At 67.0% G+C, this 57,260-nt stretch carries 52 protein-coding genes; 14 read left to right on the forward strand and 38 right to left on the reverse strand.

Annotated features, from left to right (window positions below; genetic code table 11):
• Nucleotides 1-1,717 (forward strand): Pls/PosA family non-ribosomal peptide synthetase (locus AC1DR1_RS14110; RefSeq protein WP_476992768.1); only part of this gene is annotated, 1,717 nt, incomplete at its 5' end.
• Nucleotides 1,718-1,765: 48 nt separating this feature from the next.
• Nucleotides 1,766-3,190 (forward strand): M1 family metallopeptidase, encoded by a 1,425-nt coding sequence (locus AC1DR1_RS14115; protein WP_414645533.1) that lies wholly within the window; start codon nt 1,766-1,768, stop codon nt 3,188-3,190.
• Nucleotides 3,191-3,198: 8 nt separating this feature from the next.
• On the opposite strand, the gene AC1DR1_RS14120 is transcribed toward AC1DR1_RS14115, so the two are convergent.
• The 12 genes from AC1DR1_RS14120 to AC1DR1_RS14175 form a co-directional block, all read right to left on the reverse strand.
• The gene (locus AC1DR1_RS14120) at nt 3,199-3,924 is read right to left on the reverse strand and encodes a 4'-phosphopantetheinyl transferase family protein (protein WP_229993935.1); all 726 of its coding nucleotides are present in this window, start codon (nt 3,922-3,924) and stop codon (nt 3,199-3,201) included.
• A 44-nt stretch (nt 3,925-3,968) separates the two neighbouring features.
• Nucleotides 3,969-6,512: a phenylalanine--tRNA ligase subunit beta gene (pheT, locus tag AC1DR1_RS14125; RefSeq protein ID WP_364747486.1), complete on the reverse strand. Its 2,544-nt coding sequence runs from the start codon at nt 6,510-6,512 to the stop codon at nt 3,969-3,971.
• 3 nt (nt 6,513-6,515) lie between these two features.
• Nucleotides 6,516-7,577 (reverse strand): phenylalanine--tRNA ligase subunit alpha, encoded by a 1,062-nt coding sequence (gene pheS / locus AC1DR1_RS14130; protein ID WP_476992769.1) that lies wholly within the window; start codon nt 7,575-7,577, stop codon nt 6,516-6,518.
• Between the two features lie 183 nt (nt 7,578-7,760).
• Nucleotides 7,761-9,236, reverse strand: coding sequence for a gamma-aminobutyraldehyde dehydrogenase (locus AC1DR1_RS14135; protein WP_364747484.1), 1,476 nt, complete (start codon nt 9,234-9,236; stop codon nt 7,761-7,763).
• 113 nt (nt 9,237-9,349) lie between these two features.
• Complete coding sequence (locus AC1DR1_RS14140; protein ID WP_476966446.1) at nt 9,350-10,741, reverse strand: aspartate aminotransferase family protein; 1,392 nt, start codon at nt 10,739-10,741, stop codon at nt 9,350-9,352.
• A 48-nt stretch (nt 10,742-10,789) separates the two neighbouring features.
• Entirely contained in the window at nt 10,790-11,149 is a 360-nt protein-coding gene (locus tag AC1DR1_RS14145) for a cupin domain-containing protein (RefSeq protein ID WP_229993939.1), read from the reverse strand.
• Entirely contained in the window at nt 11,149-12,570 is a 1,422-nt protein-coding gene (locus tag AC1DR1_RS14150; protein ID WP_364747480.1) for an NAD(P)/FAD-dependent oxidoreductase, read from the reverse strand. Before AC1DR1_RS14150 ends, AC1DR1_RS14145 begins: the two co-directional genes overlap by 1 nt.
• A 92-nt stretch (nt 12,571-12,662) precedes the next feature.
• A complete protein-coding gene (locus AC1DR1_RS14155) occupies nt 12,663-14,318 on the reverse strand; it encodes an ABC transporter ATP-binding protein (RefSeq protein ID WP_364747478.1) in 1,656 nt (551 codons plus the stop codon).
• The gene (locus AC1DR1_RS14160) at nt 14,315-15,175 is read right to left on the reverse strand and encodes an ABC transporter permease (RefSeq protein WP_476992770.1); all 861 of its coding nucleotides are present in this window, start codon (nt 15,173-15,175) and stop codon (nt 14,315-14,317) included. The genes AC1DR1_RS14155 and AC1DR1_RS14160 overlap by 4 nt, the downstream gene beginning before the upstream one ends.
• On the reverse strand, nt 15,172-16,125 hold the full coding sequence (locus tag AC1DR1_RS14165) for an ABC transporter permease (RefSeq protein WP_476966447.1): 954 nt from the start codon (nt 16,123-16,125) through the stop codon (nt 15,172-15,174). The genes AC1DR1_RS14160 and AC1DR1_RS14165 overlap by 4 nt, the downstream gene beginning before the upstream one ends.
• Complete coding sequence (locus AC1DR1_RS14170; RefSeq protein WP_476992771.1) at nt 16,122-17,807, reverse strand: ABC transporter substrate-binding protein; 1,686 nt, start codon at nt 17,805-17,807, stop codon at nt 16,122-16,124. Before AC1DR1_RS14170 ends, AC1DR1_RS14165 begins: the two co-directional genes overlap by 4 nt.
• A gap of 14 nt (nt 17,808-17,821) precedes the next feature.
• Complete coding sequence (locus AC1DR1_RS14175) at nt 17,822-19,495, reverse strand: amidohydrolase (RefSeq protein ID WP_364747472.1); 1,674 nt, start codon at nt 19,493-19,495, stop codon at nt 17,822-17,824.
• A gap of 232 nt (nt 19,496-19,727) precedes the next feature.
• Between AC1DR1_RS14175 and AC1DR1_RS14180 the strand changes: the two genes are divergently transcribed.
• The gene (locus tag AC1DR1_RS14180; protein WP_229993946.1) at nt 19,728-20,423 is read left to right on the forward strand and encodes a TetR/AcrR family transcriptional regulator; all 696 of its coding nucleotides are present in this window, start codon (nt 19,728-19,730) and stop codon (nt 20,421-20,423) included.
• A gap of 101 nt (nt 20,424-20,524) precedes the next feature.
• Here AC1DR1_RS14180 and AC1DR1_RS14185 read toward each other — a convergent pair whose 3' ends face one another.
• On the reverse strand, nt 20,525-21,166 hold the full coding sequence (locus AC1DR1_RS14185) for a TetR/AcrR family transcriptional regulator (RefSeq protein WP_364747469.1): 642 nt from the start codon (nt 21,164-21,166) through the stop codon (nt 20,525-20,527).
• Nucleotides 21,167-21,276: 110 nt separating this feature from the next.
• Between AC1DR1_RS14185 and AC1DR1_RS14190 the strand changes: the two genes are divergently transcribed.
• The 5 genes from AC1DR1_RS14190 to AC1DR1_RS14210 all read left to right on the forward strand — a co-directional run bounded on the left by AC1DR1_RS14190 (nt 21,277) and on the right by AC1DR1_RS14210 (nt 26,778).
• Nucleotides 21,277-22,827 (forward strand): APC family permease, encoded by a 1,551-nt coding sequence (locus AC1DR1_RS14190; protein ID WP_476992772.1) that lies wholly within the window; start codon nt 21,277-21,279, stop codon nt 22,825-22,827.
• Nucleotides 22,828-23,739: a carbon-nitrogen hydrolase family protein gene (locus tag AC1DR1_RS14195; protein ID WP_229996143.1), complete on the forward strand. Its 912-nt coding sequence runs from the start codon at nt 22,828-22,830 to the stop codon at nt 23,737-23,739.
• Between the two features lie 128 nt (nt 23,740-23,867).
• On the forward strand, nt 23,868-25,505 hold the full coding sequence (locus AC1DR1_RS14200) for an amidohydrolase (RefSeq protein ID WP_476992773.1): 1,638 nt from the start codon (nt 23,868-23,870) through the stop codon (nt 25,503-25,505).
• Between the two features lie 153 nt (nt 25,506-25,658).
• A complete protein-coding gene (locus tag AC1DR1_RS14205) occupies nt 25,659-26,138 on the forward strand; it encodes an eCIS core domain-containing protein (RefSeq protein ID WP_476966449.1) in 480 nt (159 codons plus the stop codon).
• A gap of 1 nt (nt 26,139) precedes the next feature.
• Nucleotides 26,140-26,778 carry an SIMPL domain-containing protein gene (locus AC1DR1_RS14210; protein WP_229992941.1) on the forward strand — a complete coding sequence of 213 codons (639 nt, stop codon included), beginning with the start codon at nt 26,140-26,142 and terminating at the stop codon, nt 26,776-26,778.
• Between the two features lie 68 nt (nt 26,779-26,846).
• Here the strand turns inward: AC1DR1_RS14210 and pcp are convergent, their stop codons facing one another.
• A complete protein-coding gene (gene pcp / locus AC1DR1_RS14215) occupies nt 26,847-27,488 on the reverse strand; it encodes a pyroglutamyl-peptidase I (RefSeq protein ID WP_476966450.1) in 642 nt (213 codons plus the stop codon).
• Between the two features lie 89 nt (nt 27,489-27,577).
• Between pcp and AC1DR1_RS14220 the strand changes: the two genes are divergently transcribed.
• Nucleotides 27,578-28,723, forward strand: coding sequence for an Rv2578c family radical SAM protein (locus AC1DR1_RS14220; RefSeq protein WP_229992942.1), 1,146 nt, complete (start codon nt 27,578-27,580; stop codon nt 28,721-28,723).
• Nucleotides 28,724-28,813: 90 nt separating this feature from the next.
• On the opposite strand, the gene AC1DR1_RS14225 is transcribed toward AC1DR1_RS14220, so the two are convergent.
• The 4 genes from AC1DR1_RS14225 to AC1DR1_RS14240 form a co-directional block, all read right to left on the reverse strand.
• Nucleotides 28,814-30,187: an NAD(P)(+) transhydrogenase (Re/Si-specific) subunit beta gene (locus tag AC1DR1_RS14225; RefSeq protein WP_476966451.1), complete on the reverse strand. Its 1,374-nt coding sequence runs from the start codon at nt 30,185-30,187 to the stop codon at nt 28,814-28,816.
• Nucleotides 30,184-30,570: an NAD(P) transhydrogenase subunit alpha part 2 gene (locus tag AC1DR1_RS14230; RefSeq protein WP_364747532.1), complete on the reverse strand. Its 387-nt coding sequence runs from the start codon at nt 30,568-30,570 to the stop codon at nt 30,184-30,186. The genes AC1DR1_RS14225 and AC1DR1_RS14230 overlap by 4 nt, the downstream gene beginning before the upstream one ends.
• Nucleotides 30,570-31,712, reverse strand: a complete 1,143-nt coding sequence (locus tag AC1DR1_RS14235; protein ID WP_364747461.1) for a Re/Si-specific NAD(P)(+) transhydrogenase subunit alpha — start codon at nt 31,710-31,712, stop codon at nt 30,570-30,572. Before AC1DR1_RS14235 ends, AC1DR1_RS14230 begins: the two co-directional genes overlap by 1 nt.
• 88 nt (nt 31,713-31,800) lie before the next feature.
• Nucleotides 31,801-32,265 (reverse strand): (deoxy)nucleoside triphosphate pyrophosphohydrolase, encoded by a 465-nt coding sequence (locus tag AC1DR1_RS14240; protein ID WP_364747459.1) that lies wholly within the window; start codon nt 32,263-32,265, stop codon nt 31,801-31,803.
• Nucleotides 32,266-32,493: 228 nt separating this feature from the next.
• On the opposite strand from AC1DR1_RS14240, the gene AC1DR1_RS14245 reads away from it, so the two are divergent.
• Nucleotides 32,494-33,702 (forward strand): MFS transporter, encoded by a 1,209-nt coding sequence (locus tag AC1DR1_RS14245; RefSeq protein ID WP_364747457.1) that lies wholly within the window; start codon nt 32,494-32,496, stop codon nt 33,700-33,702.
• Nucleotides 33,703-33,868: 166 nt separating this feature from the next.
• Here AC1DR1_RS14245 and AC1DR1_RS14250 read toward each other — a convergent pair whose 3' ends face one another.
• Complete coding sequence (locus AC1DR1_RS14250; RefSeq protein WP_476966452.1) at nt 33,869-34,789, reverse strand: cation diffusion facilitator family transporter; 921 nt, start codon at nt 34,787-34,789, stop codon at nt 33,869-33,871.
• Between the two features lie 230 nt (nt 34,790-35,019).
• Between AC1DR1_RS14250 and AC1DR1_RS14255 the strand changes: the two genes are divergently transcribed.
• On the forward strand, nt 35,020-35,289 hold the full coding sequence (locus AC1DR1_RS14255) for a GlsB/YeaQ/YmgE family stress response membrane protein (RefSeq protein ID WP_229992949.1): 270 nt from the start codon (nt 35,020-35,022) through the stop codon (nt 35,287-35,289).
• A 187-nt stretch (nt 35,290-35,476) separates the two neighbouring features.
• Here the strand turns inward: AC1DR1_RS14255 and AC1DR1_RS14260 are convergent, their stop codons facing one another.
• The 4 genes from AC1DR1_RS14260 to infC all read right to left on the reverse strand — a co-directional run bounded on the left by AC1DR1_RS14260 (nt 35,477) and on the right by infC (nt 38,434).
• Complete coding sequence (locus AC1DR1_RS14260; RefSeq protein ID WP_476966453.1) at nt 35,477-36,373, reverse strand: TrmH family RNA methyltransferase; 897 nt, start codon at nt 36,371-36,373, stop codon at nt 35,477-35,479.
• Nucleotides 36,374-36,437: 64 nt separating this feature from the next.
• Nucleotides 36,438-36,908: a 50S ribosomal protein L20 gene (gene rplT, locus AC1DR1_RS14265; RefSeq protein ID WP_018774438.1), complete on the reverse strand. Its 471-nt coding sequence runs from the start codon at nt 36,906-36,908 to the stop codon at nt 36,438-36,440.
• Nucleotides 36,909-37,029: 121 nt separating this feature from the next.
• Nucleotides 37,030-37,224 carry a 50S ribosomal protein L35 gene (rpmI, locus tag AC1DR1_RS14270; RefSeq protein WP_009358635.1) on the reverse strand — a complete coding sequence of 65 codons (195 nt, stop codon included), beginning with the start codon at nt 37,222-37,224 and terminating at the stop codon, nt 37,030-37,032.
• 115 nt (nt 37,225-37,339) lie between these two features.
• A complete protein-coding gene (gene infC, locus AC1DR1_RS14275; RefSeq protein ID WP_476992774.1) occupies nt 37,340-38,434 on the reverse strand; it encodes a translation initiation factor IF-3 in 1,095 nt (364 codons plus the stop codon).
• A gap of 430 nt (nt 38,435-38,864) precedes the next feature.
• Between infC and AC1DR1_RS14280 the strand changes: the two genes are divergently transcribed.
• Nucleotides 38,865-39,251 carry a DUF1844 domain-containing protein gene (locus AC1DR1_RS14280; protein WP_229992952.1) on the forward strand — a complete coding sequence of 129 codons (387 nt, stop codon included), beginning with the start codon at nt 38,865-38,867 and terminating at the stop codon, nt 39,249-39,251.
• A 111-nt stretch (nt 39,252-39,362) separates the two neighbouring features.
• Here AC1DR1_RS14280 and AC1DR1_RS14285 read toward each other — a convergent pair whose 3' ends face one another.
• The 8 genes from AC1DR1_RS14285 to AC1DR1_RS14320 form a co-directional block, all read right to left on the reverse strand.
• Complete coding sequence (locus tag AC1DR1_RS14285) at nt 39,363-40,676, reverse strand: MFS transporter (RefSeq protein WP_476966455.1); 1,314 nt, start codon at nt 40,674-40,676, stop codon at nt 39,363-39,365.
• 61 nt (nt 40,677-40,737) lie between these two features.
• Nucleotides 40,738-41,670 (reverse strand): SseB family protein, encoded by a 933-nt coding sequence (locus AC1DR1_RS14290; protein WP_476992775.1) that lies wholly within the window; start codon nt 41,668-41,670, stop codon nt 40,738-40,740.
• A gap of 13 nt (nt 41,671-41,683) precedes the next feature.
• On the reverse strand, nt 41,684-42,430 hold the full coding sequence (gene priA, locus AC1DR1_RS14295; RefSeq protein WP_229992955.1) for a bifunctional 1-(5-phosphoribosyl)-5-((5-phosphoribosylamino)methylideneamino)imidazole-4-carboxamide isomerase/phosphoribosylanthranilate isomerase PriA: 747 nt from the start codon (nt 42,428-42,430) through the stop codon (nt 41,684-41,686).
• 43 nt (nt 42,431-42,473) lie between these two features.
• Nucleotides 42,474-42,632, reverse strand: a complete 159-nt coding sequence (locus AC1DR1_RS14300) for a hypothetical protein (RefSeq protein ID WP_197026145.1) — start codon at nt 42,630-42,632, stop codon at nt 42,474-42,476.
• Complete coding sequence (gene hisH / locus AC1DR1_RS14305; protein ID WP_229992956.1) at nt 42,633-43,382, reverse strand: imidazole glycerol phosphate synthase subunit HisH; 750 nt, start codon at nt 43,380-43,382, stop codon at nt 42,633-42,635.
• Entirely contained in the window at nt 43,379-44,005 is a 627-nt protein-coding gene (gene hisB, locus AC1DR1_RS14310; RefSeq protein ID WP_091557762.1) for an imidazoleglycerol-phosphate dehydratase HisB, read from the reverse strand. Before hisB ends, hisH begins: the two co-directional genes overlap by 4 nt.
• A 70-nt stretch (nt 44,006-44,075) precedes the next feature.
• Complete coding sequence (locus AC1DR1_RS14315) at nt 44,076-45,194, reverse strand: histidinol-phosphate transaminase (RefSeq protein WP_476992776.1); 1,119 nt, start codon at nt 45,192-45,194, stop codon at nt 44,076-44,078.
• 87 nt (nt 45,195-45,281) lie between these two features.
• Nucleotides 45,282-45,710 (reverse strand): LysM peptidoglycan-binding domain-containing protein, encoded by a 429-nt coding sequence (locus AC1DR1_RS14320; protein WP_476992777.1) that lies wholly within the window; start codon nt 45,708-45,710, stop codon nt 45,282-45,284.
• A 363-nt stretch (nt 45,711-46,073) separates the two neighbouring features.
• On the opposite strand from AC1DR1_RS14320, the gene lexA reads away from it, so the two are divergent.
• The gene (gene lexA / locus AC1DR1_RS14325) at nt 46,074-46,823 is read left to right on the forward strand and encodes a transcriptional repressor LexA (protein ID WP_229992959.1); all 750 of its coding nucleotides are present in this window, start codon (nt 46,074-46,076) and stop codon (nt 46,821-46,823) included.
• A gap of 58 nt (nt 46,824-46,881) precedes the next feature.
• Here the strand turns inward: lexA and AC1DR1_RS14330 are convergent, their stop codons facing one another.
• On the reverse strand, nt 46,882-49,035 hold the full coding sequence (locus AC1DR1_RS14330; RefSeq protein WP_476966458.1) for an ATP-dependent DNA helicase: 2,154 nt from the start codon (nt 49,033-49,035) through the stop codon (nt 46,882-46,884).
• Nucleotides 49,028-50,635 (reverse strand): GTPase HflX, encoded by a 1,608-nt coding sequence (gene hflX / locus AC1DR1_RS14335; RefSeq protein WP_476966459.1) that lies wholly within the window; start codon nt 50,633-50,635, stop codon nt 49,028-49,030. The genes AC1DR1_RS14330 and hflX overlap by 8 nt, the downstream gene beginning before the upstream one ends.
• Before the next feature lie 540 nt (nt 50,636-51,175).
• Here hflX and AC1DR1_RS14340 point away from each other — a divergent pair.
• Nucleotides 51,176-51,790, forward strand: coding sequence for a class I SAM-dependent methyltransferase (locus AC1DR1_RS14340; RefSeq protein ID WP_229992961.1), 615 nt, complete (start codon nt 51,176-51,178; stop codon nt 51,788-51,790).
• Here the strand turns inward: AC1DR1_RS14340 and dapF are convergent.
• The 5 genes from dapF to recA form a co-directional block, all read right to left on the reverse strand.
• A complete protein-coding gene (gene dapF / locus AC1DR1_RS14345; RefSeq protein WP_476992778.1) occupies nt 51,771-52,724 on the reverse strand; it encodes a diaminopimelate epimerase in 954 nt (317 codons plus the stop codon). The two genes, AC1DR1_RS14340 and dapF, sit on opposite strands and share 20 nt — an antisense overlap.
• A 51-nt stretch (nt 52,725-52,775) precedes the next feature.
• Nucleotides 52,776-53,717, reverse strand: coding sequence for a tRNA (adenosine(37)-N6)-dimethylallyltransferase MiaA (gene miaA, locus AC1DR1_RS14350; protein ID WP_476966557.1), 942 nt, complete (start codon nt 53,715-53,717; stop codon nt 52,776-52,778).
• A 61-nt stretch (nt 53,718-53,778) separates the two neighbouring features.
• Nucleotides 53,779-55,389, reverse strand: a complete 1,611-nt coding sequence (gene miaB, locus AC1DR1_RS14355) for a tRNA (N6-isopentenyl adenosine(37)-C2)-methylthiotransferase MiaB (RefSeq protein ID WP_476992779.1) — start codon at nt 55,387-55,389, stop codon at nt 53,779-53,781.
• A gap of 61 nt (nt 55,390-55,450) precedes the next feature.
• The gene (locus tag AC1DR1_RS14360; RefSeq protein WP_229993023.1) at nt 55,451-55,963 is read right to left on the reverse strand and encodes a regulatory protein RecX; all 513 of its coding nucleotides are present in this window, start codon (nt 55,961-55,963) and stop codon (nt 55,451-55,453) included.
• Nucleotides 55,964-56,096: 133 nt separating this feature from the next.
• Complete coding sequence (recA, locus tag AC1DR1_RS14365; protein WP_018774457.1) at nt 56,097-57,149, reverse strand: recombinase RecA; 1,053 nt, start codon at nt 57,147-57,149, stop codon at nt 56,097-56,099.
• Between the last annotated feature and the right edge of the window lie 111 nt (nt 57,150-57,260).

Raw genomic sequence — 57,260 nt, forward strand, 5'->3', positions numbered from 1 at the left:
CGTCACGGGTCTGCTGTCCCTCGGCGCCGGATCCAACATCGAGCCTGAAGTCGATCTGTCCGGCTGGTGGATCGACGGCGACCGTGTCCACATCGGCGCGATCCGGATCGGCCCCGGCGCAAGCGTCGGCGCCCGCAGCACGCTCATGCCGGGCGCCACCGTGGGTGCCGGCGCGCAGGTGGAGCCGGGCTCCGCGGTGATCGGGAAGGTCAAGGCAGGGCAGCTGGTAGCCGGGTCACCGGCCGAGCGCCGCGGCAAGGCGCGGCACTCGTGGCCGGACTCCGCGCCCGAGCACCGGCTGATGGGCCGGCTGTGGTTTGCCGGCTTCGCCGCGGCATCCGCCATGCTGGCGCTCATCCCCTATGTCTCCGCCGCCGTCGCGGCCTTCGTGATCTTCGCCTTCATCCAGGGCAGCTCCTCCCTGCCCGCAGCCCTCCCCGGCATTGTGCTCTCGATCCCCCTGGCAGCGCTGGCATGGTTCCTGACCAACCTGCTGCTGATCCTGGCCACGACCAGGCTCCTCAGCGTCGGCCTCGCAGAAGGCTACTACCGGGTCAGGAGCCGGATCGGATGGCAGGTCTGGGCGACCGAGAGGGTTCTGGACCTGGCCCGGGATCTGCTGTTCCCGGTCTACGCCAGCCTCTTTACGCCGGTCTGGCTGCGGCTCCTCGGCGCGAAGGTCGGCCGCAACGTGGAAGCCTCGACAGTGCTGCTGATCCCGAGCATGACCACCGTGGGCGAAGGCGCGTTCCTGGCCGACGACACCATGGTGGCGTCCTACGAACTCGACGGCGGATGGATGCGGATTGCCCCGGCCAAGATCGGCAAACGGTCCTTCCTGGGCAACTCGGGCATGACGGCGGCCGGGCGCAACGTGCCCAAGAACTCGCTCGTGGCGGTCCTCTCCGCGACGCCGGCCAAGGCGAAGGCCGGCACATCGTGGCTCGGCAGCCCGCCCGTGCGGTTGCGGCGCACCGCCATCGCCTCCGACGACACCCGGACCTACCAGCCGCCCCGGAGGCTGAAGGTCGCGCGCGCCCTGTGGGAGCTGTGCCGGTTCGTCCCGGTCATGCTGACAGTCGCGATCGCCGTCGGCGTGATGCTCGCGTTCGACGCGATGGCGACAGTCTTCAATTATGGAATCGCCGCCGTCCTGAGCGGGGTGGTGGTCCTGCTTGCCGGGGCCACAGCCGCGGGCAGTGCCGTAGCGGCCAAGTGGCTGCTGGTGGGCCGCATCCGCCCCGGCGAGCACCCGCTGTGGAGCTCCTTCATTTGGCGGAACGAGGTGGTGGACACCTTCATTGAGATGGTCAGCGCCCCGTGGTTCGCGCGGGCGGCCACCGGGACTCCGGCGCTCGTGTGGTGGCTGCGGGCACTCGGCGCGAAAATCGGTGCGGGGACCTGGTGCGAAAGCTACTGGCTGCCCGAGGCGGACCTGGTCACCCTTGGCAGGAACTCAACCGTCAACCGCGGGTGCGTCGTCCAGACCCATCTGTTCCATGACCGTGTCATGAGCATCGACACTGTTACGCTCGATGACGGAGCCACCATGGGGCCGCACGGCGTCATCCTGCCGCAGGCCAGGATCGGCAGCGGCGGCACGGTGGGTCCCGCGTCCCTCGTCATGCGGGGCGAAACCGTCCCCGCCGGGACGTACTGGATGGGCAATCCGGTCAGCCCGTGGGACGGGCCCGCGCCGCCCGCCGGGCCCCGGTAGGCCCGGCCTGCGCACGTCCACCCGCACCACAACCCGAAGGTCCGTCCATTGAGCACCAGCGCACCAAGCAGCGGCGCCGCCGCCACAGGCGGGGAAATCAGCCGGGAAATCAGCCGCGAGATCAGCCGGGCAACCGGCCCGGCAGCCGGCGCACCGGACCCCTATATGCCGGGCCACGGGACCAACGCCTACCGCGTCACCCGTTATGAACTCGATCTGGACTACCGGGTCAGCAGCAACCGTCTTGCCGGGCGCGCCGTCCTGCACGCCGTCACCCAGCTCCCGACGTCGGCGATCGTCCTGGACTTGGCCGGACTGCGGGCCACGAAGATCCAGCTCGACGGACGCAGGGTGCGCAGGTTCACCCAGCGGGCCGAGCAGCTCGTCATCTACCCCGACGGTCCGCTGCTCGCCAACGAGGCCTTCACCCTGGACATCCGCTACGAGGGCTACCCTGCGCCGCGCCGCGGCCTGTGGGGCGAAGTCGGCTGGGAAGAGCTCTCCGATGGTGTGCTGGTCGCCGGCCAGCCCAACGGCGCCGCCTCCTGGTTCCCCTGCAATGACCACCCGCGGGACAAGGCGAGCTACCTCATCACGGTGACCACCGACGCGAACTACCGGGCCGTGTGCAACGGCGTGCTGCTCTCCCGCACCAGCCGGGCCAGCCGCGAGAGCTGGGTGTACGAGCAGGCCGAACCCATGGCCACGTACCTCGCAACGGTGCAGATCGGTCGCTACGAACTCCTGACGCTCAACGCCGAGCGGCCGTCGGGGCATGTGCCGCAGTACGTGGCCGTTCCGGCGGCGCTGGCGGCGGGCGCCCGGGCCGCCTTGGCCCGCCAGCCTGACATGATGCGGACCTTCACCAACTGCTTTGGCCCGTATCCGTTCCCGGAGTACACCGTGGTGGTCACTTCAGACGTGCTGGAGATCCCGCTGGAAGCGCAGACACTGTCCATCCTGGGCCCAAATCATTTGCGGCAGGACTGGGATTCGCAGCGGATGGTCGCCCACGAACTTGCCCACCAGTGGTTCGGGAATTCGCTCACCACTGCGACGTGGAAAGACATCTGGCTGCACGAGGGCTTTGCCTGCTACGCGGAATGGCTCTGGTCTGAAGAGGCCGGCATCATGTCGGTGGCGGCCCGCGCCCGCGCCGCCTGGCGCAAGCTCGCCGCTGCCCCGCAGGACCTGATGGTGGGCGATCCCGGCCCGGAGCTGATGTTTGACGACCGGGTCTACAAACGCGGAGCCCTGGCCCTGCACGCACTGCGGGTTCGCTGCGGCGACCTCGCATTCTTCGCCCTGCTGCACGACTGGACGGACCGCTTCCGCCACGGCACCGTGACCACTGCCGACTTCATCGTCGCGGCCGCCCACACGACAGGCCTCGACGCAGAGGCCCTGCTGCACCCGTGGCTGTTTGACCACACCCTCCCGCCGCTCCCGCAGGCAGCACCGCCCAGGCTCTGAGGGAAGGACTAGGGAAGGACCGCGGCGGCGACGGCGGCCACGAGGTCCGCGGGCAGTCCTGTCTCGGCCGGCGGCAGGTCCCGGAGCCCGGCACGGCCGTCCACGGTCGGGGCGAGCACGTCGAGGGTGTCCGGCGCCGTCTGCAGCCCCGTGCCCAGCATCTTGAGCCACGCCTCCTTGCGCGCCCAGAGCCGTGCCCGGCCGCGCAGCAGAGCGATGCCGTCCAGGCCGGCGAGGTGCAGTTGTTCGGCCGGGGTCAACACGACATCGTCGAACCCATCGAAGTCCGCCCGGGCCGGATCCTCGACGTCGATGCCCAGGCGCTGGCCCGGATCCGGGTCCACGAGCCCGGCCAGAAGCGTCCAGCCGGCCGCGCGGGACAGGCTCAGCAGCAGCGGCACGGCCTCGCCGCGGAGCTGGTAGCCGGGCTTGCCGTGTGAGATGTTCGAGCCCGTGCCGCAGCGTGGACAGCTGTACCAGGCTGTGAGGTCCGACGCCGGGACGCCGAGCAGGCCGGCGGCGAACCGCCGCTGCGCGAGCCGGCCGGCGAGGAAGTCCTGCCGGGTCCGCGGGGTCATGGCCCGGGCCCGCTCGAGCTCGGCCCCGTCCAGCAGGGAACGCGAGTCGCGTTCCAGCTCCGACGCAGCCGGGGATTCCGCAGGAGGCCGCGGCACACCGCGGTCTCCTGGAACGCCAAAGGGCGGGCAGGCACGCACAACAAGGTGTGGTGCCATGACCCGCCCCTTTCAGAAAGCCAGCGCTGTCACCAGCGCAGTCCTCAGCGCTGCACCGCTCCGAAGCGTTCGTGGGCAGCGGCAACGGCACCTTCACGCGCCGCCGAGGCCTCGTCGGCCGTCAGGGTGCGGTCGTTGGCGCGGAAGCGCAGGCTGAAGGCCAGCGACTTCTTGCCCTCCTCGATGCCCTTGCCCGCGTAGACGTCGAACAGTGCAACGTCTTCGAGCAGCTCGCCGGCGCCTTCACGCAGGGCCGCCAGCACCTCTTCCGCCGGGACGTCCTGCGGCACCACGAGGGCCACGTCCTGGGTGGCCACGGGGTACGTCGAGATGTGCCGGGCCACGATCACGTCGGCAGCCGCCTCGAAGAGGGCGTCGGCGTTCAGTTCCAGCGCCACGGAACGGGCCGGCATGTCATGTGCCGCCAGCAGCTTCGGGTGCAGCTCGCCGGCGTAGCCCACGACTTCGCCGGTGCGCAGTTCAAGCTGCGCTGCCCGGCCCGGGTGGAAGGCCTGGTGCCGGCCCTGCGTGACCAGGAGTTCGACGCCGAGCACGTCCCCGGCGATCCGGGCGATGTCCACCGCGTCCGCCCAGTCCCACGCCCGCGGGCTGTGGGCCGGGGCGGCAGGAGAGTCGTGCCCCGTGAGCACAGCGGCGAGGTGCAGCGGCTGGTCCGGGACGCCGTCGTACAGGCCGTCCAGTACCTCGTCGCTGGGCTTGACGCCGAGCGGCGGAATCGCGGCGGTGCCAAGCTGGTCCCCGGGCAGGAACACGAGACCGGCCTCGAAGAGGGCGAGATCGCGGAAACCGCGGGAGTGGTTGCGCTTGGCAACCTCGATCAGGCCCGGCAGGACGGAGGTCCGCAGGAAGCCGTGCTCCTCGCTGATCGGGTTGGCCAGCTTGAGAGCCTTGCGCTCCGCGCCCTCGACGGGGACGCCAAAGGTGTCATTGGCGGCCTTGGAGACGAACGGGTAGGCCAGCACCTCGGTGAGTCCGGCGTCGGCGAGGGCCTGGATCAGGCGGCGGCGCTGCTGCTGGACGCGGGTCAGGCCACGGCCCGGGGGCGCCACCGGCAGGGTGGCCGGGATCTTGTCGTAGCCGACCAGCCGGGCGATTTCCTCGGTGAGGTCGTCCTTCGTCTCGAGGTCGTGGCGCCAGCTCGGGGCCGTCACCGTGTAGCCGTTGCCGGTCTTGGCAACCACGGCGCCGAGGTCTTCGAGCGAGGTCAGGATCTGTTCCTCGGTGAAGTCGATCCCGATCCGGGCTGCCGCGTACTCTGCCGACAGTTCGATGGTGACGGCGTCCGGCGCGGTCCCGACGTCGGTCCCGGCCTCGTCGGCCGTTCCGCCGGCGAGGTCGACCAGCAGGTCCACCACACGCTGGGCGGCGACATCGGCCACCTGCCAGTCCACGCCGCGTTCGAAGCGCTTTGACGCCTCGGATGGCAGCTTGTGGCGGCGGCGGGCGCGGGCGATCGAGACTTCGTCGAAGTGCGCGGCCTCAACCAGGACGTTCGTGGTGGCATCGGACACCTCGGTGTGGGCACCGCCCATGACGCCGGCGATTCCGATCGGCCCGGATTCGTCCGTGATCAGCAGATCCTCGACGTCGAGCGTGCGCTCCTTCTCGTCCAGGGTGGTGATCTTCTCCCCTGCCGTGGCGCGCCGGACGACGATGTCGCCGGCCAGCTTGTCCAGGTCATAGCAGTGGTTCGGCTGCCCGAGCTCGAGCATGACGTAGTTGGAGATATCCACCGGCAAGGAGATGGACCGGATGCCGGCGAGCCGGAGACGGGAGGTCATCCACGGCGGGGTGGGCCGGGTGGCATCGACACCGCGCACGGTGCGGGCCACAAAACGGTCGCAGCCGGGCTTGCCGTAGATGGGGGCGTCGTCGTTGAGCTTGACGCCGTAGCCGCCGGACAGCGCCTCCGGGACCCGGACCTTGGAGACCGGGTCCGTGAATGCGGTGCCGGTGGCGTGCGCGTATTCACGGGCCGCACCGCGGATGGAGAAGCAGTAGCTGCGGTCCGGGGTGACGTTGATTTCCGCGGCCTGGTCGTAAAGGCCCAGCAGTTCCATGGCGTCGGTGCCGATTTCGGGATCCAGCCCGATCCTCGACAGCACCAGGATGCCGTCGTGGTCCTCGCCGATGCCGAGCTCACGCACGGAGGCGATCATGCCGGCGGAGAGGTGTCCGTAGGTCTTGCGCGCGGAAATGTGGAAGTCGCCCGGCAGCACCGCGCCCGGGAGGGTGACCACCACCTTGTCGCCTTCGACGAAGTTGTGGGCGCCGCAGATGATGCCCTGCACGCCGGAGGGGTCGATGCCGTCGCCGGTCAGGGTCTGCTGCTGGCCCTCGGGGACAACCCGGACCTGGCACCAGTTGATGGTCTTGCCGTTGGTCTGGGGTTCCTTGACGATGCTCAGCACCTGGCCCACCACGATCGGACCCTGGAGGGTGTCCGTGGGGCGGTGGACTGCTTCTTCTTCGAGTCCGACCTTGACGAGCTCGGCCATGACGTCTTCGGCCGTTGCTTCGGCCGGTACCTGCGCGAATTCGCGCAGCCAGGAAAGTGGGATACGCACTGTTTAGATCTCCATCCCGAAGTGCTCGCTGAAACGTACGTCGCCTTCAATCATGTCGCGCATGTCGCCAACCTCGTTGCGGAACATGAGGGTGCGTTCGATGCCCATGCCGAAGGCAAAACCGGAATAGACGTCCGGATCGATGCCCGCGGCGCGCAAGACGTTGGCGTTGACCATGCCGCAGCCGCCCCACTCGATCCAGCTGGGGCCGCCTTTGGCGCCCGGGTGCCAGATATCGAGCTCTGCGGACGGCTCGGTGAACGGGAAATAGTTGGGGCGCAGCCGGATCTGGGCTTCCGCACCGAACATCTGGCGTGCGAAGTGCTCCAGGGTGCCGCGGAGGTCCGCCATGCTCAGCTTCTTGTCGATGGCCAGGCCCTCGAACTGGTGGAACACGGGAGTGTGCGTCGCGTCGAGCTCGTCCGTGCGGAACACCTTGCCCGGGCACAGCACGTAGATGGGCAGCTCCCGTTCCAGCATGGAGCGGACCTGCACCGGGGAGGTGTGCGTGCGCATGAGCAGGTGGGCTTCGGGCGGCTCGACGAAGAACGTGTCCTGCATGTCGCGGGCGGGGTGGTCCGGCTTGAAGTTCAGAGCATCGAAGTTGAACCACTCGGACTCGACCTCGGGCCCTTCGGCGATTTCCCAGCCCATGCCGACAAAGATGTCCGCCACCCGGTCCTGCAGCGTGGACAGCGGGTGGCGTRCACCGGCACGGCGCCGGCGCGGTGCCGCCGTGACATCCACAGTCTCTTCGACGAGGATCCGCGCGTCGTTCTCGGCCTCGAGCTCTACCGTCCGGTCCGCGAGGGCCTTGTTGACGCGTCCCCTGGAGGCGCCCATGAGCTTGCCGGCGGCGGCCTTCTGGTCCTTGGGAAGCGCCCCGATCTCACGGTTGGCGAGGCTCAGCGCGGACTTTTCGCCCGTGTGCGCGAGGCGCACGGCCTTGAGTTCATCGAGGGTCGCGGCAGCGGCGATGGCGGCAACGGCCTGGTCTACGGCAGCGGTAATGGCGGCTTCATCCAAAGGATTCGGGACGGCGGCGCCCGGCAAAGTTTCAGTCATCTACTGTTCTTAGCTACGAGTCGGATCATGCCACAGCACACGGCACGGGCACAGGGCACGGCGCGGGTTCTCGGCAAGGCTTAGGGTCACTGTCCCCAGTCTAGTAGACGGGCGTCGGCCCCAAGGCAATGTCGCTTCAGGAGCCCGCGCCACCCTCGTCCGCGCCTTGGCCGTCCCCAGCCGTCAGCGGAGCCGGTAGATGGTCCGGTGCCAGTCCTTGTGGGCGATTCCGGTGATGTCGAACATGACGTGTTTGATCTGGGTGTATTCGTCGAACGAGTAGGCGGACATGTCTTTCCCGAAGCCTGACTCCTTCACGCCGCCGTGGGGCATTTCACTGATGATCGGGATGTGGTCGTTGATCCATACGCAGCCGGCCTTGATCTCGCGGCTGGCCCGCAGGGAGCGGTACACGTCGCGGGTCCAGGCCGAAGCCGCGAGCCCGTACGGGGTGTCGTTGGCCAAGGCGATGGCGTCGTCGTCGGTGGCGAAGGGCAGCACCGTCAGTACGGGACCGAAGACCTCATTGCGGACAATTTCGCTGTCCGGCGCGGCGTCGATGATCAGCGTGGGGGTGTAGAAGGCGCCCGCGGCCAGGTCTCCGCCGGGGATTACGCCGCCGGTGACCACTGTGGCGTAACCCCGGGCGCGGTCCACGATCGAGGCCACCCGGTCCCGGTGGGCGTAGGAGACCATGGGCCCGATGTCGGTCTCCTCGTCCGCCGGCGCTCCCACCCGGATTCCCCGGTAGAGCTCAGCGACCTTGGTAACAAACTCCTCGTAGACACTGTGGTGCACGATGGCCCGCGTCGCGGCCGTGCAGTCCTGTCCGGTGTTGATCAGGCTTCCGGCGACGGCACCGTGGGCGGCTGCCTCGAGGTCGGCGTCCTCGAAAACGACGAACGGCGCCTTCCCGCCGAGCTCCAGATGGACCCGTTTGGAGTTGGTGGAGGCGGCTTCCAGGACGGTCCGGCCTACGCTGGTGGAACCGGTAAAGGAGACCATGTCGACCTCCGGGTGGCGCATGAGTGCTGCGCCGGCTTCGGGCCCGTCACCGACGATGATGTTCACCACACCGTCCGGCAGGCCCGCCTGCTGCAGGGTCCGGGCGAACATCAGGGTAGTCAGTGGAGTGATTTCGGCCGGTTTAAGGACGATGGTGTTTCCGGCGGCGATGGCAGGAAGGATCTTCCACGCCGCCATCTGCAGCGGATAGTTCCACGGCGAGATCGATCCGATCACGCCGATGGGTTCGCGGCGGATGCTGGACGTGTGGTCCGGGGAGTACTCCGCGGTGGCTTTGCCTTCAAGGCTCCTGGCGGCCCCGGCGAAAAAGTCCGCGTTGTCGATGGTCCCCGGGATATCGAACTCGCGGGCAAGACGAAGCGGCTTGCCGGTCTGACGGCTTTCCGCCAGGGCGTAGTCCTCCGCCTGGTCCTCCAGCAGCCGGGCGAAACGGGAAAGCACCGCTGAGCGCTCACCCGGGGTGGTGGTGGACCATGCCGGGAATGCGGCCCGCGCGGCAGCCACGGCGAGGTCGACGTCGGCGGCACTCGCGAGGGTGACCGTTTCCACCACTGCACCGGTGGACGGATCGACAATATCCAGTTTGCGGCCGGAGGTGCCGGTCTGGGATTGCCCGGAGATGAACTGGTGCATGTGTGTCTTCCTTTTCTTGTTTGACGTCGGCGAAGCGCCTGCGCGGCGGAGGCGCTCTTGGCCGACAAGAGGTCGTTCAGAGCGGGGCGGTGGGAACCGTCCCCGTTGCCGGGCTAGAGCAGGGCTTCGGCGGCCGTCAACGTGTGCCGCAGGATCTGCTCCATTTCGTCGAACTCGGACTGCCCGACGATCAACGGCGGGGAGAGCTGGATGACGGGGTCCCCCCTGTCGTCGGCCCTGCAGTACAGGCCGTTTTCGAAGAGCTCTTTGGAGAGGAAGGTCTTGAGGATCCGGTGGCTTTCCTCCGGGGTGAACGTTTCCTTGGTCGCCTTGTCCTTGACCAGTTCGATGCCATAGAAGTAGCCGCTGCCGCGCACGTCCCCCACGACCGGCAGGTCAAGGAGCTTTTCGAGGGTGTTGCGGAAGGCATCCTCGTTCCCCAGGACGTGCTGGTTGAGGCCCTCGCGCTCGAAGATGTCCAGATTGGCCAGCGCCACGGCGGCGGCAACGGGATGGCCGCCGAACGTGTAGCCGTGTTTGAAGAAGGCATCGCCCTTTGCGAAGGGCTCGAAGAGGCGGTCCGAGGAGATCATGGCACCCATGGGCACGTAGCCGCTGGTAAGGCCCTTGGCGCAGGTGATGATGTCCGGAACGTAGTTGAATTTCTCGGCACCGAAGTAGGTGCCGAGCCGCCCGAACGCACAAATGACCTCATCGCTGACCAGCAGGACGTCGTACTGGTCGCAGATTTCGCGCACCCGCTGGAAGTAGCCCGGCGGGGGCGGAAAGCAGCCGCCGGCGTTCTGCACCGGCTCCAGGAAGACGGCGGCAATGGTTTCCGGGCCTTCGGCCAGGATGGCGGCCTCGATTTCGTTGGCAGCCCACAGCCCATAGGCAGCAGGGTCGTTTGGGTGCTGCGCGGCCCGGTAGAAGTTGGTGTTGGGGACACGGTGCGTGGAGGGCACCAGCGGCTCGAAATCAACCTTCAGATCCGTGATCCCGGTGATGGACAGGGCGCCGTGCGTGGTGCCGTGGTACGCCGTGGACCTCGAGATGACCTTGTGCTTCTGCGGCCGTCCGGTCAGCCGGAAGTACTGCTTCGCCAGCTTCCATGCCGACTCCACCGACTCGGAGCCGCTGTTCGTGAAGAACACCTTGTTCAGGCCCTGAGGGGCGAGCTGCGCCAGGCGTTCGGCCAGTTCCGTGGCGGGCTTGTTGGCGAACGACCACAGGGGGAAGAACGCGAGTTCGGAGCCCTGGCGGGCCATGACGTCGGCCAGTTCCGTGCGGCCGTGGCCCACCTGTACTGTGAACAGGCCCGCGAGTCCGTCGAGGTACTTGCGCCCTTTGTCGTCGTAAATGTAGGCGCCCTCGCCGCGCACGATCATCGGCAGCTCGTCGTTCGTCTGGGGGTGGGCGGAAAAGTGCAGCCAGAGATTGTCCCGCGCTGCGGCCTTCAAATCGGTCCGGTTCCGCTGCTCAGCTAGCTTGGTCACGGATATCACCTTTTCTTCAATCAGTGGTTGAGCTGGATTACAAGAGTGTGTGGGTCGCTAGGGGCTGAGGTAGACCTTGCGCAGGCGTTCGTGGACGGTCCAGGTGGTGCGCATGCCCGCGCCCAGGCGCATCAGTGTTCCTGGCGAGAGGGCCGCGCTGCCCGCCCCGCGGTCGTCCCCGTGGATTTCCACGGTGGCCCTCCCTGCGATGACGATGAAGAGTTCCTCCGCCTCGACGTCGTACATGCCGCCGGCAGACATTTCCCAGACACCGAGTGCCAGGTCTGCAAAGCTGCCCAGTGCATGGGTGGCCGTGGTCGGTGCGCCGGAGGCTACCTTCCCGGGTTGCACTTCTTCGTGCAGCAAGGAAAGCGCTGTCGTGTCCACCGGAGCGCCGGGAATCAGTTCGAGTCTCATCAGGAGTCAAACCCCATTCCAACCGCGTCCATGAGTTTCAGCCACGGCCCGCGCCGGCCCTGGTTCCGGTCTGCGCGGACCATCGCCGCGGTGGTGATCTTGACGCCGAGCCAGGCCAGCGGCTCGGGCGGGAAGGGCAGCGGGCGCTTCCGGACCATGCGGAGCCGGGTGCGTTCGGTGGTGGATCCGGAGAGCAGGTCCAGCATGACGCTGGCCCCGAAGCGAGTGGCCCCGACGCCCAGTCCGGTGTAACCCGCGGAGTAAGCGACACGTCCGCCGTGCGCGGTGGTGAAGAAGGAGAAGAAGCGGCTGCAAGTATCGATGGCTCCGCCCCACTTGTGGGTGAAGCTGACGCCGTCGAGCTGCGGGAACGTCGCGAAAAAATGTGCCGCAAGCCGTTCGAAGGTCTGCTCGCGCTGGTCATATTCCGGTTTGACGGTGCGGCCGAAGTAGTAGACCGCGTCGTAACCGCCAAAGAGGATGCGGTTGTCCTCGGTGAGCCGGTAGTAGTGGAAGCGGTTGTTCAGGTCGGACAGTCCCTGCCGGTTGGACCAGCCGATGGCGGCCAGCTGTTCGGCGCTGAGCGGCTCGGTCATCAGCACGTAGTCGTAGACCGGGACGGTGTGCAGGCGGGTCCGTTTGAGCAGGGAGGGGAAGACGTTGGTGGCCAGCGCCACGTCGGCGGCCGTGACCGTTCCGGCGTCCGTTGCAAGCCGGACGCCGTGGGGGGTGCGGGTGAGGCCGCGGACGGGCGTGTGTTCGTAGATTTCGACGCCGAGTTCCAGGCAGGCGCGTTGCAGGCCCCAGGCAAGCCGGGCGGGGTTGAGCATGGCGCTGCCCTTTTTGTCCCAGAGCCCGGCCCTGTAGACGGGAGAGTCCACTTCGGCGCGGATGGCCGTTTCATCCAGGAATAGGACGTCCGGGTTCTTGCCTTTCTCGGCCCGCAGCCACGCGACCTGGTGGTCTTCTGTGGCGACGTTGAGAGTCCCCGTCCATTCGAAGCCGCAGTCGATGCCGTACTTCTTGATCGCGTCTGAGATTTCCTGCAGGTTCTCCATCCCCAGTTCATGGAGGCGTGCTGATTCGTCGGGGAGGTGCTTTTCCCCGTTGGCCTCGCCGTGGGTCAGGCTGGCGTCGCAGAAGCCGCCGTTCCGGCCGGACGCGGCCCAACCGATACGGTTTCCTTCCAGCAGCACCACCCGGCGGCCGGGGTCACGTTCTTTGGCCATGAGTGCCGTCCAGAGCCCGGTGTAGCCGCCTCCGACGACGGCCAGATCCGTGGTGGTGTCCGAAGCCAGTGCGGCCAGGGGCTGGGGACGGGCCGGGTCATCAAGCCAGTAGGGCGCCCGGGAGGCGCCGTCGAGCGCCGTTGTGATTTGTTGCCGGCTGGTCGATGATTCGGCGGTGTCGTAAGTGGTCATGGCGTCGCTCCGATGGTGTGTGGTGGGGGTGGACCGTCCGGCAGCAGAGGGGCGGGCCTACGGACATGGCTTTGGGGATCCGGGCTGGAGCCTCACCGTGCAATGGCATCGAGGCTCCAGCCGGGTTTCGGGATGGAGTCGATCAGGAGCCGCGTGTAAGGGTGCCGGGGGTGTTCGAGCAACTCAGCCGTTGCGCCGGATTCGACCACGGCGCCTTGACGCATCACGGCAGTTGTTTCGCACACGCGCCGGACGACGGCGAGGTCATGGCTGACGAACACAAGGGTCAGCCCCCGTTCGCGCCTGATTTCGTCGATGAGGTCGAGAACCTGGGCCTGGACCGAGACGTCGAGGGCGCTGGTGGCCTCGTCCAGCACGAGGACCTCCGGTGAGGCTGCCAGGGCCCGGGCGATAGCGACCCGCTGGCGCTGCCCGCCGGAGAGCGTGCGCGGCCGGGCCTGGGCGTGCTTTGCGGCGAGCCCGACCTGATCGAGCAGCGTCAGCACACGCGCCCGGGCGTCGGCGTGGCGCGAGGGCGAGTGCAGGCGGACGGCATCCTCGATCGCGGACCCGGCCGAAATACGGGGGTCGAGGGACAGATACGGGTCCTGGAAGACGATCTGCACGGCCCGGGCGCGTCCCAGCCTTTCCTCGCGGCCGCCGGGGCGCTGGGACCGCGAGACCCCGTCGACAAGGATGTCACCCGCATCGGGACGCTCCAGCCCCACGAGCATTCTCGCCAGTGTGGACTTGCCCGAGCCTGATTCGCCGACGAGCGCCAGGGCTGCGCCCCGGTCCACCGAGAAGGACACGTCGTCGACGGCGCGGAGGTCCTCCGCGCCGCGAATCGAGTATGTCTTGGTCAGCCCGCGGGCCTCGAGCGCCGGAGTGCGCGGGTCGGGGGCGTCAACGCGTGCGTCCAAGGGGTTCGGGCCGTTCGCATCGGCCAACACCGGCCGGGCAACGGCGGAGGTGATGCTCGGCGTCGCCGCAATCAGCCGCTTCGTGTACTCGGCCTGAGGGTTCGCGAAGACGGCCCGCGCGTTGCCGTGCTCGACGATCAGCCCCGCGTGGATCACGTAGACCCGATCGCACAGCGCCGAGGCGAGGTTCAGGTCATGCGTAATGAACAGCATTCCCATGCCGCGCGTTTCCTGTTGCTGCCTGAGTACGGCGATGATTTCCGCTTGGGTCGTTACATCGAGCGCCGACGTCGGCTCATCGCAGACGAGCAGGCGGGGCGAAGTAGTGAGAGCGCCGGCGATCATGACCCGCTGCAGCATCCCGCCGGAGAGCTCGTGCGGGAACTGCGAAAGGTGCGACTCCGGCCGCGGCAAACCGACCGAACGGAGCAGATCGAGCGCCCTCTTGTCCGCATCGGGCCTCGACCAGCCGTGACACAGCCGGAGCGATTCGGTGAGGAAGTCACCGATGCGCCGGACCGGGTTCACCCCCGAACGCGGATCCTGGAACACCATCGAGACGGTGCCGCGTCGCCGCGCGAGGGCCTCCCCCGGGGAACAGCGGAGCATGTCCGTTCCGTCGAGAAGCACGGATCCACCGGTGCGGGCGCCCGCCGGCAGGAGACCGAGCACGGTCCGGGCGGTCAGCGACTTGCCTGACCCGGACTCCCCGACGAGCCCCACAGTCTCTCCCGCTTCAACGCGCAGGGACATGCCGTCCAGCAGGCGGGAAGCCGATCCGCCCGCCAAATCGATGGTCAGCTCGGAAATCTCCAGCAAAGTCATGAGGGCAGCCTTCCGCCGATTCGATCGGAGAGCTCTTCCCCGATGACGTTCACAGCAATCACGACCAGCACGACGGCGATCGCCGGCACCAAGGCGGGCAGCGCCTGGCCGCTCAGCAACGCACCCCGGCTGTCGTTGATCATTGAGCCCCAGTCGGCCGTCGGTGGCTGCACACCGAGGCCAAGGAATGACAGGGCCGCGAGGTCAGCGAGCACATACCCGAAGTTCAGGGTGGACTGTGCCCCGACGGTCGGCATGACATTGGGAAGTACCCGCCGGACGGCGATCCACCCACCGGAGGATCCCTGCACCCGGTAGGCCGCAACATAGGGCCGGGCGCGTTCGGAGATGACGAGCGATCGGACGAATCTCGCTACATACGGGGTGTAGGCGATGATCATCGCGATCACCGGCGCCGTGAGCCCCTTGCCGAAGAGCGCGACCGCAAGGATGGCGAGCAGCAGGGCGGGGAACGCGAAAAGCAGGTCGAAGACCCGGCCCAGGACCGAATCGATCCAGCCGCCGAACCAACCGGCCAGGAGCCCAAGCGCGATGCCGAGGAGCGTCGAGAGCCCCACGACCAGAAGCGGGCCCAGCAGCGAGGTCCGCGCGCCGAACATCATCCGGCTCAGGGTGTCACGGCCGGCGGCGTCGGTGCCGAGCCAGTGCGCGGCCGTGGGGTCGGACAGGACGTTTCCGAGGTCGACGAAGTCGGGGTCGTAGGGAGCGATGATCGACGCGGCTGCCGCGGCGGCGACCATGATGCCCACCATGACGATGCTGGTTAGGAAAAGGGCGTTGCCTGCCGGGAGGCGGAACGGGCGGAGCCCGGTACGGGTGAACGTTGACGTGGTCATCGTGCTGCTGCACCTGCCTTGCTGCGGGGGTCGATGGCGGAAGCGAGCAGGTCGACGGCCGTATTCACGGTCACGAAGATCAGCACAATGAGCAGCACGATGACCTGGACGACGGGGAAGTCGAGCCGGTCAACGGACTGGACCAGCAGGGAGCCGATGCCGGAGAGCCCGAAGGCCTGTTCCACCACGGCACTGGCGACGAGCAGGCCGGCGACGAGGACGCCGCTCACCGTGAGGATGGGCCCGAGCGCATTGCGCAGCACGTGCCGGCGCACGACGGCGCCGCGGGCGACGCCGCGGCTCACCGCGACCTCCACGTGCTCCCGGCCGAGCTGATCCAGCATCGAGGATCTGGTGACCCGTGCCACGAGCGCCACAAAGGCGAGAGCGAGGGCGAGGGCCGGGAGCACGAGGTGATAAAGCGTGTCCAGAAACCCTGTTCCGCTGCCGAATGAGGGGAACCAGCCGAGCTGCACGGCGAAGAGCGCGATGAGCACGATGGCGCCGACGAAGGAAGGGATCGCCGCGAGCCCCGTCAACGCGGTGAGGATGATCCGGTCCGCGGCCTTCCCGCGAGCGAGGGCCGAGACGATACCGGCCGCGAGACCGAGCACTGCGATCATGAGCCCGGCCAGGACGATCAGCCCAAGTGTCGTCGGTGCGCGGGAGGCGAGCAGGGTGCTGACGTCCTCGCGGTACTGGAAGGACCGGCCGAAGTTCCCGTGCAGGACATTGACCAGCCAGTCGACGTACTGCGCCAGGACCGGCTTGTCGAGCCCGTACTGTGCGGTCACCGCGGCGATGGCCTCCGGGCTAGGGCTGCGCCCGCGCAGGAGGAAACCGAGGGGGTCACCGGGCACGAGGTACATGGAGAAGAAGACCAGGACCGAGGCCACGAAGACGGTCAGGACAAGCGCGCCGAGCTTTTTCAGGATGAGGGCGATGGTCATGTCTGCGCACCGATGGTGGCCGCCCACGGGAAGTACATGTAATTGATCGACGGCGACACCCCGGTGATCCGGGAGCCCAGCCACACGGTCGTCGGCACCTCATAGAGCGGCAGCCACGGCAGCTCGTCGTTGACGATGTGCTGGGCCTTGTCGGCTTCCCGGGCGCGGTCGCTGGGATCGGCGATGCCAACCGCCTTGTTGACGACGGCGTCGTATTCCGGGTTCGACCATCCACCGTAGTTGCTGAACTGGCCGGTGCGCAGGACACCGAACATGTCGAGCGGGTCCGCGGTCGAGAGATACCACTGGGTGTACAGCAGGTCGATGCCCTTCCGGGCGGCCGCGTCGGAGAACAGTGTCGTGTACTTGGYGGGCGAAATCGAGTCGATGCGCGGTTTGAGGCCGATCGAGGTCGCGGCGGACGAGACGGCCTGGGCGATGACGTCAGCTCCGGCGGAGAGCGGGGAGGTGGCGATGACGATTTCCTTGCCGGTCGCCCCGGCGTCGCTGACAAGCTTTGTGGCGGCGGCGACATCCAGCGGGTAGCTCTCCAGGCCGGCGTATGCCCCGTCAGAGACCTCCTTCCGGGCCCCGTTCCAGACCGAGCGGGAGGTCAGGGCGTCCGTCACCTTGGCATGGCCCTGTTCCGCCGCGGCAACCAGTCCTGGGCGGTCGATCGCCATCATGAGTGCCTTCCGGACGCGCACATCGCCGAGCGGGCCGGACATGTCCGTGACGATCTCGCTCGCGATCGCGGTGCTGGTGCCGAAGTAGATCTTGCCGTTCGGCGAGGACTTAAGGCCTCCGATGGCGTTCGACGGGATCATCCAGCCGCCGTCGACCTCACCGGATTTGAAGGCGTTGACGCGTGTGTTCGGGTCGGACAGGAACACGAACTTCACCTGCTGGGACTTGGCCACGAGGTTCTTGTCCCAGTAGGCGTCGTAGCGCTCGAGCGTTATGGCCTCGCCCGAGTCCCACTTCCCGAGCGAGAACGGGCCGGTGCAGTTGACGCCGGCGGTGGAGTTGCCGTAGTCGGCGCCGTCCCGGGCGAGTGTGGCGGCGGACTCCACGGTGCCGGGGCTGGCTGCCATGGAGAGATTGAACTGTGAATCGGGAATCGTGGTGGTGACGGTGACCTGCATCTCGCCGGTCTGCTCGATGGAGGACACGTTGGTGTACGAGCTGTTCCAATATGAGCCGACTGCAGGGTCAAGATGGCGCTGGAGGGATGCGACTACGTCCGCCGCCGTGAGGGGCGTGCCGTCGTGGAAGGTGACGCCCGGCCTGATGGAGTACACCCAGGTGGTCGGCGTCGGGTTGTCCCACTTCTCCGCGAGGCCTGGCGAGACACTGAGGTCCGCGTTCCAGCGCAACAGGGACTCGCACACGTTGCTGAGCACCTGATTGTCCGGGTAGTCGAAGGCGTGCGCGTAGTCGAGGGAGGCGGGCTCCGCATAGATCGACCAGGTGAAGGAGCCCAGTTCCCCCGCCGGTGCCGGCGTCGTGGCGGTCAGCTCGTAGTTCGCCGCTCCGCTCACTGGGGTCTTCGCGCCGCCCGTGCAGGCGGCCAACGCCAGCAAACCCGTGAGGAGGACGGCGGTGGCGGCGAGGGAACGCCGGGCCGGAACGCCACGGGGACGGCGCGCGGCGGAGAGGGGTGGTTGAGGTTCTATGGTCATGACGTCCTCCAGTGCTATCGATTGGTGTTGCTGGCGGCCGCGTAGACCTGTTCGCCGCGCACCCAGGTCGAGGTGACGGCGGTCGTGTGGAGATCCTGCGGGGCCAGCTCGAAGGGGTTCGGCCGGAGCACGGCGAGGTCGGCGAGGTAGCCGGGCGCGATCATGCCCGTGTCGTGGTCCCGGTGGTTCACATAGGCACTGCCGGCCGTGTACGCGGTCAGTGCTGTGGCAAGGTCGAGCCGTTGGCTGGGGTCGCCGAGGGGGCCGGAGGGAGAGTGCGGTGCCACCCGGTTGACTGCGACGTGGATCGCCTCGATGGGGTTTGCGCTCGATACCGGCCAGTCGCTGCCGGCGGCCAGGCGCGCCCCGCTGGCGAGGAGTTCGCCGAAGGGATAGTGGCGCGATTCGGCGTCGGCCGGCAGGAAGGGCAGGGTGAGCTCGTCCAGCTGGCTTTCGTGGCAGGCCCACAAGGCCTGCATGTTGACGACGACGTCGAGTTCGGCGAACCGCGGCGCATCCGCCTCGCTGACTACCTGCAGGTGCGCCAGGTGGTGCCGGTTACCACTGGGGCCGTTGACCCGGCGGGCGGCCTCGACTGCGTCCAGGGCCTCGCGGACGGCACGGTCGCCGAGTGCATGGAAATGTACCTGGAAACCGGCCGCGTCGAGTGCCGTCACGTACTCCTTGAGCCGCTCCGGGTCGATGAAGGAGAGCCCGGCGTTGTCCGTGCAGTGGCCGTGATTGTCCAGGTAGGGGGTCGTCATGGCGGCCGTGAAGTTCTCCGCTACCCCGTCCACCATGATCTTGACAGTCCCGGCCGAAAACGCGTCGCCCGGAAGCCGCGCGGCGACGTCTGCCCGGCGTTCGGTCAGGCGGGGCAGCTGCTCAAGGCCGGAATCGCGCTCCCACCACTGGGCTCCACGGACGTGAGCGCGCAGCGTCTTCTCGGAGACGGCCGCGCTGTAAGTTTCGAGCGTGTCGGATGCGCCGAACAGGGCGCCGACGGCGGCGTCCTGCCAGCCAGTTATGCCGAATCCGAACAGCTCCTCCTGGGCGCGGAGCAGCCCGGCGTAGACGAGATCGGGGTGCGCGGCGGGCCGCACGTGGTCAAACAGGTTCATCGCGCCTTCGTGAACCGTACCTGCCGGGCTGCCGTCGGACTCGCGCTCAATTCGGCCGTCTGCAGGATCCGCGGTCCCCGCGTGGATGCCGGCGAGTTCAAAGGCCCGGGTGTTGGCCCAAGCGCCGTGATGGTCGCGGTTGAAGAGCAGCACAGGGCGGTCCGGCACGAGCCGATCGAGCGCCTGCCGGGTCGGCGTGCCGCCCGGAAAATGGTCCATCGACCAGCCACCGCCGAGGATCCACTCCGCGCCCGGGTATTTTGCGGCATACGCGGCGATCGTTTCAAGCGCGTCGGCCGCGCTCTCCGCACCACTGAGATTGCACTGCAGAAGTTCCATTCCGGCGGACGCCGGGTGAACGTGCGCATCTTGGAAGCCCGGAATCAGGAGGGCGCCGTCCAGGTCGACGACCCGGGTCTGCTCCGTGGCCGCCGCGAGAATCTCGACGTCGGGCCCGATCGCCTTGATGCGGCCGTCGGATACTGCGACTCCCAGCCGTTCCGGCGTGTTCGATGCGGCGGTGAAGGTCCATCCGCCCGTAAAGATCAAGTCTGTCTTTGTCGCCAAGTGAGCCTCCTGGGTTGCGGTGCGTCGTTGCACCTCTGGTCGATCCCCAGTGACATTAGTCACGAATCAGCAACCATGTCAACGGTGTTGACTACAAAGTTGACTTCGTTGGGGACCGCGCCATACTGGTAGCTGGGGGACGGTGAATTCGCGTTTCCCGGCGCGGAGAAACATCCGCCGCCAGTGATTGTGATGTACTGCTGTCAGCCGACAGCAAGAAGGAGTGGGTCAAGTGGCGAATCCTCTCGCTGAGCGGCGCGCGACGGCGCGGGCTAAGCCGCGGCTCGACGCCGAGACGATCATTGCTGCCGGGCTGCAGATCGCGGCGAGGCCGGGCGCTACGGCCGTCACGGTGCGGGAATTGGGTGCGCTGCTCGGCGCTGATCCGACGGCGATCTACCGGCATTTCCGCAGCAAGGACAACCTCATGGGGTCGCTCCTGGACCGGCTGTTCGCGATGAGCCTTGAGCGCGTGACGGCCCCGCGTGAGCAGTGGCGCACGCGCCTGACGCAGCTGGCCACTGCCACGATCGACCTGTTCACCGAATATCCGGCGATCGGTGCCGAGGCGATCGTGCTGAGCACGGGGGGTCCCGCGGAGCTCGAAATCGTCGAACTCATCCTCGATGGGCTCAGCGTCGCCGGACTTGAGGGTGAGGACATCGTGCGGCATTACGCGGCCCAGTCGACCTACGTCCTCTCTTATGCGGCCGGTATCGCCCGCGGGCTGAGCATGCGTGAGGGCGTGGCGGCCGAGGAGCACGGATCGTGGATGGGTCGCTCTCTGGCCGTGACGTCGGCATCGCATCCGCAGATCAATGCGCTGCGGGAGCAGCTGCTCGCGCTGCGTGACCGCGAGGTCTTCTTCCTGGGCGTTGACGCCCTGCTCGACGCGGTTGACGCAACCGTCGAGCGCCGCAAACGGTAGCTGGCACACCAGGGCCTTGTCCCGCAATAGCGCCGCTGCCGGCTGACTGCTGACGCCAACGGCGTGCCCACGGACAAAGTGCGTGCAGGTACCGCCGGAAACTAAGGCGCGTTGGAGAAGTTGCGACTAATGATGTGATCGAGGAGCGTGTTCCGGTCGAGGCCCAGAAGGGCCGAAGCAAGACTGGCGACCAGGTCGAGCACATCATCGCTGCTGGCGGTGCCGGCGAGAACATCCATGACCAGACCGTCTTCCTGGGCCACAAGGGTACGCGCAATCTTCGCCGGTTCAAGGACAGGAAAGAACTCACCGGCCTGCGTTCCATCGGCAATGATCCGTTCATAAATCAGCTGCTGGGTGCGGGTGAGTTCCTCTTGGATCCGTCGGTGCTCCGCGTCCCTGAGCGAATGGGTCCAGTACTCGTAAAGAATCCGGAAGGCATCATCCTCCAGCCCTGCCGTCGTGCCTGCGCTGATGACGGCGGCGAGCCTGACGGTCGGACTCATGCCGGTGTCCGCTGCCTCCGATAGCCGCGTGAGAAATCTGGCGGAAGAGGCGTGGACGGCTGCCGCGGTGATCTCGGCCAGGCTTCCGTAGTAATACAGCACGGCGTTTGGGGCCATGCCTGCCTCCGCCGCAATCGCGCGCAACGTCGCAGCTTCTGCGCCGTCACGGGCGGCGACGGCCTGTGCTGCCGCCGCAATCTCCCTGCGGCGCCCTTCCCTCTTGCTGAGGTTTGCCATTGCCACTCCCCCTTTGGCCCGATGCCTATTGACAACGAGTCTAGACCCGTATTGAATGGCATTCAAATTTGAATGTGATTCAAATAACTTTGATTCGATGAGGAGTCTCCGTGTCACATCCCCTTCCACCCCCCACCGTCCCACCCCCCGCCGTTCCGGTTGCCGCTGCGAGCAAGGGATTGAAGGCCGGATCGATCGGTATCGGCCCGACGGTGGCATTGGGTCTTGCCGCTGTGGCCCCGGCGTACAGCCTCGCGGTGACCCTGGGTTTCGTTGTCCTGGCGGTCGGGTCGAGCACACCCGCGGCGTTCCTTCTGGGATTCGTGCCGATCCTGTTCACGGCCTTCGCCTTCCGGGATCTCAACCGGGAAATGCCTGATTGTGGCGGGGTATTCGTGTGGATCTCGCGTGTCTTCGGCCCGGGGACGGGCTGGTTTTTCGGTGGCTGGGTCCCCCAGATTGCCACCTTCATCTCCAGCGCGGCCCTGGCGCAGGTTGCCACGACGTATCTTCTGACCTTCCTGGGGCTCGGCTGGGCAGCTTCCCAACCGGTCATCATCGCCGCCATCGCGTGCGGGCTGATCGCGCTGAGCGGCGTTGTGGCGGCCCGGGGAATTGAACTCTCCGCGTGGCTCCAATACGCGCTGATTGCCTTGCAGCTGATTGCCCTGGGCGGCTTCTGCATCGGGGCCTTTACTGCCATGGCCGCCGGCACCGCGGCGGAAGGTGCGGAGCAGCCAAGGCTGGACTGGTTCAATCCCTTTGCCTCCGGCGATCTCTCCGGCCTGGTCCACGGCGTCATCCTGTGTCTGTTCATCTACTGGGGCTGGGACGCGCTGATCGCGGTCAATGAGGAAACGACCGACCGCAAAGGAACACCCGGGCGGGCCGTGGTCATCACCACCGTGATACTTCTGTTCTTCTACGTCGTGACCGCGACGGCCGCCGTCGGCTTTGCCGGGATCGCAGGCATCACGGACCCCGCAACCGTCTCGGACGTCCTGTCTGTGCTCGGCCCCCAAGCCACCGGCGGCTTCTTCGGGCAGATCATCATCCTCGCCGTCGGCATCTCGGCCTTGGCGGCCCTAATGACGGTCGCGGTTAGCAACCCCCGGTCCTGGCTCAGCATGGGAACTTACGGCGCACTGCCCGCGGCCACCACGAAGATGCATACGTCCAGGGGGACACCCACCACGTCAATCCTCTGGTGGGCGCTCCTGAGCATTGCCGTGACATTGCTTCTGACAGCGATCAGCGCCGACTTCATCGGCCTGGCCATACTTTCAGTCGGCCTGATGATCGCCGCCTACTACGCCGCGACGGCCTTGGCCTGCGTCGTGTATTTTGCTCCCCAGATGCGCACGTCCGCCTCAGCCCTTGTCCTGAAGGGCATCCTTCCGGGTCTGGGCGCCCTTCTGATGACGGGAGCGTTTGCGTACAGCGCCGTCGACATGATGTCCCCCGAATACGCCGGGCTCTCCTGGCTTGGCATCGGAACCGTGTTCTGGATCGGAATCGGCGCCCTGGCGCTAGGTGTTCTGGTCATTGCCATCATCCGCCCCAGACTCCGGCCCTACTTTTACGGGCAAACGATCCCCCGGGGAACTTTCTCCACCCGCAACGAACTGCAATCCATCCTGAGCAGCGAAACCGAGGCATAAATGCGCGTCCTATCCATTGCAGCAATCCAAACGAAACCCGTTCCCTACGACGTCGAAGCAACCTGGGAACGCTTCGCCGCCCAGGCCGAAACCGCCAAAGAGCTCGGACCTGACGTCGACATCATCGTCGCACCCGAACTTCTGCTCGCAGCACCCGGGGAATTCCTGATCCCGGACCCTGAGGGCGAAACCCGCTCGGCCGGCCCCATCCCCAGCGCGCTCACCGACCGGATCGCGGAGCTGGCCCGCCGCCTGGGGGTCTGGCTCGTGCCCGGATCCCTGCTGGAAACCGACGGCGGAAACACCTACAACACGGCAATCGCTGTCTCCCCCGAAGGCGAGATCGTGGCCCGGTACCGGAAGCTCTTTCCCTGGCGTCCGTTCGAAACAACGACGCCGGGCGGTTCGTTCGTGACCTTCGACATCCCGGACCGGGGACGCGTAGGCCTCGCCATCTGCTTCGATGGAAGCTTTCCCGAGGTCGCCCGGCAACTGGCATGGCTCGGAGCGGAAGTCATCATCCAGCCCACCCTGACCACGACCCGGGACAGGGAAATGGAAATCGTGATGTCACGTGCCAATGCCTTCGCAAACCAGGTCTACGTCGTCAACGTCAACGGCGCTGACCCATCAGCAGTCGGGGAAAGCGTCATCGTGGACCCGGAAGGCACCATCATGCAGCACGCCAGAGGAGGCGAGGAAATCCTCTACGGAGTCCTTGATCTCGACCGGGTCACACAGGTCCGCCGCTACGGAACCCACGGCATCAACCGGCCCTGGGCACAGCTCCACGACCAGCAGGGGATCCTGTCATACCCGATGTACGGCGGAGCGCATTTCCAACCCCCGGCCTGGAGCACTTCGGACCCCGACGCTTCACGCGCGAAACAATTCAGCGCCTCGAGGTTCTGACACCCGCATAAGGCAGCGCCCCTACAACGCCCGGTGCGTACCTCCGGCCCCCTCCGGAGGTACGCACCCCTGATCCCGTCAACAGTCGTCGGCAAACACGCTCAATACTCAAAATCATGGGAAGTCTGATGCCATCTAACCTCAGAACCGCGGACACTGTCATCGTCAATGCCAAGGTGCACACACTCGATCCAAGGCAGCCATCTGCCAGCACAATCGTCATCGCGAACGGCAGGATCCTCGCCGCTGGTGGCAAACACCTTCTTGGCGAACATCGCGGTCCACGCACCCAAGTGCACGATGCGAACGGCCAGACAATCACGCCGGGGCTCATTGACGGGCACATCCATCCCATCCAAGGGTCGGAAATCACGGTCGGCGTCGATCTCGGCTCAGTGTCTACTTTCGACGGTTTCCTCGCCGCCCTGCGCACCGAAGCAGCCAGAGTGCTTTCGGAGAACTCAGCGGGGTGGGTCCGGGGATGGAACCTTGACTACGGCGTCTTTGCAGGAAGGCGAATATCCGCTGACCTGATTGAGGAATCGGTCTACGGCCTGCCGACGTACATTCTCCTGTTTGATCTTCATACCGCGCTGGCGAGCAAAGAAGCTCTGAGATTGAGTGGCATCACGGGTGGGCGCCGGTTTTGCGACATGTCAGAGATTGTTGTTGACGAGGCAGGCAACCCAACCGGAGAGTTGCGGGAATCCACTGCCTACGAATTGGTGGGATCCACCGCGCCGGCTCTTTCTGCAGTGCAGGCCGTTGAGAGGGCACGGGAGCTGATCTCTTGCCTGTCGAGAACCGGCATTACCTCGGGAACGATCATGGATGGCGATACTGCTTCGCTCGATTTCATCGACAAGATCGATAGCACCGGACCGGGTCTGCCGGTCAGGCTGGTTTGCGCACTCGAGCACAGCCCTGGCCTGGCTGCCGAGGAAGCGCGGTCATACCTTTTGTCGAAGGATCGACAGGGTCGCCGCTGGCGCGGTGGGCTCGTCAAACTCTTGCTTGATGGTGTTATCGATACGGGAACCGGTTGGCTCTATGAACCGGACACGTTGGGCGGCGGACTGAAATCATTCTGGCCCGACCCGGCGGACTATGCTGCAACCGTCAAACAATATGGCGATGCAGGATTTCAAGTCGCGACGCACGCTATCGGTGATCGAGCCATCGGTGCTGCGATCGACGCCTATGTCTCGGCCGGCGTGCGGTCCCGCCGAGGAGCTCCGCACCGCATTGAGCACCTGGAATGCCTTGCGGATAGGGATCTTGCACGTCTTTCCGCGGCGGGCATCACAGCATCAATGCAGCCCCTGCACATGCAGTGGCGAAAGGCGGACGGATCCGATTCATGGTCCAGTCGTTTGGGGGTCGAGCGATCGAAACGGGCCTGGAGGATCCGCGACGTCATAGATTCAGGCGCTCCGGTTGCGCTGGGCTCGGATTGGCCAGTGGCTCAGTACGACGCGCGCATCGGCATGGCATGGGCCCGCCTGCGTCGGATCCCGGGCCGGACCGATGCGCCCGTCTTTGAACCTTCACAGAGGTTGACAGCGCTCGAAGCGCTCAAGGGCTTCTCGGTCTGGGCCGCCGAGGCCCAAGGAGACCATGACCAAGGAACCATCCGGCCCGGCAACAAGGCCGACCTCGCGGTATGGGCCGACGATCCACTCTTGGTTTCCGCCGACGACATCATCGGGCTCCCGATCGAGTCGACCTGGGTGGATGGAGAAATTGTCTTTAGCCGGCAAGACTAAGCGGACGTCGCGGCCCAAGGCGTGCCAACGCGACGGTTCCAGCGGGATTCCACGTCCCGCGGCCGCCCCACCCACCCGGCGTCCTGGCGTCCCTGGCCGTTTAGTCTCTGCGGCTCCCTGACCGTCGGGCACACCCCCGGCTACCATGGCCTCATGACGTCCGGACAACGGCTGCGCCAGATCGCCAACTTGCTGAACGGGTCCACCCTTCTGGGCCTGCTGCTGGCAGCCGGCGCCCGGACGCCCGTCAGCTCCGGTCCGCGCGGACTGCTGATCGCGAGCCGCTACCGCTGGCGGCTTCCGTTTGCCGCGGCCTTCACCGTGGGCAACGTGATCGTGTTCCGCGCCGGCCCGGAATCCGCCCGCGCCAATCCGGCGCTGTTGGATCACGAGGAGCGCCACAGTACCCAGTACGCCTGGTGCCTTGGGTGGCCCTTCCTTCCGCTGTACTTCATCGCCGCGGGCTGGTCCCTCTGGCGGACGGGCAATCCGGGCAGCGCCAACTTCTTCGAGCGCCACGCCGGTCTGGAAGCAGGCGGCTACCCCCGGCCCGGCATGCCCGGGACCGCTCCACGGATCCAACGAAGAAAACGCAGTATCGGCGTTTCTGCCCCCGAACGTTATGAGGCCTGACATGACAGAGACCCCCAGAACCATCTCGGTCACAGGAACCGGCAGTGCCGAGGCGGTGCCGGACCTCCTGACCGTGTCGATCGGCGTTGAATGCCGCCGCGAGACCGTGGTCGAGGCCTACGCCGAGGCCGGCACACGATCGGCCGCCATCACGGCGGAGCTCCGGCAACATGGGGTGGACAGCGCTGACATGTCTACCTCCGGGCTGAACGTCCGGGCCGAGCTGAACTGGCAGGATGGCCAGGGCCAGACCGTGACCGGCTATCTGGCCTCCAGCACGCTCACCGTCAGGATCCGAGCGTTGTCCGCGTCCTCGCAGATCCTTGCCGCTGCCGTTACGGCCGGCGGCGACTCCGTCCGGCTGAACGGGCTGAGCCTCGGCTTCGCGGACTCCGCCGCCGTCGAGGCGCGTGCCCGGGAGGCCGCCTGGCAGGACGCCCGCAACACCGCCGCCCACTACGCCGCACTCTCCGGCGCTGGCCTGGGCAGGGTCCTTTCCCTTACCCAGCACACCGGTTTCCAGGCGCCGGTCCCGGTGGCGAAGATGCAGCGGGCGGTGGCGTCCGACTCGCTCACCGTTGAGGCCGGCGAGTCGAGCGTCACCGCCACGATCGGCGTCGTCTGGGAACTGCTCGAGTAATTGTTTGAGTAACTGCTCGTGTCGCCGACGGCGGCCGCTGCCCGCTTGATCCCTCGGATGGCACGCCGCTAGTGCGTTGCGCCGGCGGCGAGCCTGAGATCCGCCGTCGTCGCAAGCGCGGTGCGGACGACGACGGCGAGCGCCGCCGCCATCTGGTGCGCTGGCAGCGACGGGGTGCTGCTCCCGGCCGGAAGCTGGGTGTCCGCGTAGGGAGCGTGGACAAACCCTCCCCTGGTCCCCGGACGGAGCCGCAGGGCGTGCATGAGCGCGTAGAAGACGTGGTTGCAGACGTAGGTCCCGGCGCTCTGGGACACTTCCGCCGGGATCTGCTCGGCCGTCAACGCCGCGAGCGCCGGTTTGACGGGCAGCGACGTGAAATAAGCCGCCGGCCCGTCGCGCACCACGGGTTCGTCCACGGGCCGGTTGCCGGCGTTATCCGGGATCCGGGCGTCATCGCAGTTGATGGCCACCCGCTCCAGCGAGATGCGCGCCCTCCCGCCAGCCTGGCCGGCGCACAGCACAAGCTCCGCACGGAAGCGCTCGAGGGTCTCGGTCAATACCTTGGCCGAGGCGCCAAAGACGCAAGGCAGTTCCACCGCCTGGACATCCAGCCCTTCGGACTGGAGCAGCCGTGCCGCCGCACCGGCTGCGGCCCACGACGGATTGGCCGTCTCGCCGCCGAACGGCTCGAACCCGGTCAGGAGAATCATCGCCCCAGCCTAGCAACGCGCCCTAAGGCTGCGCGCGGCGACCAGGCGGCATCCTTGACATTTAGTCGAACATACATTCGAATATAGGCATGAGATGGGACGCACAAGCACTTGAGCGCGGCGATTCCCCGGCCGCCCTTTCCGCCGATTCGCCAGCCGCACCGGCCCTGCTGCCGCTGGCCGGGCTGGTGCGGTCCGTGTCCACCCCGGAGTTTGCCGGGATCACCTTCCATGAGGTCACCGCCAAATCGGTGCTCAACAAGGTGGTTGCCGGTTCGCGGATGCCTTTCGAATGGACCATCAACCCGTACCGCGGTTGCAGCCATGCCTGCGTCTACTGCTTCGCGCGCAAGAGCCACACCTATCTGGACTTCGACGCCGGCCTGGACTTTGACAGCCAGGTTGTGGTCAAAATCAACGCCGCCGAGATCCTGCGCAAGGAGCTGGCCAAGCCCTCCTGGCAGCACGAGCATGTGGCCCTCGGCACCAACACGGACCCGTACCAGCGCGCCGAGGGCCGCTATCAGCTCATGCCCGGCATCATCGGTGCCCTCGCCGATTCCGGCACTCCCCTGTCCATACTCACCAAGGGCACGCTCCTGGCCCGGGACATTCCACTGCTGAAGCATGCCGCGGCCCAGGTGCCGGTGGGGGTGGGCATTTCGCTGGCCATGACCAACGAAGAACTGTCCGAGGCCGTGGAACCGGGCACGCCCGGGCCGCGGGCACGGTTGAAGCTCATCTCCCGGCTGCGGGAGGCCGGCCTTCCCTGCGGGGTCATGGCCATGCCCATCCTGCCGTGGCTATCGGACAGCGACGACGCCCTCGACTCCCTCTTCGGCGCCCTGGCGGCGGCCGGCGCCACCGGTGTCACGGCCGGCGCACTGTATCTGAAACCGGGCACCCGTGAATGGTTCATGCAGTGGATCGCCCGCGAACATCCGCAACTGGCCGGCAAGTACCGCCGGCTGTACGGCAGCGGGTCCTATGCGTCCAAGGAATACCGGGCCTGGCTGGCCGGCCGCATCCGCTATTTCAAGGGCCTGCACGGCTTTTCCGGCTCGCAGGGATTCAGCCACAGGGATCTGGACGGCGGCACCGACGACGACGCCCGCCAGGAAGAGGCCCAGTACCCGGCGGGAAGCATCCCGGACACGGCCGGGCACGCAGGCGCCCGGCATGCTGGCCTCACCAGCTCAGCCCAGGCCAACACAGCCCAGCCCACATTGTTTTGAAGCCCGCCCCACCGCAGCGCGTCTTGCCTCGAGCGCAGTGAACCTGAAGCCACTTGACCTAGAGCGCAGTGAACCTAGAGCGCAGTGAACCTAGAGCGCTTTGACCGCGCCCAGCACCCTGGCGAGCGAATCCTTGGCATCCCCGAACAGGAGCGTGGTCTTGGGATCATGCAGGAGCTCGTTCTCGATGCCGGCAAATCCCGGGCGCATCGACCGCTTCAGGAACACGATCTGCTGGGCCTGCACCACTTCCAGGATCGGCATCCCGTAAATCGGCGAACCCGGAGAGGACTTGGCCGCCGGGTTGACGACGTCATTAGCGCCGACCACCAGCGCGATATCCGTGTTCGCGAACTCGGGATTGACTTCGGCCAGCTCCCGCAGCGACTCGTACGGCACGTTGGCCTCGGCCAGCAGCACGTTCATGTGGCCCGGCATGCGTCCGGCCACGGGGTGGATGGCGAAGACCACCTCCACGCCACGGGCAGCCAGCGCCGTGGCAAGTTCCGCCACGGTGTGCTGGCCCTGCGCCACGGCGAGTCCGTAGCCGGGAACGATCACCACCCGCTGGGCGTAACCGAGCTGGACGGCAACGTCCTCCGGCGACGAGCAACGTACGGGCCGGTCACTCAGGGCGGTGGAACCCGCCGTCGAGCCGCCCTTGAACGCCCCGAAGAGGATGCCGGCGACTCCGCGGCCCATGGCCGAGGCCATGACCTTCGTCAGGATTGTGCCGCTGGCGCCAACAAGCGTCCCGGCGACGAGCAGCAGGACATTGCCCAGGACCACACCGGACGCTGCCACCGCCAGTCCCGTGAAGGCGTTCAGCAGGGAGATCACGATCGGCACGTCCGCCCCGCCGACGGGCAACACCAGGAGCAGCCCGGCAGCGAGTCCCAGGCCCAGCAGCGCGAGCGAGAAGCCGAGCGACCCGGTCAGGACCACGAGCCCACCCGAGATGACTGCCCCCAGCAGGACGGCCCCCATGACCCAGGGCATGCCGGGAAACAGCAGCGGGCGGGTGCTGATGAGTTCCTGCAGCTTGCCCACAGTCACCGCGGAGCCGGCGAAGGACACCGCGCCCACCAGCATGGTGAAGACCACGGCCAGGCGGACCCATGGATCCTCGTTGTGGCCAAGTTCCAGTACGGCCACGAGTGCGGCGGCCCCGCCTCCGACGCCGTTGAAGAGCGCCACCAGTTGGGGCATCTGGGTCATCTGCACCCGCCGGGCCACGGGGACGGCGATCGCGGAGCCGACGGCAATGGCCACGAGGATGAGCGGAATATTTTCCAGCCGCGCCGAGAAGAACACGGTGACGACGGCGAGGAGCGCCCCGGCGGCACCGATGGCGTTGCCGCGGCGGGCTGTCCGCGGCGAGCTGAGGCCTTTGAGCGCCAGGATGAAGCAGACGGCAGCCGCAAGGTAGAGCAGGGCCGTCCATTCGGGGGTCAGGAGACTCATCGGCCCTCCCCCGCCACGCCGCCGCCGGAGCCCCCGTCACCGGGGTGTCCTGCTCCCGCGGTTCCGCCGGCTGTGGCGGCGCCGGTTGAGGCGGGTGTGCGTGCCCGCTTGTGTCCGCTGAACATCTCAAGCATCCGGTCCGTGACCACGAAGCCGCCCACCAGGTTGACGGTTGCCAGGACCACGGCCAGGAGCGCGATGCCAAGCACCCACGGGTCGCTGGCCTGTCCGGCCACAATAATGGCGCCGACCAGGATGATGCCGTGGATGGCGTTGGCGCCGGACATGAGAGGTGTGTGCAGCTTGCTGGTGACCTTGGAGACGACTTCGAAGCCGACGAACACCGCGAGCACCACCACTGTCAGCACCGCGACCGGGCCCATCATGCCTCCGTTTCCAGTGCTGCAGCGCTGGGGGCATGCCGCACGGCGCCGCCGTGGGTCAGGCACGTTCCGGCGACCACGTCGTCGTCGAAGTCCGGAGCCACTGCACCGCCTTCGGTCATGAGGGCGAGGAAGTTGCTGACGTTCCGGGCGAAAAGCCGGGACGCGTCGGACGGCATGGCGGATGCAGCGTCCTGCAGGCCCACGAGCGTGACCGACCCGCCGTCGACCGGCACCTGGACGTCCTGGCCGGCGATCACGCCTTCGACGTTGCCTCCGGACTCCGCGGCGAGGTCGACGACGACCGATCCGGCCCGCATGCTGGCCACCATAGCGGTGGTCACCAGCAAGGGAGCGGCCCGGCCCGGGATGGCCGCTGTCGTGATCAGGATGTCCGCTGCAGCGACGTGCGGGGCGAGGAGGCTGCGCTGGCGTTGCGCCCGGTCCTCGCCGAGGGCGCGGGCGTAGCCTCCGGTTCCTTCGGCCGCCGCATCGACGTCCAGGTTGATGAAAGTGCCCCCCATCGAGGCGACCTCGTCGGCGGAGGCGGCCCGGATGTCGTTGGCCGACACCCGGGCGCCGAGCCGTTTCGCCGTGCCGATCGCCTGCAGACCGGCGACACCGGCCCCGAGGACCAGCACCCTCGCCGGCGGGATGGTCCCCGCGGCGGTCATATAGAGCGGGAAGAACCGCGGGTACCGGACGGCGGCTTCGAGCACTGCGCGGTAGCCGGTCACCAGGGACTGCGAGCTGAGCGCATCCATGGACTGTGCCCGGGAAATCCGCGGAAGCAGTTCCAGGGCGAACGAGGTGATCCCGGCGGCGGCCAGCGCGCGGACAGTCGGCAGTTCCGAGGCCGGCGACCCCAGGCCGATGGTGACCGTGCCGGGCCGAAGCCGGGCCGCGGTCTCCGGGGTGAGCGGGCGCACATGGAGGAGGACGTCGAGGGCCTCGAACGGGAGGTCGGAGATCACCGTGGCGCCAGCCTCTTTGAAGGCGGCGTCCACGAACCCTGCTTCGGTGCCGGCGCCGCTCTCCACCAGGAGATGGAGCCCGAGGGCTGTCAGTTGCTGGACCGTCTCCGGTGTGGCCGCAACGCGGCGTTCCCCGGCTCGCTGCTCTCGTCCGACACCGACCTGCACGGCCACTCCTCTCGATTGCGTTCAGAGTAGGCACATGCCTGACGGTTTGGCGAGAGGCGGGCATCCAAAACCCGTCGGCGCGTCCGGGTCAGCTGCTAATCCCGGCTCCCACTCCGCGCGGCCCGGTGGCCCGGACTGCGGCCAGGAGGGCTTCTACGATGGGGAAGTCCGCCGGGATCCACGGCAGGCCCAGGACCTCCGCCGGGTTGCGGAGATCGAGCCAACGCAGTTCGTCGTGGTCTTCCAGCGGCCGGGGCTCTCCCTCAGCGAGTTCGGCGAACCAGACCCTCATCGCCGCCTTTTCGTTGAGCGGCCAGCCCGTGGCGGCCTCCGCCGGCAGCTCGGACCCGAGCCGCACCAGCACGCCCAGTTCTTCCCGGAGCTCGCGGTGCAGGGCGTCTTCGGCTGCTTCGCCTGGCTCCACCTTTCCGCCCGGGAACTCCCACATTCCGGCAAACTGCGGCGGCGCCGTGCGCCGGGCCACCAGGAGCATGCCCGGTTCGGCCAGGGAGTCCACTACTGCGCCGCCAACAACGCCAATGAGTCCAGTCACGCCCCCCAGTCTAAGACGGGCGCCGGGTCCGGCGTCGCGAGCACGGGGAACGGGTCGGAAGCGGGGAAACGGGGACGGGGACCGCGAGCGGCCGGGTAGGGGACAATGGTGGAGGCGGCCGCCCGAACCAGTTGCGGAATATTCGGCGCCCCCTCCCCGTTCTTTAAAGCATATTTATCTGTCCGATCCCCTCCAGACCCTTCCCGGAAAATCTCCCCGAAAAGACGAATGACAACCACCACATACGCCCCGGCGCCGTCCAAGACCGGCACCCGCCATGTTGCCCTGGCCATTATTGCCCTGGCGATGGGCGGATTTGGCATCGGCACCACAGAATTCACCATGATGGGCCTGCTCAAGGAGATCGAACAGGGCCTGAACATCAGCACGCCCGAGGCCGGTCACCTTATTTCGGCCTACGCCCTCGGCGTCGTGATCGGCGCGCCCGTGCTGGCCGCCGTCGGGGCCAAACTCCCGCGGAAGTACCTGGCCCTGGGACTCATGCTCTTCTTCAGCATCGCCAACCTCAGTTCCTTCCTCGCCCCGGACTACGGCTCCATGCTGGTGTCCCGGTTCGCCGCGGGTCTGCCCCACGGCGCCTTCTTCGGGGTCGCGGCCGTGATTGCCGCCTCCCTGGTGGCGCCGACCAAGCGTGGTTGGGCCATTTCGATGGTCATGGCGGGGCTGACGGTGTCCAACGTCATCGGCGTCCCCTTCGCAACCTGGCTTGGCCAGAGCTACGGATGGCGGCTCCTGTTCCTGCTGGTCGGCCTGATCGGCATCATTACGCTCGCCATGCTGTGGAAGTTCGTCCCGTTCCAGAAACCGCACGCAGACGCCAGCTTCCGCCGTGAGCTCGGCGCGCTCAAGCGGCTCCAGGTGTGGCTTGCGATCCTGGTCGGCATCGTCGGCTTCGGCGGTTTCTTCGCGACCTACACCTACATTGCGCACACCATGACCTCCGTGGCCGGTCTCCCAGCGCCTTGGCTGCCGCTGGTCGTGGCACTGTACGGCGTGGGCATGGTGGTGGGCAACATCGTTGGCGGCAGGATCGCCGACAAGTCCGTCATGGGCACGATTTACTGGGTGCTGCCCGCCACGGCGGTGGCACTCGTGGTCTATGCCGTTGGCGTCCATTGGGCCTGGTCCGCTCTGGTCATGGTGTTCGTGGTTGGCGCCGCCGGGTCCATGCTGGTGCCGGCCCTGCAGACCAGGCTTCTGGATGCCTCCCCCGACGCGCCGTCGCTGGCCTCCTCGCTCAACCATGCGGCGCTCAACGTCGCTAACGCCCTGGGCGCCTTCCTGGGCGGCCTTGTGATCGCCTGGGGCTGGGGCTACGTCGCGCCCGCGCTCGTAGGTGCGGTCCTTGCCGTGCTGGGGCTCGGGGTCGCTGCCATCAGCGGCGCCGTGGAACGCAGGCGGCCGCTGGCCTCCTAGCCGGCCCCTTGGCCCAGGCACGACGGTAGGGCAAAGGCGGACATGCTCGAAAAGAACGGCAGTCCTGTCCAGTGGTGAACTGGACAGGACTGCCGTTTTCTTTAGGGACTGCCGTTGTCTTTAGGGCCGTTGTCTTATTTGGGGCCGGGCTGGACCGCCATGCGGCTCAGGGGGCGCTGACGCGCTGCACGTCCGGTTCCAGGTAGATGACCCGGGCAATCGGGACGGCTTCGCGGATCCGGACCTCTGCGTCATCAATCGCCTTCGCAATGTCCTGGCCCGAGTCCGAGCGGCCGATGCTGATCTTGGCCGCCACCAGCAGCTCCTCAGGGCCAAGGTGCATGGTCTTGAGGTGAATGATGGTGGTGCCGCCGCCTTCGATCGCGCTGCGGATCTTGGCGACGTCATCGCGGGTGGCCGACTCGCCCAGCAGCAGGGACTTGGTTTCCATGGCCAGCACCACAGCGATCGCCACGAGCAGCAGACCGATCATCGCGGTGCCGAGGGCGTCCCAGATGCCATTCCCGGTCAGGAGCGTCAGGCCCACGCCGAAGAGCGCGAACACCAGGCCCACGAGGGCGCCGAAATCCTCCAGCAGGATCACCGGGAGTTCCGGCTGCTTGGCATTGCGGATGAACTTGATCCAGCCTTGCTTTCCCCTGAGGTGGTTGGATTCGATGATCGCTGTCCGGAACGAGAAGGACTCGGCAATGATCGCGCCAATCAGGACGGCAAGCGGCACCCACCAGAAGTCCCCTTCAATGGCGTGCGGGTGCTGGATCTTTCCCCAGGCCTCATAGAGTGCGAACAGGCCGCCGACGCTGAAAAGCACAATCGAGACGATGAAGGCGTAGATGTAACGCTCGCGGCCGTAGCCGAACGGGTGCTCGGGGCTGGCTTGCCGCTGCGCGCGCTTGCCGCCGACCAAGAGCAGCAGCTGGTTGCCGGAGTCTGCGAGCGAGTGAATCGCCTCGGCCAGCATGGACGAGGACAGCGTCAGAAAGTAGGCGACGAACTTCAAAACGGCGATGGTCAGGTTTGCGGCCAGTGCCGCGAGAATCGCCTTGGTACCGCCATTTGCAGCCACGTGAGCTTCTCCTTGTGGGGTTCTTCGGGGGTGTATGCGAACACCGGAAGAACCCAGCGCCCACAAGGAATACCGTACCCGTTTCCAGGCTGCCGCCGAACCGCGACAGTGACCAACGCAGCCACGTAACGATTGGGTAGTCCCCTGCTGACAAGCAATCGGCCCTATGTTAGCTTGAAGCCATATTCGGGATTCACAATTTGGATGCCGACGAATATGTAGGAGGAGACATGGGCTTTCTTGGCTGGATCATTCTCGGACTCATAGTAGGTGCAATCGTCAAGGCAGTCGTGCCCGGCAGGGTCGGCGGCGGCTGGGTTACCAGCCTCGCGCTCGGCGTCGTCGGCGCAGTTGTCGGCGGCTGGATCGGGGACCTGCTGTTCGGCGGCGGCACGATGGAATTCTGGAATCTCGGTTCCTGGCTGCTGGCCATTGTCGGTGGCATAGCGGCTGCCCTCATCTACGGCGCCATCACAGGACGCAACAAGACCACCACATAATTCTTCAAGGCACTGACTGCACACTGTGTGTGGAGCGGCAGTGACAGCACGACGGCGGGGCCCACCATTCGGTGGGCCCCGCCGTCGTTTACACCACCGTTGGTCACACTGCCGTTGCTTGCCCTGCCGTTGGTTGCCCTGCCGGCTGCCGGACGTGCTTGCTCCCTGCTGAACCCTGGGCCGACCCCTAGCGCGCCTGCTGGGAACGGGCGCTGGCGTACAGGCAGACGGTGGCTGCAGTGCCGAGGTTCAGGCTTTCCGCTCCCCCGTAGACCGGCACGGCCACTCTGTGGTCCGCCAGCGCGATCTCTTCCTCGGACAGACCCTGCGCCTCATTGCCGAAGAGCCAGGCCGTGGGGTTCTCCAGCGCGTAGACCGACTCGGCCGCGGCGGCTCCCAGGCGGCGGGCCGCGTTCTCGTCCTGGAGACGGTCCAGGTTCAGCTGGCCCTGGCCGTCCGCCGCGAGGATTCCGATGCCGCGTTCCTTGCAGCGGGCCACCAGTTCCGCCACGTCAGCGCCGAGCACCACGGGCAGATGGAAGAGGGATCCCGCCGTCGAGCGCACGGCCTTGGGGTTGTAGATGTCGACGCTGGATGCGGTCAGGATGACAGCGTCGGCGCCGGCGGCGTCGGCCGCGCGCAGGACGGTGCCGGCGTTGCCGGGGTCGCGGACCTGGCACAGGACCGCGATGAGCCGCGGCGCGGCGTCAAGCACCCGCTCGAGGCTCACGTCCAGGAAACCGCAGACCGCGAGAATGCCCTGCGGGGTGACCGTGTCCGCCATCGCGGCGAGCACCTCGTCGGTGGCGAGGTACGCGGTGGTGCCCTCCGCGAGGGCCTCCAGATCCGGGTGCCGGTCGAGGCAGGCCTCGCTCGCGTAGACCTCATAAACAATGCCGGGCTCGCCCGCGGCAATCCTTTTCTGGTGCAGCGTCAGGGCCTCGCGCACGGCCTGCGGCCCCTCCGCAAGGAACTCGCTGCGCTTTAAACGGGCCGGGCGCCCGGCAAGTTGTGCCACCTTCCTCACTCGATCAGCTCGAGGATTGGAAAGTGGAAAGTCTTGCGGGCGCCCGGTTTCGTTCATATAAGAACCTTAGTTGCTTTCGCAGCCGGTTCTCGAACGGCGCAGTTTTCAACGGCGGCAGGAACTACTTTGCGGCCTCGGCGTCAGCCTTCTTGGCAGCAGGCTTCTTCGCGGGAGCCTTCTTGGCAGCCTTCGGAGCCGGAGCGGCCTCAGCCTGGACGGCCGGAGCGGACGTGTCGGCGGGCAGCGAGTCCTTGGCGACCTTGACCAGCGCAGCAAAGGCGTTGGCGTCGGAAACGGCAAGCTCGGCCAGCATGCGGCGGTCAACCTCAACCTCAGCGGCCTTCAGGCCCTGGATCAGTCGGTTATAGGTCAGGCCGTTGGCGCGCGATGCGGCGTTGATGCGCTGGATCCAAAGACGGCGGAAGTCGCCCTTCTTCTTCTTGCGGTCACCGTAGCTGTACACAAACGAGTGCAGCAGCTGCTCTTTTGCCTTGCGGTACAGGCGTGAACGCTGTCCACGGTAGCCCTTTGCGCGTTCGAGGATAACCCGGCGCTTCTTGTGGGCGTTAACCGCCCTCTTCACACGTGCCACGTGCGTACTCCTTAGAAAATTCTGATCCCAAGCGTCTACTGCCGGATCGGTCCGGCTGGCCTGAGAAGCCTTTTTGGTAGTTGACTGCTGCCAGGTGGCGAACAGTCAGAGAACTTGGAACTTAGATGCCGAGCATCTTCCGGATGACCTTGGCGTCGCCCTTGAAGACGATCTTGTCGCCGGCAAGGCGACGGGTCAGCCGGGAGGACTTGTGCTCGAGGTAGTGGCGGCGGTTGGCCTGCTGGCGGCGCAGCTTGCCGCTACCGGTCAGCTTGAAGCGCTTCTTAGCACCACTGTGGGTCTTCATCTTCGGCATGGGAACCGATCTCCTTACGTATCCGCAGAAAAGTCTGCAGCTCTTTCGTGCAGCCGCCCCTGCGGGCGGCATGCTGGTTGCCTGCTGCCGGACATTTCTGTCCGGCAGCCGTGAACTAGTTGGTCTTCTTGCTGCCAGGCTTGGCGGCAGCCCGGGGGGCGGCCGGCCGTGCGGCGGGCTTCGGCGCTGAAGGCCTCGGCACCGGCTTCGGAGCAGCAACCGGCTTCGGTGCCGCCGCCGGAGCCGGAGCGGCTGCCTTTTCCTCAGGAGCCTTGGCCGGAGCGGCCTTCGGAGCCTCGGGAGCCTTGGCTACCGCCGGCTTCTCGGCTGCCTTCGGAGCCTCGGGAGCCTTGGCTTCCACCGGCTTCTCGGCTGCCTTCGGAGCCACGGGAGCCTTGGCTTCCACCGGCTTCTCGGTTGCCTTCGGAGCAGGCGTCTTCGGTGCTTCCTGGGCAGGAGCCTCTTCGACCTTGGTCTCTTCGGCCTTGGCTTCTTCAACCGGGGCCTCTTCGACCTTGGCTTCTTCAACCGGGGCCTCTTCGACCTTGGTTTCCTCGACGGGAGCCTCCGCTGCGGGAGCCTCCGGCGATACGACATAACCTTCCGGCAGGAGGTCAGAGAGCGTCTGGGTCAGCGGGGCGTTGCCACCGGAGACATCGACGCGTCCCGAAGCCTTGGCTTCGTTCTCAGCCTTGGCTTCTGCGCGCTGCGTTGCGCGGCGCGCCTCCGCCTTGGCTTCAGCCTTGTTCTTCAGCGGGCCAACCACCATGACCATGTTGCGGCCATCGATCCGCGGGCTGGACTCCACCACACCAACTTCGGCGACGTCGTCGGCGAAACGCTGGAGCAGGCGGATGCCCATCTCGGGGCGCTGCTGCTCACGGCCACGGAACTGGATCATGGCCTTGACCTTGTCGCCGGCACCGAGGAAGCGGAGAGCGTGGCCGCGCTTGGTCTCGTAGTCGTGAGTATCAATCTTCAGGCGGAAGCGGATTTCCTTCAGGACCGTGTTGGTCTGGTTCTTCCGGGCCTCGCGTGCCTTGACAGCGGCTTCGTACTTGTACTTGCCGAAGTCCATCAGCTTGCACACCGGAGGCTTCGCCTGCGGTGCAACTTCAACGAGATCAAGATCGGACTCGGCAGCCAAACGCAGGGCATCCTCAATACGGACAATTCCTACTTGTTCGCCTGCAGGGCCGACCAGCCGCACCTCGGGGACGCGGATACGCTCATTGATTCTTGGCTCGCTAATGTTAAAGCTCCTGTGTTCGTGAGGGGTATTCCACCGGCAAAAAGAGAAGGCCCCCAATTGCCAGAGCAATCGAAGGCCTCGAGATCGGAGTGCCGCCCTCAGTGGGGCGACAAGCACTTTCTGCGGACCGGAGTCCGAGGTAGTGCCCGACCAGGTACCCGGCAACCTTGTCTCCTGTGAGGGAGGGGCTTCCCTAAGGAAGTTTCGCGGCTGACGCGGGTGGGAGAGAACTCCGCTTGCAAACTAAAGTCAACTCTACAGAAAGATACCCGTTCAACGCACATGTGCGTCGCCGGGCGCCATCTTCGGGCTCGAACTTCAGCCAGAAGCACAACCTGAATCACTGCAAAATAACGACATTTAGTCGGTCTGTGACAAGCTTACCAGCATGAGCACTTCAGACAGCAATTCCCACGTCTTCGAGCCCGCAGCCCCCCAGGCCGACGTCTCGCAGCAGATCCGCGACATTTCGGAAGTCCCCGCGATCGAGGTCATCACCACGGCCGCCGTGCACCTGATGAGCGCCTCCGCCGTAAAGCTCGGCCTGGCCGCCGAGGAAAATGCCCAGGACCTCAAGGACCTGGACGAGGCCCGCAAACTGATCACCGCCCTCGCCGGCCTGGTGACCGCGGCGGCGCCGGAAATCGGTTCCCAGCACGCGGGACCGTTGCGCGATGGACTTCGCTCGCTCCAGCTGGCCTTCCGCGAGGAATCAATCATCCCGGATGCTCCGGGCAAAGGCCCGGGCGAGAAGTACACCGGCCCGGTCAACTAAGTAGTAGTTTCGTCACTATGAAGCGGCGGCGGGCGGACCACTGAGGTCCGCCTGCCGCCGTCGTCGTTAACGCCCTTCGTTTGCGGTGCCGCACGCGGCGTCAGCGGACGGTCAGGCGTGGGCCAGGCGGCGGCGCCGCACGTGCTGCAGGACGAGTCCCACCAGGCAGAGGGCCACGCCTGCCAGCCCCACGGACACGAAGCCGGCCGAGGGGCCGATGAGGTCGATGAACAGCCCGGCGAGCGGCGCACCCAGGGCCACTCCGCCGGTGAGCGATGAGCCGTACCAGCCCATCGCCTCGCCGCGCCGGCTTTCGTCAACCAGTTCGGCCACCTTTTCCGAGGCCGCCGACAACACCGGCGCGCACAGCAGGCCCGGCAGCAGCGCGAGCAGGCTGAGCGTCCAGACGTCGGTCGCGAAGGCCATCGGGATGGTCAGCGCCGACATCCCCAGCAGCAAGAGGATCGGGGAGATGGGCCGGTGCATGGCGCCGTAGAGGATGCCGCCCACCACCGAGGCCGCGCACCAGAAGAGGAACACGATACCGATTTCGGCCTCGTGGCCGCCGGTCTGTAGGGCTGCAACGATGCCGACGTCGGTGCCGCTGAGGACCATGCCGGCACCGGCGGCGACAGCAAATACGGCGGCGACGGCGGCGGTGAACCAGCTGAAGTTGTGGATGACCCTGTGTCGCAGGCCGGAGCCCCGCTGGCGCCGTTCCTCGGCGGCGGCTGCCAGGGGTGCCAGTTCGGCTGCGGCCTCCTGCAGATGGGCCGGCGCGGCGGCGACGACGGCGGCTTCCGCGCATTCCAGTTCCTGCGCCTCGAGCGCGGCGTCGGGGGAAGCGCTCCGGGTGGGCGGGTTGAACCACATGAGGAAGAGTCCCGAGACGGACGTGGCTACTCCCACTACAGTCAAGCCCAGGACGGAGTGCCCGCTGGTGGCGACGACGGCTCCGACAGCGGGGCCAATCATGAAGACCAGTTCGGTGGCGATGGCGTCCAGGGTAAAGGCCGTACGGCGCTGTTCACCGGGGGCCAGCACGCCCAGCGACTGCCGCACCACGCTGAAGATGGGGAGGGTCAGCAGGCCTCCGACGAACACCAAGGGAAGCAAGGCCTCGTAGGACACGTGCGGCACGATCGACCAGATCACGGTCTCGGAGATGACGGACGGAATCAGCGCCTTACGCAGCCCCACGGTGTCAACCCGGCGCCCTCGCCAGGGCGCGCCGACAGCGATTCCGATCGTCATCACGGCGGCGGCTGCGCCGGCGGCCGCGTAGCCCTGGCCGAGGGTCAGGACGATGTGCAGGGTCAGCAGGACGCCGGCCGCCGAATGCGGTATGCGGGCGATCATGCCGACCAGCAGGAGCCGCCTGATGGGCCGGACGGCCAGCAACTGACGGTAAAGCGCGAAGTTCACGGACTACATCCTTCTGGTACTGCCACGGCAGCACCGGGAAGTCCCCCCGTTGGGCCGTCAGCTATGGTGCTGCGCGCTGCAGCTTGACCTCGATCGAATCAACCCGCTCGGCAAAGATTTCATTCCGGGCCCAGGCGTTGTTGAGGCCGGCGACGATGGACTGCACGCCGGCGGCGTCGAGCCCGTCTTCAAGGTAGAGGACCACACGGAGTTCCGGGCCGGCTCCCCCACCGGGGAGCCGCCTGCCATCGGCCGTGGCCGAGGCAACTCCACCCCCAGGATGAATTTCAACACGGCGGACCGCCGGAAAGCTAACTGCGCCCTCCCCGAGGGCCCCTGCGAGGTCCGGATCGGCGTAAGACGGCGTCCAGGTCTGCTGCTGGGCGAGGGCCCAAACCGCCGGCCTGCGCACCACGAACGTCAGGTCGGAGCCGGGATCGAGCACCAGCAGCTCGGCGCCTTCCGCGACCGCGGACAGGGCGGCGCGGGCCGCGTACACGGCGACCGGCCTGGCTTCCGGGTGCCACGCCTTCAGTGCCGCCGCCGAGGTGAACACCGGCATGGCGGTCCGCCCGTCCGGCGCCTTGAGCGTCACGAGGGCCATGTCGGCCTGTTTGTCCGAGTGCAGCTGGTCCCCGTGGGGCCCGGCCGCGGCCTCGCCCTCTTCGGCGAGCTGGGCGAGGATTGGCACGAACACCCGGGCGGTGGCAAGCGCGGCCACCACGGCCGCCTCGTCGCCCGTGCCCGCGGCGAGGCCGGCCAATGCCGCCAGGTAGCCGGCGTCGGCAGTGCCGTCGTCGTCCTCGAAATTGTGGATCTTTGCGTCATCGCCGGACAGACTGCGGCCCGCCCAGGGTTGGCCGGCGGAGTCCGTGGCCCCGCCGGCGCCGGCAAGGGCGGCCGCGATGTGTCCGGGCAGATGCCGGACCGGACCGGCCCCGGTGTCCGGCTGCGCTGCGTCACGGGAGTCGTGGGGATCGTGGGTGTGCGTCATGGGCACTGACCGCCTAGCGGCGGCCGGCTGCGTCGAGGGCCTCAGGCAGGGTGAAGTTGCCGTTGTAGAGGGCCTTGCCGATGATGGCGCCTTCGACGCCGAGCGGCACCAGGGAACGCAGGACCAAGAGGTCCTCAAGGCTGGAAATGCCGCCGGAAGCGACCACCGGTTTGCCGGTCTTCTCGACCATCTGGCGCAGGAGTTCGACGTTGGGACCCTGGAGCGTGCCGTCCTTGGTCACATCGGTGACGACGTACCGGGCGCAGCCGGCGTCCTCGAGGCGGCCGAGCACCTCCCAGAGGTCCCCGCCTTCCTTGGTCCAGCCCCGGCCGGCGAGGGTGGTGCCGCGGACATCCAGGCCGACGGCGATCTTGTCGCCGAAGCGTTCGATCACCCGGGCCGTCCACTCCGGGTTCTCCAGTGCCGCGGTGCCCAGGTTCACGCGGGCAACGCCGAGGTCGAGGGCTTTCTCGAGGGATTCGTCGTCGCGCAGGCCGCCGGAGAGCTCCACCTTGATATCGAGCCGGCCGACGACCTCGCGCAGGAGCTCGGCGTTGGAGCCGCGCCCGAACGCGGCATCCAGGTCGACCAGATGCACCCACTCAGCCCCCTGCTGCTGCCAGTTGAGGGCGGCCTCCAGCGGGGTACCGTAGCTCGTCTCGCTGCCGGCTTCGCCCTGCACGAGCCGGACGGCCTGGCCGTTGACGACGTCGACGGCGGGCAGCAGCTCAAGTACGGGCAGCGGGGTTTCGGTGGTCATCGTGGAGTCCTCAGCTTGGGGATGGTAGTTGGGAGCGGGGCCGTCAGGACGCCGGCAGGGTCAGGAGGTAGGCAGCCAGCAGCGACATTCCGGCCAGAATGTAGAAAACGATCTGCACCCAGAGCGGACTTTTCTGCTGCCGGAAGGAGATCGCGCCGCCAACCAGCAGGCCGGCGACGCCCATGAGCACCAGGGACCACATCTAGGCGGTCCGTTCCGGGGCTGCGGTTTGTTCCGGGGACGTGGGTCGCAGGCCCTGGACCCAGTTGCGCAGCAAGCGGGCGCCGGCGTCGCCGGACTTCTCCGGGTGGAACTGGGTGGCGCACAGCGGGCCGTTTTCCACAGCCGCGATGAACGGGGCACCGTGGTCGGACCAGGTCACCAGGGGCGCCGCCATCCTCGGCTGGATGACGTCGAAGTCCCAGTGCTGGACACCGTAGGAGTGCACGAAGTAGAAGCGCTCGCCCTCGACCCCGGCGAACAGCTTGGACCCCTCCGGGACGGAGACGGTGTTCCAGCCCATGTGGGGCACGACGTCGGCCGGCAACAGCTCCACCTTGCCAGGCCACTCCCCCATGCCCTCGGCTTCCGTGCCGTGTTCGACGCCGGCCTCGAACAGCACCTGCAGTCCGACGCAGATGGCCAGCACGGGGCGGCCTCCGGCGACACGGCGGCCGATCATGCGGATGGCGTCGACGGCTTTGAGTTCGCGCATGACGGTTTCGAAGGCGCCGACACCGGGGACGACGAGGCCGTCGGCGTTGAGGACGTCTTCGGGCTTGGCGCTGAGGATCACCTCGGCGCCGGCCCGCTCGAGCGCGCGGACGGCGGACCGGACGTTCCCGGAGCCGTAGTCCAGCACCGTAACGGTGGGCTTGCCCTCCGGGGACACCGGCTTGGTCGCGGCGGCGGGGTCGATGATGGCCCCGTCACGGAGCAGCGGGCCGGTCACAAAGCACCCTTTGTGGACGGAATGCCCTCGACACGGGGATCCGGTTCGACGGCTGCGCGCAGCGCCCGGGCAAAGGCTTTGAACTGGGCCTCGACGATGTGGTGGGGGTCGCGTCCGGCAGTGACGTTCATGTGCAGGCAGATCCCGGCGTGCAGCGTGATCGCCTCGAAGACGTGGCGGGTCAGGGAACCCGTGAAGTGGCCGCCGATCAGGTGGTATTCCTGGCCTGCCGGCTCACCGGCGTGGACCAGGTACGGACGGCCGGAGACGTCCACGACGGCCTGTGCGAGGGCCTCGTCCAGGGGCACGGTCGCCTCGCCGAACCGGCGGATCCCGGCTTTGTTCCCCAGGGCGGTCCGCAGAACCTCGCCGAAGGTGATGGCCACGTCCTCGACTGTGTGGTGGACATCGATGTGGGTGTCGCCGGTGGCCTTGACGGTCATGTCAATCAAGGAGTGCTTGCTGAGGGCGGTCAGCATGTGGTCGTAGAACGGGACCGACGTGCTGATGTCTGAAACGCCGGTGCCGTCCAGGTTGATCTCGACCAGGACCGAGGACTCACTGGTGGTCCGTTCCATGCGTGCGGTCCGGCCCTCGGCGGCGGTGGATCCCGTGTTGCTCATGTAGATGTGTCCTTTGGAAGAAGGCAGGGTGTTGGGCAGTCTGGCGGGGCGCTCGGGCTCCCCACCAAGTCTAGGCCTGCGGCTTTGCGGAGCCGTTCAGGATGCGTTCAAGCGCCTCAAGGAAGGCTGTGGTTTCTGTCTCAGTGCCGGCGGTCACGCGAAGGTGCCCCGGGATGCCGACGTCGCGGATCAGGACACCGGCGTCCAGCATGTCCTGCCAGACCTCATGGGGGTTCTCCAGGCCGCCGAAGAACACGTAGTTGGAATCGGAGGCGGCCGGGCTCAGGCCCAGCCGCGTCAGTTCCGCCACGATCCGGTCGCGCTGGCGCTTGATGTCCTCGACGTCCGCCATGAGCGCTCCCCGGTGGCGCAGGGCGGCCAGGGCCGCGGCCTGGGTGATGGCGGAGAGATGGTACGGGAGACGGACCAGGCGCAGGGCGTCCGCGACTTCCGGTGCGGCGGCCATGTAGCCAAGCCTTGCGCCGGCGAGGGCGAAAGCCTTGCTCATGGTGCGCGAGACGATGAGCCGCTCCCGGCCAGGCAGCAGGGTGAGCGCGCTGGGCGTGCCGTCGTGGGCGAACTCGTGGTAGGCCTCGTCAACGATCACGATGGTTTGACTGGCTTCGCCGGCGTCATAAACGGCCTCGACGACATCAAGCCCCAGCCCCGTACCGGTCGGGTTGTTCGGGGAGCACAGGAAAACAATGTTGGGCTGAAGCTCGCGCACCTGCCGGGCCGCCGATTCCGCGCTGAGCCCATAGTCCGCGGCGCGGGCACCGACGATGTACTCCGTATCCGTGCCGGAGGCCAGCAAGGGGTACATCGAATATGTGGGAGGGAACCCGAGGGCCGTCCGGCCGGGGCCGCCGAATGCCTGGAGAATTTGCTGAAGGACTTCGTTGGATCCGTTCGCGGCCCAGATATTCTCCGCGTCCAGGCCGTGGCCAAGGTATTCGGCGAGGGCCTCGCGCAGTTCGGTGAACTCGCGGTCCGGATACCGGTTCAGCCCGGCAGCGGCGGAGCTGACGGCCTCGGTGATCGCCGCGCGGACATCGGCCGGGACACCATGGGTGTTCTCGTTGACGTTGAGCAGGATGGGGACGTCCAGCTGCGGCGCACCATACGGACGCAGGCCACGCAGATTGGTTCGGAGGGGCAGTCGGTTGAGGCGCTCAAGCTGGTCAGTCACGTGACCAGTTTAAGTGGTAGCGGGACGGGCACTGAAACTGTGACGTCCGCGACTGCACTTGGGGGATGTTGCTTGGCTTGGCGGGTACTACTTGGACGGGACGAACAGCTGCTGGCCCGGCATCACACGGGCGGCGTCCAGGTTGTTCAGCTGCACGATATCGGCCACGACGTCGCGGGGATCGCGCTCCGGAGCCACCGACCCTGCAATGGCCCAGAGGGACTCCCCCGGCTGCACCGTCACGGTGACAGTCGGCGTCAGCGAGAGCTGGTCAGCGGAATCCGCTGCTTTCGCGGGAGCGTTGAGGAATCCGCTGAGCGACAGGATGAACGCCGCCAGAAGGATCAGCGGGACACCGAAGAAGACGAAGCGTCCGCGCTGGGTGAGCCGGAGCGGCGGCTGCTTCGGCCGGCGGCCGGAAACCGCGGCCCCCGCCCCGCTGCGGTGGTGATTCGTGACGCCCTGAACAAAGACGCCCTGAACAAAAGTGTCTTGAAACGCGCTTGAAGCTGACATGAACTGAGCCCTCCTGGACCATACGGTGCCGCCCGGCGTACTCCACGTACTCGCCGCCAACCGGCCGAACCTTCGAACATAGAACCGAACAGCGGATCCGAAGTGGAAACCTCGAAATCGAACACATATTCGAACCTTGCTCGTTCTGTTTTAGCACTTACTAACGAACGATGTCGAGACTCGCTAGAACAAATGTTTGAAAAAGCCCTGCGGCTGGCCTATTTTTGAGGGACAGGACAACCACTAACGAACTCCCTGTGTGAATTCGTTAGTAGTTGATCAGCAGGGTCTGACATTTCAGGCCGGAAGGTCCCGGTGACAGCAGCCACGGCAGCCGGGCGGAACGGAAAGGCGTTGGCGAACATGGCAGCACAAGCCACCGGCGGCAGGGCCACCTCACGGAGCCCGCAGCCCGCCCGGGCCCCCAAGAGCCTCACCGTCCGGCAAAAGAAAATCCTGGAGACCATCCAGCGGTCCGTCACGGACAAGGGCTACCCGCCCTCCATGCGCGAGATCGGCGACACCGTCGGCCTCGCCAGCCTGTCGAGCGTGACCCATCAGCTCTCCCAGCTTGAAAAGCTCGGCTACCTGCGGCGCGATCCGAAGCGCCCGCGGGCCATGGAAGTGCTCATGCCGCTGACCCTGGACGAGGGGACCACACCGATTTCGGGTGTCGGGAAGTCCAGCGGCCTGCGGGCCGTCGGCGGCCTCTCGGTGTCTGAGCTCGCCAGCGCCACCGACACGGCAATGGTGCCGTTCGTCGGACGCATCGCCGCCGGCGGACCCATCCTCGCGGACCAGGTAGTGGAGGACGTCATGCCGCTGCCCCGCCAGCTCGTGGGCCATGGCGAACTCTTCATGCTCAAGGTGGCTGGCGACTCGATGATTGATGCCGCGATCTGCGACGGTGACTGGGTGGTTGTCCGCCGCCAGGGTGACGCCGTGAACGGCGACATCGTTGCCGCCCTGCTGGACGACGAAGCCACGGTCAAGACATTCCGCCAGCGGGACGGCCACACCTGGCTGCTGCCGCAAAACACCCAGTACGAACCCATCCTCGGCGACCACGCCGTCATCATGGGCAAGGTCGTCTCGGTACTCCGCTCCCTCTAACCATCCCCGGCGAGGCCGCCGGCTTCAGTCCCGGCCAGCTCCCGCTTCAACGTGGGACTCAGCCGTTCGCGGAGTCCTTCGCCAGGCGCTCCAGGGCAGCCATGGCTATCGATGAATCGGTGGTGGGCCAGAACGGCGGAAGCGCGGCGCGGAGGAATCCGCCGTAGCGCTCCGTGGACAGCCGCGAATCCAGCACTGCCACCACGCCCTTGTCCGACGTCGAACGGATCAGCCGTCCGGCGCCCTGCGCGAGCCGAATGGCGGCGTGCGTGGCCGAGACGGACATGAAGCCATTGCCGCCCGCCTGGGCGACGGCCCGCGAGCGTGCCGTCATCAGCGGGTCGTCCGGCCGCGGGAAGGGAATCCGGTCTATAACCACCAGCCGGCAGGACACCCCAGGAACGTCGACGCCCTGCCAGAGGGACATTGTGCCGAACAAACAGGTGTCCGGCTCGTCGGCAAATTGCCGCACGAGCGCCGTCATGGTCGACTCCCCCTGGCACAGGATGCTGAGGCCCAGCCGGGGCCGCATGGCCTCGGCGGCTTCCTCCGCCGCGCGCCGCGAGGAAAACAGGCACAAGGCACCGCCACGGGAAGCGCGGATCAGCTTCTCCAGCTCATCCAAGGCCTCGGGGGAAGTCCCGCGGCCGGGTTTGGGCAGGTGCCGGGCGACATAGAGGATGCCCTGCTTCGGATAGTCGAACGGGGACCCGACGTCGACCCCGGTCCAGCTCGGGGCGCCATTGCCAACGAGGCCGAGGCCTCCGGCTGCAGGCTCGAAGGCAGCGCCAATGGCCAGTGTGGCCGAGGTCAGGATGACGGTGTGGTCCGCGAACAAACCCTCGCGCAAACGCCCCGCGACGCTCAACGGGGCAACATTGATCAGGGCCGGCGCGCTCTCGTCAGGCTGGGAGTAGCCCTGCACCGGGTCGAAGCTGCTGTTGCGGGAGAACCACACTACTTCGCGGTTTTCGCGCGCGGCCAGGAGGCGCTCACAGAGTTCCAGGATGACCATCAGGCGTGAGCGCGCCAGCTGGCGTCCGCCGTCGGCCGTCGTGGAGCTGTCGCCCTTGGAATCGGACAGGGCGGCGCGGCACGCGTCGCGCAGTTGGTCGATGCAGTCCAACTGCCCGCTGTTCAGGCCGTTGGGCATCAGCCCGCTGGGGACCCCGTCGATGGCCAGCTCCAGGTGGGCTGCGGCATTGTTCAGCGCGTCCACGGTGATGCCCGTATGTTTCCGGGCCCCGGACGCGGCTGCGTGCACCATTGCCACGGAGAGCTGACCTGAGACCGCGCCTGTGACGCGGTCCTGAAGTTCGTGCGCCTCGTCCACCACCACGACGTCGTACTCGGGCAGCACCGCCAGGCCCTCGAAGGCGCTGACGGCGAGCATGGCGTGGTTGGTGACCACGACGTCGGCGTCGGCGGCGTTCTGCCGTGCCAGCTCGCTGAAACATTCGGCCGCGAGCGGGCACTTCTGCGCGCCGAGGCACTCCATGGAGGTAACCGAGACCTGGCGCCAGGCCCGGTCCGTGACGCCGGGCATGAGCTCGTCGCGGTCCCCCGTCGCGGTCTCCTCGGCCCATTCGCGGAGGCGGACGACTTCCTTGCCCAGCTGGGAGGACGGCCCGCCAAGCGCGGCAGCGAAATGCGGCACGCTCGTGTCCTCGCCAAGGGAAAACAGCTGTCCCTCGGAAGGTTCTTCGGACGGGAAACCGCCCTCGAGTTTGTGCCGGCACACGTAGTTGGACCGGCCTTTCACCAGGGCGACCTTGACGGGCCGTTCCAAGGCAGGGGTGATGGTCTTGAGCAGCCTGGGCAGGTCCCGGCCCACGATCTGCGTCTGCAGCGCCAAGGTTGCGGTGGACACCAGGGTGGGCTTGTTGCTGGTCAGCGAATGGGCGATCAGCGGAATCAGGTAAGCCAGCGATTTGCCGGTGCCGGTGCCGGCCTGGACCAACAGGTGGTCGCCGCTGTCTATCGCGCGCGCCACCTGCCGGGCCATTTCGTGCTGGCCATCGCGGCTCTGGCCGCCCATGCCGGACACGGCACGGTCGAGAAGTTTCACCACGAACTCCTCGCCGGCCGCACCGGCAACCGAATCGGCGTCTGCAGTTCCCGCGTCCGCGGGTTCAGCGTCGGGCAATTCAACGTCCGCAGGTTCAACGTCCGAAGGTTCGGCCTCAGCCCTGGTCACCGCTGCCTCAGTCATTGCTGATGAAGGGATCCAGTTCAGCGGCGAGTCCTTCACGCACCATCACCACGGCACGGGTTCCGGTTTCCTCATGGTCGAGGCTGAGGATCTCGGCGTCGGTCTCGTGAAGCTTGCTGAGCAGGTCCCCGCGGTTGTACGGGATCAGCAGTTCCAGCTTCACGCTCGGCCGAGGAATGCCGTCGCTGATGGCCTTGAGCAGCTCCGGAATGCCTTCACCGGTGCGGGCCGAGACCACCACGTGCCGCGGCTCCCGCTGCTTGAGCCGCTCCACCACGAACGGGTCTGCGGCGTCGGCCTTGTTCAGGACAATGATTTCCGGAACCTTGCGCGCGTCGACTTCGCTGAAGACCGTACGGACAGCGGCGATCTGGCCTTCGGGGTCCGGGTGCGAGACGTCCACGACGTGCAGGATCAGGTCCGAGTCGGCCACCTCTTCCAGCGTGGAGCGGAATGCTTCCACGAGCTGGGTGGGCAGGGACCGGACAAATCCCACGGTGTCCGCCAGGGTGTATCCCAGCCCGTCAGCGGTTTCGGCCTTGCGGACGGTCGGATCCAGGGTGGCGAACAGGGCGTTTTCCACCAGGACCCCGGCGTCGGTGAGCCGGTTCAGCAGCGAGGACTTCCCGGCGTTGGTGTATCCGGCGATCGCCACCGAGGGCACCGCATTACGACGGCGGTTGGCCCGCTTCGTTTCCCGGGCAGGCTTCATGGCGGCGATTTCGCGGCGCAGCTTGGCCATCCGGGTGCGGATCCGGCGGCGGTCCAGTTCGATCTTGGTTTCACCGGGACCACGCGAGCCCATGCCGGCGCCGGCGCCGCCCACCTGGCCACCGGCCTGGCGGGACATCGACTCGCCCCAGCCACGCAGGCGCGGCAGCAGGTATTCCAGCTGGGCCAGTTCCACCTGCGCCTTGCCTTCACGGCTCTTCGCGTGCTGCGCGAAGATGTCCAGGATCAGGGCCGTGCGGTCAATGACCTTGACCTTGACGATGTCCTCCAGTCCGCGCCGCTGGGACGGGGCCAGTTCGGCGTCGACCACTACGGTGTCGGCGCCGGTGGACATCACGATGGCTTTCAGTTCCTGCGCCTTGCCGGAGCCGAGGAAGGTTCCGGGATCCGGCTTGGCCCGCCGCTGGACGAGCCCGTCGAGGACCTCGGAGCCTGCTGTCTCAGCGAGAGCCGCAAGTTCGCGCAGGGAGTTCTCGGCATCCGCGAGGGTGCCTTCGGTCCAGAGGCCGGCCAGGACGACGCGTTCAAGGCGCAGCTGCCGGTATTCGACCTCGGTGACGTCTTCGAGTTCGGTGGACAGGCCAGCCTTGCGGCGCAGCGCGTGGCGTTCCTCAAGATCCTGCTGGTCGCCGTCGAAGTTGGTGTACACCTCGTCCAGGCGGGAGATGGCCTGTGCCTTGCCGAGCACCGACGTCGGGCCGCCGGCCGCACCGGCGCCTCCGTTGGTGCCGGCTCCGGAGCCGCTGCCACGGCCTGCGCCCGGGGCGGGGGTGTCCTTGGAAAGGATCCGGTCGATTACAGCCTGGATCTCCTCAGGACTCATGTCCTGGGCTGCTGAATCGGGTCCGGTGTTGGGGTGGCTGGTCATGGTCTCCTTCAAGGGTTCGGCACTTTCAGAATAGTGCCGATTGTTGCTCTGTGGGGCGGTATTCGCGCTGGGCTGACGGCGGGGGGTCATGCAGGCCTCCTGGAATGCCCGCGGCAACGGTGCCGGGGCAGGGCTGGCTCCGTCCGGAGCGGTGGCTGGGTGAAGGTAGAGGCGGCAAATGCGCCTGGCTGTGGGAAACGCTGCCTGTGGAAACACAGTGAGGTAGGTGCCGTCCGCCGAGCCGGGCCCGGGAGCGGGCCAAGCAGCACGGTGCCAGCAAAACACGGTGCTGGAAAACAAGGTGCTCAGCAAAGCGGCTGGATTCCAAGTGGTGCGGGGCGCCCGCGGGTGAGAAGACTCACCCTTGCGATGGCGCACTCAGCGGAAGGCGTTTACCTGCGTCGCTACAGAGTCGCTACAAGACGGGACAAGACCCGTGCCGGCTACTTGGAGATCAAGATCATGTTTTTTAGCCTAGCAGACGCCAACGCTCCCTCCCGGTTTCCCATTGGGCCGGGCCGCCAACTAATCTGGCCCATTATGGAGTCTGCACACTATTTCAGCGCCCAGCCGGCCGGGCCCTTCACCCGCAAACCGCTCACCGTGGATCTTGCCGGTGAGACGCGCCGGCTGCAGACGTCCTCAGGGATCTTCAGCCCGGACGGGATCGACAAGGGAACGGCCGTGCTGCTCGCCGACGTCCCGGCTCCGGCGCCGCAGGGCAACCTGCTGGATATCGGCTGCGGCTGGGGGCCGATCGCCCTGACCATGGCCCTGCGGGCGCCGCACGCACACGTCTACGCAGTGGACGTGAACGAACGCTGCGTGACCCTCACCAACGAAAACGCCGGGCTGTTGGGGCTGAGCAACGTCACCGCCAGCACGCCGGACGCCGTGGACCCCGAAGTGCGCTTTGACACGATCTGGTCCAACCCGCCGATCCGGATCGGCAAGGATGAGCTTCATGCCCTCCTGCGCCTGTGGATTCCCAGGCTGGCACCGGGTGGATCGGCCTGGCTCGTGGTCCAGAAGAACCTCGGTTCGGACTCGCTGCAGCGCTGGCTGGCGGCTGAGCTCGACTCCAGCTTCAACGTGACCCGGGAGAGCACGTCGAAGTCATTCCGGATCCTTCGGGTCAGGAAAGCGTCCCGCTAGCGACGATCACGGCCGGGCCGCTGAGTTCGACGTGTTCGTGCCCCTCCGGGCCCAGGAAGAATTTCACGCCGACGACGCCGCCGGGAACGTGGACGTGCCACGCGTCCGGTGCGCCCTGGCCGGCCCAGTGGCGAATCGCGACGGCGGCGGCGCAGGCGCCGGTGCCGCAGGACTGGGTCTCCCCCACTCCCCGCTCGTGGACACGCATGGTGATGGTGCCGGTGCCGTCGTGGACCAGCGGTTCGGACGGTACAACGAATTCGACGTTGGTGCCGTGCGGCGGAGTCGGGTCCACCCGGGGGGCCGTGAACAGCTGTGTGGCCTCGAGTTCGGCCGTTTCGGCCAGGGCCACCACTGTGTGCGGGTTGCCCATGCTGACGGAAAGGGCCGGACGTGCGACTTCGAGCCCCTCGGCGCTGACGAGCGAATCCATGGCCCGTGCGGTCGCCTCGCCCGGGAAAATGAACTCCCAGGGGCCCATGTCCACGGCGTAGCCCGCAGCGGTCCGGACGATTGTCTTGGCACCGCCCCGGGTTCCAATGACGAGGGACTCGCCGGCGGGAAGGTCCACGAGGCCTTCGGCGATGAGGAAGTGCACGAAGACGCGGACTCCGTTGCCGCACATCTCGGACAGCGAACCGTCGCCGTTGCGGTAGTCCATGAACCACTCGGCGTCCGGGTGCGCGGTCAACAGTTCCTGCCCCTCGGGCAGGAGCCTGGAAGGTACGGCGCGGATCAGGCCGTCGCCGCCGATGCCGCGGTGCCGGTCGCAGAGCGCCGCGACGTGCTCTGGGCTGAGCGAGAGTGTGCCGTTGGGGTCGGCGATCAGGACAAAATCATTGCCCGTTCCGTGGCCTTTGGAAAACTTCAGACCGCTGAGGGGTTCGGTATCGCCGGCAGTACGGTCAGCGGCTCCGGCTTGGGATTCGTCCATGGTCCAAGGTTACCGTTCCGCCCTGACCGCTCCGGCACCGAGACCCGAACGCTACGCCGGCGGCAGGACGGGCGTCGCCCGGCACAGTGCGGCGGCCTCGGCCACCAGGTCAGGATCGTGCCAGCCCAGCCAGGTGACCCGGGGATCCGCGCGGAACCAGGTCAGCTGGCGGCGCGCGAACTGCCGGGTCGCGATGATTGTTTCGTCCGCGGCCCGCTCCAGGCTGGAGTCACCGTCGAGGACCCTGAGGAACTGGGCATAGCCGAGGGCCCGTGGCGCGGTCCTGCCGTTGCGCAGGCCTGCGGCGTCCAGCCGGCGGACTTCGTCCAGCAGCCCCTGGTCCACCATCGCGTGGACGCGGCGGGCCAGGCGCTCCCGGAGCAGTTCCCGGTCAACGTCGAGGCCGATCTGGATGGCAGGCTGGAAGTACTCGCGGTCCGGCATGAAGGAGCTGAACGGGCGGCCGGTGAGTTCGAAGACTTCCAGGGCGCGGATGATTCTGCGGTCGTCACCCAGCCTGCCCGCAGACACCGGGTCCACGGCCTCCAGGCGTTCCCGCAGCGGCGCGGGTCCCGCCGTGGCCAGTTCCATCTCGAGCCGGTGTCGGATGTCCGGATCCGTGCCGGGGAATTCCAGAACGTCGAGCGCGGCGCGGACGTACAGTCCCGAGCCGCCGGCCAGGATGGCCCGTTTTCCCCGGCCGTGGATATCGTCGATCAAGGCACGGGCCTGCTGTTGGAAGTCCGAGACGGACGCTTCCTCGGTCACGTCCAGAATGTCCAGGAGGTGATGGGGCACGCCCCGGCGTTCGGCGTCGGTGATCTTGGCGGTGCCGATATCCATGCCACGGTAGAACTGCATCGAGTCGGCGTTGATGACTTCCCCGTCGAGCTCGAGGGCAAGGGCGACGGCCAGGTCTGATTTGCCGGAGCCCGTGGGACCGACGACGGCGATCACCGGCGGCGCAGCCGGCCGTGCAGCCTGTTGCGGCACCGTGGCTTCCGCGGTGGCCGCCGCGGTGGCCTGGGCGGTGCCCTGCGGGCCCGGCACGGCGCTAACGGCCGCGGACCGGGAGGCTGGGCATGCCCAGCGACACGCCGGAGGTACCCTTCGCGCTGGCCGGAGCCGGGGCGCCGCAGGAATCGGCTTGGGAACGGTCCCAGGCGTCACCGGCACGGGACCGGCGCAGGCTGTAGTCCTCCGCCGAGGCAGGATCGGAGATGAGGTGGAACGCCGCCGCCTCCGTGATGGTGACCGTCACCAGGTCGCCGGGCCGGGGCACCTCAGCGCCGGCGGGCACGGAGAAGTGCACCAGCCGCTGGTCCTGGGACCGGCCGGAGAGCCGGTGGGTTTCCTGAGCCTTACGGCCCGACTGGGCTGTCACCATGACCTCGACGCGGCGGCCAAGCTGCCGGGCGTTTTCCTCTGCGGCAATGCGGTCCTGCAGGGCCGTGAGGCGCTCAAAGCGTTCCTGGACCACGGCCTTGGGCAGCTGGTCCGGGAGGTCCGCGGCAGGCGTGCCTGGCCGCTTGGAGTACTGGAAGGTGAAGGCGGTGGCGAACCGGGACTTCTCCACGACGTCGAGCGTGGCCTGGAAGTCCTCTTCCGTCTCGCCGGGGAACCCGACGATGATGTCCGTGGAGATGGCGGCGTGYGGGATCTTCTCACGGACCTTGTCCAGGATGCCGAGGAACTTGGTGGAGCGGTAGGACCGCTTCATATCCTTGAGGACCTTGTCCGAGCCGGACTGCAGGGGCATGTGCAGCTGCGGCATGACGTTGGGGGTCTCGGCCATGGCGTCGATGACGTCGTCGGTAAAGGCGGCCGGGTGCGGACTGGTGAAGCGGACGCGCTCCAGGCCCGGGATGTCACCGCACGCGCGCAGAAGTTTGGAGAAGGCCTGCCGGTCGCCGAATTCGACGCCGTAGGAATTCACGTTTTGGCCCAGCAGTGTCACTTCGATGGCGCCGTCGTCCACGAGCGCCTGGATTTCGGCCAGGATCTCACCGGGGCGACGGTCCTTTTCCTTGCCCCGCAGCGCCGGGACGATGCAGAAGGTGCACGTGTTGTTGCAGCCTACGGAGATCGATACCCAGCCCGAATAGACGGAGTCCCGCTTGGTGGGGAGAGTCGAGGGAAAGACATCCAGCGATTCGAGGATCTCCAGCTGGGCCTCGTTGTTGTGGCGGGCCCGATCCAGCAGCGCCGGCAGGGCACCGACGTTGTGGGTCCCGAACACGGCGTCCACCCACGGCGCCTTCTTGAGGATGGTCTCCCGGTCCTTCTGGGCGAGACATCCGCCGACGGCGATCTGCATTCCCGGGTTGGCTGCCTTGACCGGGGCGAGGATGCCGAGGTTGCCGTACAGCTTGTTGTCGGCATTCTCCCGGACCGCGCAGGTGTTGAAGACCACGACGTCGGCCAGCTCACCGGCGGACGGAACGTAGCCTGCGGCTTCGAGCATGCCGGCCATCCGCTCGGAATCGTGCACGTTCATCTGGCAGCCGAAGGTGCGCACCTGGTACGTGCGGGGCTGGGCCGGTCCGGAACTTTCCGTTGCGGCAGCCGGGTCTGCATCGAATGTCCCAGGCGCCGCTGGCGGCACTGCCGGAGGCGTTGCTGGGGAAGTCGTGCTGGCCGCTGGGGAAGGAATGGTAAAACTCACTTGTTAAGGGTAACGGGTAAGGGGCGGTGGCCAGGCCTGCGCAGACCCCGGACCGGTGGCCCTAATCCCCGCCCCTGGCACGGGCGGTAACGGCGTCGAGCACCTCGCCCACAATCCGGAAGGCAAGCGAAGGCTGGTATCCCTTGCGGGCGAGCATCGACGCGAGGCGGCGCGTGATCTTGTCGCGCTCCGCACGGTCCTCACCGCCGGTGAATCCCCGCAGTTTGCGCTCCACGAGCTCACGGGCCGCCGATTCTTCGTCGGCGTCGCTGAGCTGATCCAGCGCGCCGGCGGCAATCTCCGGGTCGATGCCCTTGTCCGCCAGTTCGCGCCGCAAGGCCCCCTTGGCGAGCTTGCGCGTTTGGGACCTGCTGCGGACCCACATGTCGGCAAACTCGGCGTCGTCAACCAGCCGTACTTCCTCGAAGCGGTCCAGCACGGCCTCGGCGACGTCCTCGGGAACGTTGCGCTCGGCCAGCTTGCGCGAGAGCTGCAGCCGGCTCTTGGGCGAATTCGTCAGCTGCCGCAGCACGATGGCGCGAGCGACCGCTGCGGGGTCCGCGTCCGGATCCAGTTCCGCAGACGGTGCATTTGAGCCGGACGACCTGCGGAACCCACGGGAACCGTGGGAATCGGCATGCGGGTCGGCAGCGCCGTCCGGGTCAGGGTTCCTCTGACGGAACCCTGACCCACGGTTCGCTCCTGCGTTAGAAGCCGTCAACGGCCTTCAGCTTCGGCGACTCTTCGGTTTCGGCCGGGGCCTTCACGCCGACGCCGAGCTTTTCCTTGATCAGGCGTTCGAGTTCGGCCGCCAGTTCCGGGTTGTCGCGCAGGAAGCGGCGGGAGTTCTCCATGCCCTGGCCCAGCTGGTCGCCGTCGTAGGTGAACCAGGAGCCCGACTTCTTGATCAGGCCGTGCTCAACGCCCATGTCGATAATGCCGCCCTCGCGGGAAATGCCCTGGCCGTAAATGATGTCGAACTCGGCGATCTTGAAGGGCGGGGCCATCTTGTTCTTGACGATTTTGGCCTTGGTGCGGTTACCGACTGAATCCGCGCCCTCTTTCAGGGTCTGGATCCGGCGGACGTCGATGCGGATGGAGGCGTAGAACTTCAGCGCCTTACCACCGGTGGTGGTTTCCGGGGAGCCGAAGAAGACACCGATCTTTTCGCGCAGCTGGTTGATGAAGATGGCCGTGGTTTTCGTCTGGCTCAGGCGGCCGGTGATTTTCCGGAGGGCCTGGCTCATCAGGCGGGCCTGCAGGCCCACGTGGCTGTCTCCCATGTCGCCTTCGATTTCCGCGCGGGGAACGAGGGCGGCCACCGAGTCAATGACGATGACATCAAGGGAACCGGAACCGATGAGCATGTCCATGATTTCCAGTGCCTGCTCGCCGGTGTCCGGCTGGGAGACCAGAAGCGCGTCGGTGTCGACGCCCAGCTTCGCGGCGTATTCCGGATCGAGGGCGTGTTCGGCGTCGATGAAGGCGGCGATGCCACCCTGGCGCTGGGCGTTGGCTACCGCGTGCAACGCAACCGTGGTCTTACCGGACGATTCCGGACCGTAAATTTCCACGACGCGGCCGCGGGGCAGGCCGCCAATTCCCAGGGCGACGTCCAATGCGATGGAGCCGGTCGGGATGACTTCGATGGGCGCACGGACTTCATCGCCGAGGCGCATGACCGAGCCTTTGCCGAACTGCTTGTCAATCTGGGCAAGCGCTGCGTCGAGCGCCTTCTGGCGATCCGGGGCTGCGGCCATGATTCACACCTCTAATACTTTCTCGCTGTGGAGTGGCCCTGTGGGCCCTTCGTCTGTCATCACTGACGCTACTGGCACCCTCCGACAAAGTTGTCGAGGCACCCACTTATG

Source organism: Arthrobacter sp. P4_F10 (assembly GCF_056401435.1).

Coding starts and splice junctions, on each gene's coding strand:
- AC1DR1_RS14120 (WP_229993935.1), bottom strand. CDS start 3,924: ATGGCACCACACCTTGTTGTGCGTGCCTGCCCGCCCTTTGGCGTTCCA.
- AC1DR1_RS14135 (WP_364747484.1), bottom strand. CDS start 9,236: ATGCACCAGTTCATCTCCGGGCAATCCCAGACCGGCACCTCCGGCCGC.
- AC1DR1_RS14145 (WP_229993939.1), bottom strand. CDS start 11,149: ATGAGACTCGAACTGATTCCCGGCGCTCCGGTGGACACGACAGCGCTT.
- AC1DR1_RS14150 (WP_364747480.1), bottom strand. CDS start 12,570: ATGACCACTTACGACACCGCCGAATCATCGACCAGCCGGCAACAAATC.
- AC1DR1_RS14155 (WP_364747478.1), bottom strand. CDS start 14,318: ATGACTTTGCTGGAGATTTCCGAGCTGACCATCGATTTGGCGGGCGGA.
- AC1DR1_RS14160 (WP_476992770.1), bottom strand. CDS start 15,175: ATGACCACGTCAACGTTCACCCGTACCGGGCTCCGCCCGTTCCGCCTC.
- AC1DR1_RS14165 (WP_476966447.1), bottom strand. CDS start 16,125: ATGACCATCGCCCTCATCCTGAAAAAGCTCGGCGCGCTTGTCCTGACC.
- AC1DR1_RS14185 (WP_364747469.1), bottom strand. CDS start 21,166: ATGGCAAACCTCAGCAAGAGGGAAGGGCGCCGCAGGGAGATTGCGGCG.
- AC1DR1_RS14195 (WP_229996143.1), top strand. CDS start 22,828: ATGCGCGTCCTATCCATTGCAGCAATCCAAACGAAACCCGTTCCCTAC.
- AC1DR1_RS14200 (WP_476992773.1), top strand. CDS start 23,868: ATGCCATCTAACCTCAGAACCGCGGACACTGTCATCGTCAATGCCAAG.
- AC1DR1_RS14205 (WP_476966449.1), top strand. CDS start 25,659: ATGACGTCCGGACAACGGCTGCGCCAGATCGCCAACTTGCTGAACGGG.
- AC1DR1_RS14210 (WP_229992941.1), top strand. CDS start 26,140: ATGACAGAGACCCCCAGAACCATCTCGGTCACAGGAACCGGCAGTGCC.
- pcp (WP_476966450.1), bottom strand. CDS start 27,488: ATGATTCTCCTGACCGGGTTCGAGCCGTTCGGCGGCGAGACGGCCAAT.
- AC1DR1_RS14220 (WP_229992942.1), top strand. CDS start 27,578: ATGAGATGGGACGCACAAGCACTTGAGCGCGGCGATTCCCCGGCCGCC.
- AC1DR1_RS14225 (WP_476966451.1), bottom strand. CDS start 30,187: ATGAGTCTCCTGACCCCCGAATGGACGGCCCTGCTCTACCTTGCGGCT.
- AC1DR1_RS14230 (WP_364747532.1), bottom strand. CDS start 30,570: ATGGGCCCGGTCGCGGTGCTGACAGTGGTGGTGCTCGCGGTGTTCGTC.
- AC1DR1_RS14245 (WP_364747457.1), top strand. CDS start 32,494: ATGACAACCACCACATACGCCCCGGCGCCGTCCAAGACCGGCACCCGC.
- AC1DR1_RS14255 (WP_229992949.1), top strand. CDS start 35,020: ATGGGCTTTCTTGGCTGGATCATTCTCGGACTCATAGTAGGTGCAATC.
- AC1DR1_RS14260 (WP_476966453.1), bottom strand. CDS start 36,373: ATGAACGAAACCGGGCGCCCGCAAGACTTTCCACTTTCCAATCCTCGA.
- rpmI (WP_009358635.1), bottom strand. CDS start 37,224: ATGCCGAAGATGAAGACCCACAGTGGTGCTAAGAAGCGCTTCAAGCTG.
- AC1DR1_RS14280 (WP_229992952.1), top strand. CDS start 38,865: ATGAGCACTTCAGACAGCAATTCCCACGTCTTCGAGCCCGCAGCCCCC.
- AC1DR1_RS14290 (WP_476992775.1), bottom strand. CDS start 41,670: ATGACGCACACCCACGATCCCCACGACTCCCGTGACGCAGCGCAGCCG.
- priA (WP_229992955.1), bottom strand. CDS start 42,430: ATGACCACCGAAACCCCGCTGCCCGTACTTGAGCTGCTGCCCGCCGTC.
- AC1DR1_RS14300 (WP_197026145.1), bottom strand. CDS start 42,632: ATGTGGTCCCTGGTGCTCATGGGCGTCGCCGGCCTGCTGGTTGGCGGC.
- hisB (WP_091557762.1), bottom strand. CDS start 44,005: ATGAGCAACACGGGATCCACCGCCGCCGAGGGCCGGACCGCACGCATG.
- AC1DR1_RS14320 (WP_476992777.1), bottom strand. CDS start 45,710: ATGTCAGCTTCAAGCGCGTTTCAAGACACTTTTGTTCAGGGCGTCTTT.
- lexA (WP_229992959.1), top strand. CDS start 46,074: ATGGCAGCACAAGCCACCGGCGGCAGGGCCACCTCACGGAGCCCGCAG.
- AC1DR1_RS14330 (WP_476966458.1), bottom strand. CDS start 49,035: ATGACTGAGGCAGCGGTGACCAGGGCTGAGGCCGAACCTTCGGACGTT.
- hflX (WP_476966459.1), bottom strand. CDS start 50,635: ATGACCAGCCACCCCAACACCGGACCCGATTCAGCAGCCCAGGACATG.
- AC1DR1_RS14340 (WP_229992961.1), top strand. CDS start 51,176: ATGGAGTCTGCACACTATTTCAGCGCCCAGCCGGCCGGGCCCTTCACC.
- dapF (WP_476992778.1), bottom strand. CDS start 52,724: ATGGACGAATCCCAAGCCGGAGCCGCTGACCGTACTGCCGGCGATACC.
- recA (WP_018774457.1), bottom strand. CDS start 57,149: ATGGCCGCAGCCCCGGATCGCCAGAAGGCGCTCGACGCAGCGCTTGCC.